The organism is Mucilaginibacter terrenus, assembly GCF_003432065.1.
Taxonomy (GTDB): domain Bacteria; phylum Bacteroidota; class Bacteroidia; order Sphingobacteriales; family Sphingobacteriaceae; genus Mucilaginibacter; species Mucilaginibacter terrenus.
The window spans coordinates 115,344-173,014 of sequence record NZ_QWDE01000005.1 but is presented as its reverse complement, the minus strand read 5'-3'; the positions used below and the strand labels follow the sequence as shown (position 1 = coordinate 173,014).

Below are 57,671 nucleotides of genomic sequence, written 5' to 3'. Positions count from 1 at the left end.
CTGTAACAAAGCCGCGTACTCCCCGTTAGTGCGAATGGCTTTTAAATCCTTTACCATCATTTTTTCGAGGTACTGATGATCTTGCTGCGTTTGTTCTTTTAGTTTTTCTGAAAGCATCGTATTCTATTAATTCACGCCAGCCAACTGCGCCTTTCAATGTAGGGTGACTGGAAAGTAGGAACGCACTATTATAGTAAATAGTTTTGTGCACTGGAAATCGAGTCTTAGTTTATAAGGCATTTAGGATGTCACGTTCGCGCATTATTTTAATTTGTTATTGTAAAATATAATTTTTACCATTGTGTAGTATCGACACAAAGATTGTCTTTCAACCAGTTATAATTTTTAAGCTTAGTATTACCCTTATAGCGTGCATGTACAGCCGGGTTCTTCCTGTGCTAATTTGTGCCTGTTTGTGTATTGAGCAACTGAAGATAAAATCATCTTACAACAACCATATAAATGAAAAGAAGATACCTGCTGCTTAGCATGATGCTGCCATTGGCTGCGGCAGCCCAAACCAAGTACACCGAAAACAAGGTAGGTGACATTGTTTTTGTGACCAACAAAGCCGGCCAAAAGTTGGGTTATTCCACTACGTCAGGCGTAAAATTGCTTATAGTGGACGGGCTAGCTTTTAAGGACCTGAACAAAAACGGTAAGCTGGACAAGTATGAAGACTGGCGGCTGCCGGTTGATGAGCGCGCTAGAGACCTGGCTGCGAAAATGAGCGTTGAGCAGATTGCAGGGCTGATGTTATACAGCCGGCATCAGCCTATACCGGCGGCACCGGCAGGCCCTTTTGCTGGCAGCTATAATGGTAAAGTATTTGCCGAAAGCGGTGCAAATGCCTGGGATCTTAGCGATCAGCAAAAGAAATTCTTGACAGAAGACAACGTACGGCATGTATTGATCACATCGGTACAAAGCGCGGAAGTTGCCGCCAAATGGAACAATAATGCGCAGGCCCTGGTAGAGGGCATTGGCCTGGGGATACCAGCCAACAACAGCAGCGACCCGCGGCATGGCACACGTGCTACCGCCGAGTTTAACGCGGGTGCAGGTGGTTCTATTTCTATGTGGCCGGGATCGTTGGGGATGGCTGCTACGTTCGACCCATCTGTAACGCAAAAGTTCGGCAGCATTGCAGGGCAGGAGTACCGCGCGTTAGGCATTGCTACTGCTTTGTCGCCGCAAATTGATATAGCTACAGACCCGCGCTGGAACCGCTTTAGTGGAACCTTCGGCGAGGACCCTTACCTGGCTGCCGATATGGCCAGAGCTTACGTAGATGGCTTCCAAACCTCTACGGGTAAAGACGAAATTGCCAAAGGCTGGGGTTACGTAAGTGTAAATGCTATGGTAAAACACTGGCCCGGCGGTGGCGCCGGCGAGGGCGGGCGTGATGCCCACTACGGTTTTGGTAAGTATGCTGTTTACCCGGGCAATAACTTTGCCCAGCACATGGTGCCATTTACCGAAGGCGCTTTCAAGCTGAACGGCAAAACCAAAATGGCCGCCGCCGTAATGCCTTATTACACTATTAGCTGGAAGCAGGACACCAAGAACCACGAGAATGTAGCTAACAACTACAATAAATACATTATTACCGACCTGTTGCGCAATAAATACCACTACGATGGCGTGGTGTGTACCGATTGGCTGGTTACCGGTGATGAAACGGTTATCAACAGCTTTTTGTCCGGTAAATCGTGGGGGATGGAAAAAGCGACAATTGCCCAGCGTCACTATAAAATATTGATGGCGGGGGTAGACCAGTTTGGCGGTAATAACGATATGAAGCCTGTGATAGAAGCCTACCAGATAGGTGTAAAAGAACATGGCGAAAAATTTATGCGTGCTCGTTTCGAACTATCGGCTACGCGTTTACTGCGCAATATATTCCAGACCGGCCTGTTTGAGAACCCCTACCTGGATGCAGAGCAATCAAAAAGAGTCGTAGGCAATCCGGAGTTTATGGCAGCAGGATACGATGCCCAACTGAAGTCTATCGTAATGCTAAAAAACAAGAACAACGTACTGCCGCTGCAAACCGGCAAAACGGTTTATGTGCCAAAGAAATTTACACCTGCAGGCGTGAACTTCCTTGGCATGAAAACGCCGGAATCATTAGAGTACCCGGTAAATATAGAAACGGTTAAAAAGTACTTTAAGGTCACTGACAACCCGGACGAGGCGGATTACGCCCTGGTATTTATTTCTAGCCCAATTGGCCGCGGCGGCTATGATGCCGATGACGCTAAAAACGGAGGCAATGGGTATCTGCCGATATCACTACAATACGGTAAGTACGTGGCGGCAACAGCGCGTGCAACCAGTATAGCAGGCGGAGATCCGCTGGAGTCTTTTACCAACAGGAGCTATAAAGGTAAAGCAGAAACATCTACCAATGTTACCGACCTCGCCATGGTAACAGATACATACGCGGAAATGAAGGGTAAGCCGGTTATCGTATCGGTTAATTTAAACAACCCGATGGTATTTAGTGAGTTTGAAAAACAGGCGAGTGCTATTATTGGAGATTTTGGTGTACAGGGACAAGCCAGCCTGGATATAATTACCGGGAAGGCGGAACCATCGGCATTGCTGCCAATGCAAATGCCTGTGGATATGGCTACCGTTGAAGCACAGTTTGAAGATGTGCCTCATGACATGAAGGTATTTAAAGACGGTGAAGGGCATGCTTATGATTTTGGCTACGGCTTAAACTGGAAAGGTGTTATTAATGATGCCCGTACAGCTAAGTATGTAAAAGCCGTGGCAAAACCATAAATTAGCAACAACCAATTAGCCGCTTATGAAACGCTTGCTCATCCTTCCGTTATTGCTGTTATGCGCCTTTGCTGTAGCGCAGGATGCATTCAAAGTTGTGAAAACCAGTTCCGGGCCAGTATCCGGCGCTGCCAGTGCCGATGGTGCTGTGATGTCCTTTAAGGGAATACCTTTTGCCGCGCCACCTGTGGGAGAGCTGCGCTGGAAGGCGCCGCAGCCTGTAACACCATGGACAGATGTAAGGGCCTGTACAAACTTTGCACAAAGCCCCATGCAAGGTAAGCCAAACGAGTTCGGCGTTTATACGCGCGAGTTTTTGATTAAAGATGAACCCCTGAGCGAAGATTGTTTGTACCTGAACGTTTGGACGGGCGCTAAAGCCGTAAGTGAGAAGCGGCCGGTAATTGTATGGGTGTACGGCGGAGGATTTGTAAGTGGTGGAACTAACGTACCTATCTACGACGGTGAAGCACTTGCCCGAAAAGGGGTGTTATTAGTGAGCATTCCTTACCGTGTGGGCATTTTTGGTTTTTTTGCACACCCTGAACTAACAAAAGAGTCGCCTAATCATGCTTCGGGTAACTATGGATTGATGGACCTTATCGCAGCGCTGCAATGGGTAAAAACTAACATAGCCGCCTTTGGTGGTGACCCGGACAATGTGACCATAGCCGGGCAATCTGCAGGATCATTTGCCGTAAATTACCTGGTAGCATCGCCGCAGGCAAAAGGTTTGTTTAAACGCGCCATTGCCGAAAGCGGAGCTGGTTTTATTAATGGTCCGCTGGGTGCCACTACGCTTGCCCAAGCCGAAAGGGGCGGGGTAGAAACTGCAAAGAAGTTAGGTGCCAACTCATTGGCGGATCTAAGGAAGCTATCTGCTGAGGATCTTCTAAAACAGCACAATGCACGGCCCATTGTAGATGGTTATATACTGCCGCAGGATGTAGCTACTATCTTTGCCTCCGGTAAAGAGAACAAAGCAGACCTGCTTACCGGCTGGAACATGGACGATGCGTTTATAGGTAAGCTTAAGAACGCTGCCGATTACAAGGCAGATGTACAAAAACAGTATAAACAAAAAGCGGCAGAGTTTTTAAAGTTGTACCCTGCTAATACCGACGCGGAAGCGGAGCGCTCGCAGATTAATATATCGCGCGATATTACCTTTGGTATTCAAAACTTTACCTGGGCCAATGTACAGGCAAGTAAAGGCAGGCCTGTTTACCTTTACCGTTTTGTGCGCCGGGTACCCGCTAACGAGGCCTTCAAAAAGTACGGCGCGTTCCACACGGCAGAAGTTGCTTATGCCTTTAATAACCTAAAGTTCCTGAACCGGCCTTTTGAACCGGGAGATCAAAAGCTGGCGGATGTGATGTCAAGCTATTGGGTAAACTTTGCAACTAAGGGAGACCCTAACGGTCCGGGGCTACCCATATGGCCGATGTATAAAACTACTAACAGCAAAATGATGCAGCTTGGCGAAAAACAAGTGCCAACAGCGCTTTTTGATAAAGCTGCACTGGAGTTTATGGTAAAGCAATCGGGAGGAAAATAGGATAAGCGTTATTGTACAGTGTGGCTGGTATAGTTCTGTTTTAAGTGAATGTTGTTAATAGCATCCTGCTTTTGTCTTTTTAGCCGTTGGGTGTTTAAACAATGTCATAAAAGCTGGCATAGCTAACTTTTTTAAAGGTGGTGCTGTTACATTTGGAGCACACACAAATATAACACCGGCGTTATGCCCAGGTTACGTTTGATTTTTTTATTTGATGTTCAATATTATAGCTAAATAATACCTAATTATTATTTAAAATGTGATATTTACACGCACAACATCACCATTACACCACTGGTTCAAATGAAAAACACCACTGCCCAGTTAAGAATACTCTCTATAGATATAGGTGGCTCAAGCATTAAGGGCACAATCCTAGATAACAAAGGCGCGCTGAAGATGGATTACAAGAAAGTTGTAACCCCAAACCCGGCCAATCCTGATAATGTTATTAAATCCATCAAGACATTAGTTAAAGACTTTCCGGAGTATGATCGTATATCAGTCGGCTTCCCTGGCTATGTACGCAATGGTGTGGTGAAAACGGCTCCTAACCTGGGCAACGAATACTGGAAGGACGTTGACTTTCGCCAGTTGCTGGTTACCGCCCTCGGTAAAGATGCACAAGTGGTAAATGATGCAGATATGCAGGGGCTTGGCGTAGTAGAAGGCAAAGGGCTGGAGATGGTGATAACACTTGGTACCGGCTTCGGTACCGCATTGCTGATGGACGGGCACTTGCTGCCACACCTTGAAGTAGCGCATCACCCCATATCTAAAGGCCGCGACTATGATGAGTACATTGGCGATAAGGCATTAGACAAGGAAGGTGTAAAGAAATGGAACACACGAATTAAAAAAGTTTTTAAAGTTTTAAAAACCGTATTCAACTACGACTACTTATACATAGGTGGCGGAAACTCCGACAAGCTTAATTTTAAGCTGGACAAGAACATGAAAATAGTAACCAATGCCGACGGCATTAAAGGCGGGGCAAGATTATGGCAGGAGGATAAACACCCGGTTACACACACGGCTATGGCTACTCCTACTAAATAATTAAAACTCCAATCAACTCACAATAATGGAAAAACCGAACGAAGAACTGGAAAAGTTAGCAATTGACACCGTAAGGGTACTGTCTGCAGATGCTGTACAGAAAGCAAACTCAGGCCACCCGGGTACTGCAATGGCACTTGCGCCGCTGGGCCATGTGCTTTGGACTAAATTTTTAAACTATAATCCTAAAAACCCAGATTGGGCAAACCGCGACAGGTTTATTTTGTCGGCGGGTCATGCTTGTATCCTGCAATATAACTTCTTACACTTAACCGGTTACGATCTATCTTTAGATGATCTGAAGGCTTTTCGCCAGATGAACAGCAAAACCGCCGGCCACCCCGAGTATGGGTTGGCACCGGGTGTTGATGTAACAACCGGTCCCTTAGGCCAGGGCTTTGCCAATGGTGTAGGTTTCGCTATTGCTCAAAAGCATTTAGCTGCCCGTTACAACAAGCCGGGCTTCTCTCTTTTCGACTATTACATCTATGCTATCGTAAGTGATGGCGATATGATGGAAGGAGTTACATCTGAGGCCGCCTCATTAGCAGGTCATCTTGAGTTAGGCAATCTTATTTATATATACGATGATAACCACATCTCGATAGAAGGCAGCACCAACATCGCGTTTAACGAGGATGTAAGTGCACGTTTCCGTGCATATGGCTGGCATGTGCAGGACCTTCCGGATGTTAACGATACCCATGCTTTGGAGCTTGCTTTAATAAACGCAAGATCCGAAACCCAGAAACCATCGTTGATACGCGTTCGTTCACTTATTGCATACGGTAGTCCTAACAAATCAGGGACTGCAGGTTCTCACGGTTCACCGCTTGGTGCAGACGAGATCAAGTTGGTTAAAGAATTCTTTGGCTTTGATCCTGAAAAATCTTTTGAAATACCAGAAGAGGTTGCCAAATACTACGCAGAAAAAGGCGCACGCGGCGGCAAAAAAGAGGATAAGTGGAACGAGTTGTTCGCTAAGTACAAAGAAAAATTCCCTGAACTTGCAGCTGAGTATGAAGCTGCGTTTAAAGGCGAACTACCTTCTGGCTGGGCCGACAAACTGCCTGTTTTTAAAGGCTCTGATCCGAAGATGGCTACACGCCAGGCTTCTGGCAAAGTGTTAAATGCAATTGCGGCGGGTTTGCCAAATCTAATTGGCGGCGCGGCTGACCTTGCGCCATCAACAGAGACCAACCTAAAGGACTTTGATTCATTTACTTCAGAGAACCGTGGTGGCCGCAACTTCCACTTCGGTATCCGTGAGCATGCAATGGGTTCGGCACTTAATGGTATGGCTTTAACAAAAGGCCTGCTGCCATTTGGCGCAACCTTCCTGCAATTTGCTGATTATATGCGCCCGCCGATCCGTTTGGCAGCCATCATGAAAATTAACCCAATATTCGTTTACACGCATGATAGTATAGGTTTAGGCGAAGACGGAACGACACACCAGCCAATTGAACATCTGGCTTCTCTTCGCGCTATTCCAAACGTAACTGTTATTCGTCCGGCTGATGCTAACGAAACTGCTTACGCCTGGAAAGTGGCTATTGAGAAAAAAGGCGGGCCAACAGTGCTGATCTTTACTCGTCAGGGCTTACCTATACTTGATCAGGATAAATACGGTAAAGCTGCTGATCTTGAAAAAGGCGCGTATGTGCTTTCGAAAGAAAGTGGCAACCCCGATCTGATACTAATGGCAACAGGCTCTGAAGTAGCATTGATACTACAAGCACAGGAAAAATTGGAAGCTGAAGGCATCTCTACGCGTGTGGTAAGCATGCCATCTTGGGAATTATTCGAGAAACAAAGTGCGGAGTATAAAGAATCGATACTACCTAAGGCAAGCCGCAAACGCTTAGCAGTAGAAATGGCTTCGCCAATGGGCTGGCACAAATACACTACAGACGAAGGCGACATGCTGGGTATGACCACCTTTGGCGAATCTGCACCTGCTGAAGATCTGTATAAACACTTCGGCTTTACAGTAGAAAACGTAGTGGCTAAAGCAAAAGCAATATTGTAAATAGTCAGTTGTAAATAGTGAGTGGGTGAGCGGTTAAACTGCGACAACTACTCACTATTAACTACTCACCACTCACTATAACATGAGCGATCTGATAAAAGACCTTCAATGGTCTGGTACAATCACCAATGTTACGGGCAAGCAAAAGGTTGCCTCCCAGATAGCTGCCATGGTAAAAGATGGCGACGTACTGGGTGTGGGCTCCGGTTCAACGGTTTACCTGGCCCTCTTGGCAATTGCCGAAAGGATAAGAACCGAAAAGCTGAACATACTGGCTATACCGACATCTTTGGAGATATCTATGTTCTGTGCAAAGTTGGGCATTCCGCTTACCAGTACATTCGAGCATACGCCCGGCTGGCTGTTTGACGGCGCTGATGAAGTAGACCCCAACAACTGGCTAATTAAAGGCCGTGGCGGAGCAATGTTCAAAGAAAAACTACTGATAAGCAGCAGCGCGGTGAACTACATTATTGTGGACGAGAGTAAGATGGTGCAAAAAATAAACACCAACTTTCCGGTACCCGTAGAGGTTTTCCCCCAGGCGCTGTTGCATGTTAGCGCGGAGTTGAGAAAGATTGGCGCTAATGACGCATCTATCCGCCCTGCTAAAGGGAAGGATGGTCCTGTGATCACCGAGAACAACAATATGGTGCTCGATTGCTATTTCGATAATGTGTCAGATAGTTTAGAGCGCGACATTAAATCGATAACCGGCGTCATAGAAAGTGGCTTGTTCATTGGTTACGACCTGAACATACTGGTAGCTGCTAATGAGTAGTACAATTACACTCCGGTAGCTAAAGAATGATATTGAGATTATACGCTACGGTTGCATTGGCCCCAACTTTGCCGCTGTAGACAATTTACTATTAGAACAACAACAAATTAAACATACCTGATATGGCAACTAGCAATGTTAAGCAAATACACGATTTCGGTCAGAGCATCTGGCTTGATTTTATTGATCGCGAGATCATCTCCTCAGGCAAGCTGAAGAAATTAATTGACGAGGATGGCGTAAGAGGAGTAACCTCTAATCCGGCTATTTTTGAAAAGGCAATTAGCAGCAGCAGCGATTACGATGCCGATGTAAAAGAACTCGGTGCAAATGCAGAAACTACTGAAAAGTTGTTTTTTGAACTTGCTGTAAAAGACATACAGGCGGCTTGCGACATTTTCGACAGCGTGTACAACGAAGGCGTCGTAGGTGCAGATGGCTATGTTAGTTTGGAAGTATCTCCTTTCCTCGCGCTTGATACCGAAGGTACTATAAAACAAGCAGAGGAGCTTTGGAACAAAGTTGATCGTAAAAACGTGATGATCAAGATCCCTGGTACTAAGCCTGGGTTGCAAGCAATACGCGAAACGATAGCAAAAGGTATCAACGTAAACGTTACCCTGCTGTTTGGGCTGGAGCGTTACGAAGCTGTTACAGAGGCGTACATTTCAGGTCTGGAAGATCATTTAGCCGCCGGTCATAAAATAGCGCATATATCATCCGTAGCCAGTTTCTTTTTAAGCCGGATAGACGTGGTTGTTGATCCTTTATTAGAAGAGAAAGGTGAAAAAGAGCTGGTTGGTGAAGTAGCCGTTGCATCTGCAAAGAAGGCATATGAGATTTACAAACGCGTATTTAGCACCGAGCGTTGGAAAAAACTTGAGGAGCAGGGTGCAAAACCACAGCGTTTGCTTTGGGCAAGTACCGGCAGCAAGAACCCCGCTTTTAAAGACACTAAATACGTAGAAGCTCTTATTGGTCCGGATACCGTTGACACCGTTCCATTGGAAACAATAGATGCTTTCCGTGATCATGGCGTAGCTGCAAATACATTAGAGCAAGGCCTGGATAAAGCAACAGAAACGCTTGCTAAGCTTAAAGAGTTGGGGATTGATCTTGACGCGATAACTCAGCAGTTGGAAGACGAGGGTATTGAGAAATTTAACAAGCCATTCGAGAAATTGCTCAAAGCAATAGAGGATCAAAAAAACAAAGCGTAAGCAGATCCCGATGGCAAAGTATAATGACCTGAAGATCCTCTTTTTTGACGTCGGCGGCATACTGCTTACGAACGGCTGGGGCCACGAATCACGCCGTGAAGCTGCGAACAAATTTGGTTTAGACTACGAGGAAGTTAACGCCTTGCACAACTTTATCTTCAACGTTTACGAGATAGGAAGCATTACGCTTGACCAGTACCTGGATACCGTAATATTTAATCAGCCGCGAGATTTTGTCCGGGAAGATTTTAAGGAATTCATGTACTCACAGTCGATAGAACTTCCGGATATGCTGGCCTGGTTAAAGGAGTGGAAGAAAGATTGTGGTTTCCGCATTATCTCTATTAACAACGAGGGCAAGGAGCTGAATGATTATCGTGTGCAAAAGTTTAAACTGCACGAGTGCTTTGATGCATTTATCTCCTCGTGTGAAGTTAAAATGCGCAAACCTGACCCCGGTATATGGCAGCTGGCTATGGGCATCGCGCAGGCATCACCAAATCAGTGTGTGTACTTTGATGACAGGATAATGTTTGTAAAAATGGCAGAGAACCTGGGCATTCGTGCTTACCAGCACACGGATTTTGAGACAACAAAAAAGATATTGAACGAACTTAAAGAGCAAAAACTCAACTAACATGAGCACAACAACAGATAAGTACGCTTTTGGTATGATAGGCCTTGGTGTTATGGGCCGCAGCCTGCTATTGAACATGGCCGATCATGGCTTTGCAGTGGCGGGGCACGATAAAGATCAGGGTAAGGTAGATTCGCTTAACCAGGAGGGCGACAAGTTCGCCGTAAAGGGTTTTATTGATGTGAATGAATTTATACAAAGCCTGACTACACCACGCGCCATTATGATGCTGGTGCCTGCAGGCAAACCAGTTGATAGTGTTATTGCAGAGCTGAGCCCGTTGTTGGATAAAGGTGATATTTTAATTGATGGCGGTAACTCCCACTTTACTGACACCAACCGCCGTGTAGAAGAGCTGGAAGCTAAAGGTTTGCACTTCTTCGGCATGGGTGTATCTGGTGGTGAAGAAGGCGCTCGCAAAGGCCCAAGCATGATGCCAGGCGGCGACAAGGACGCTTACAACGTGATGAAGCCGATCTTTGAAGCTATCGCAGCTAAAGTAGACGACGCACCTTGCGTAACTTACATTGGTCCGGGTGCATCGGGTCACTTCGTGAAAATGGTGCATAACGGCATTGAGTACGGTATAATGCAATTGCTTGCCGAAACGTACGAGATCATGAAAAAGGGCTTGAAGATGGACAACGCACACATAGGCGAAGTATTTGCCCGGTGGAACGATGGCCGCTTGCAGTCTTTCCTGCTGGATATTACCAAGGACATCTTCAAATTTAATGCTCCCGGTACGGACCACCTGTTGTTAGACGATATTAAGGATGAAGCACGCGCTAAAGGTACCGGCAAATGGACCTCGCAAAGCGCAATGGACTTACAGGCACCCATCCCAACGGTAGATACCGCTGTTGCAATGCGCGACCTTTCTAAGTACAAGGAGCTACGCACTAAAGCAGCAGGCATTTACAGCACGGCTGATCACCAGCAGATAGAGGGTAATAAAGAAGAGCTGCTGACTGCTTTGGAACAAGCCTTTTATTTTACAATGATCATCAGCTACGCGCAGGGAATGCACATGCTCTCCAATGCGTCTGCTGAGTACAAATACGATCTAAAGCTTGATGAGATAGCCAAGATATGGAGAGGCGGATGTATCATCCGTTCTAAATTCCTGGAGAACATCTACGGTGCTTACGGCAAAGATCCTAAGTTAGCGCACTTGCTGCTTGACGGCGACGTAAGCGACATTGTGACCAGCCTGCTGCCGGGCATTCGTAAAGTGGTAGCAGCCGCAGTTAATGCAGGCATAGCAGCGCCTGCTTACGCAGCATCGCTAAGCTATTTTGATGCTTTCCGCAGCGAACGCATGCCATCTAACCTTACTCAAGCGCAGCGCGATTATTTTGGCGCACACACTTACGAGCTGATAGGCAAAGAAGGTACATTCCATACACAGTGGACCGCTAAACAAGACTAAGAATAGAATCAAGAAGTAAGAATCAAGAGTCAGGACACAAACTCATTTATGTTCATGTCTTGATTCCTGACTCTTAACTCCTGACTCTCAAAAAACATCATCATGAGCAACGTTAAATCGCCCCCTACCATATTTGTGATCTTCGGTGCAACCGGAGACCTTAACTCACGCAAAATAGCACCCGCTTTATACAACCTCTTTCTTGACGGATGGCTGCCAGAGCAGTTCTCTATCATAGGAACAGGCCGTACAAAGCTTACAGATGAGCAATTCCGTGAGAACATGTTTAACGACATCAACCAATTCTCGCGCAGCGGGAAAGTTGACGGTAAGAAGTGGGAAAAATTTGTGAACAGCATTTACTACCAGGTATCTGACGCAACAGATTTTGAGACCTATAAAGAGTTTGGCAAACGCATAGAAAAGCATAATGAAGAATGGAAGACCCAAGCAAACGTTATATTCTATCTGGCGGTTGCACCAAACTTCTTCCCGATCATCGCGTCAAACATTTCCAAAGCTCAATTAGCTGAAGATAAGGACCGCGTTAGGATCATAATCGAGAAACCATTTGGGCATGACCTGGATACTGCGAAAGAACTTAACCAGCTATTGTCAGGTATTTTTGACGAGTGCCAGATCTACCGAATAGACCATTATTTGGGTAAAGAAACTGTTCAGAACATCATGGCATTCCGTTTCGCTAACTCCATTATGGAGCCATTGTGGAACCGGAACTATATTGAACACGTGCAGATATCCGTAACCGAGCAATTAGGGGTGGAAGAGCGCGGAGACTATTATGATGGCTCAGGCGCTATGCGCGACATGATACAAAATCACCTGTTGCAGTTACTTTGCCACATTGCCATGGAGCCGCCTGTTAGCTTTAACGCTAACGAGGTACGCGACCGCAAGGTAGATGTGCTAAGGGCCATGCGCAAGTTCACGCCGGAAGATGTGCGTAACTCAGCAGTTAGAGGCCAGTATGGTAGCGGCTGGATGAAAGGCAAAGAAGTACCCGGCTATCGTGAGGAACAGAAGGTTGATCCGCAGTCGAATACCGAAACATTTGCTGCTATTAAATTTTTTGTGGATAACTGGCGCTGGCAGGGTGTGCCTTTCTACCTGCGTACAGGTAAGCGCATGCACCAGTCATCATCGGTAATTACTATCCAGTTTAAGGATGTACCACACTTGATCTTCCCGACAGAAGCGGCCGAAAGCTGGCAACAAAATAGGTTGATCATTAGCATACAGCCGGAAATGAGCATCCGCTTACAGGTGCAGGCCAAACGCCCTGGTATTGACATGGTGCTGAACCCGGTAGATATGGTATTTGATTATAAAGGCACTTACACCAACCAGGCGCCGGAAGCTTACGAAACCCTGATATTAGATACCATGCTTGGCGACCAGACATTATTCATGCGTGGCGACCAGGTAGAAGCTGCGTGGGAACTGGTAATGCCTATTCTGAGCACCTGGCAAAATAAAAAGAGCCTGAACTTCCCTAATTACAGTGCCGATTCATGGGGGCCGGAGTCTGCTGAGGCTTTAATAGCCCGCGATGGTTTCAATTGGTTCACACTGCCCGTTAACGGAAAAAAATAAGCAATATGCACCTTAACATAGCTAACACACCAGATGATGTAATAGCGCAACTTGCGATGTACTTCGCTCAGATAGCCGCTGAAGCTATCGAAGAGCGCGATCGTTTTACGGTAGCACTAAGCGGCGGTAGTTCTCCCAAGAAATTGCACGAACTGCTGGCAAGCGAGTACCGCGACAAGATAGAATGGGATAAGGTTTATTTCTTTTTTGGCGATGAGCGCGATGTACCGTTGACAGATCAGCAGAGCAACTACTTGATGGCTAAGAACACGTTGTTTGAGCCGCTGGGAATAGACGAGTCGCAGATATTTGCTATTGAGACCCATTTAGGTGCGGAAGAAGCAGCAAAAGAGTACACAACCGCGCTGATGAACTTTTTTGATGAGGGGAATTCTAGTTTCGACCTCATCATTTTGGGATTAGGTGACAACTCGCATACTGCGTCCCTTTTTCCTCATACACCAGTATTACATGATGAAAGTGCAAGCGTACAGGCGTTATATATTGACGAAGTAAAGATGAACCGGATAACCTTTACGGCACCGCTCATTAACATCGCGCATCATATCGCCTTCCTTGTTTATGGTGAAGGTAAAGCCGAAGCCGTAAAACACATTCTGGAGGATGAAAAGAATGTCGAGTTATATCCGGCACAACTAATACAGCCAAGCAATGGTGACCTGCTATGGTTTATGGATAAGGCTGCCGCATCAAAACTGGAGAACCAGTATGGCCGCATGACGCAGGTGGTTTTGCCGCCGCCACCGTTAAATTAAATATTAATACTTGTATATCCCCCATTTGCGGATAGCATTTCAAACTTTTCATGCCTATGAGCGACTTTAAAGATCAACTACAGGCCATGTTCGTGCCTGAAGAACAGATACCTGCAGAACATCGGATAGAGGAGATACATCAACGCGAATACCTCGTAAATGGCGAAATGCGCCAGTGGAGCGGGGAGGTAAGTGAAGTGTATTCGCCCGTGATGATCCCGCAGGCTGATGGTAATTACAAGCGTAAGCTAATTGGTACCTATCCTGTCTGCACCGAAACTGAAGCCATGGAAGCTATGGATGCTGCCCTCCATGCGTATGACAACGGCCGCGGCGAATGGCCAACGATGAGCGTAGCAGACCGCATCAAGTGCATGGACAAGTTCGTGTATAAAATGATTGAGCAGCGTACGCTGATAGTGAAGCTGATAATGTGGGAGATAGGTAAGTCCTATGCCGATTCTATCAAAGAATTTGACCGCACGGTGGAATACATCAATGCAACTATAGACGGACTGAAGGACATCGACCGTCAATCATCCCGTTTTGAAATGGCCGAGGGTTTGGTAGCGCAGATCCGACGCTCGCCGTTGGGTGTTGTGCTGTGTATGGGGCCTTTTAACTATCCTCTTAACGAGACCTTTACCACGCTAATACCCGCGCTGATAATGGGCAACACCATTCTGTTCAAACCACCTAAGCATGGTACGCTACTGCATTACCCATTGCTGCAGGCGTTTAAAGATGCTTTTCCTAAAGGTGTGGTAAATACGGTTTATGGCCGCGGAGCAGTGGTTACACCAGGACTTATGGCTACCGGCAAGATCAACGTACTGGCCTTTATTGGAAGCAGTAAGGTGGCTAATGATCTTAAAAAGCGCCATCCAAAAGTAAACCGCCTGCGTGCGGTGTTAAGCCTGGATGCCAAGAACGCTGCTATAGTTACCAAGCACGCCGATCTGAAACTTGCCGTAAGCGAGTGTATACTAGGGGCGTTATCTTTCAACGGACAACGTTGTACGGCCATCAAGATGATATTTGTACACAAAAAAGTTGCAGATGAGTTCCTGAAACTGCTTAGTGCTGCTGTAGACGCAATGAAACCCGGCCTGCCATGGGAAAAGGATGTAAAGCTTACACCACTACCCGAGCCGCACAAGCCCGACTACCTGAAAGAGTGTATAGATGATGCTATTGCCAATGGTGCCAAAGTAATGAACGAACACGGCGGCGTCACTGCCGAATCCTTTGTTTTCCCGGCGGTGGTTTACCCCGTGAATGAGAAGATGAAGCTGTACCGTGAGGAGCAGTTCGGACCAGTAATTCCGGTTGTACCGTTTGAAGATATTGAAGAACCAATTAAATACCAGATAGATTCACCACATGGTATGCAAGTAAGCATCTTCAGTAATGATGCCAAAGAGATATCGTCATTGATAGACCCGTTTGTGAACCTGGTAAGCCGCGTGAACATCAACAGCCAATGCCAGCGCGGGCCGGATGTGTTCCCGTTCACCGGGCGAAAGGACAGTGCCGAGGGCACCCTGTCTGTGCATGACGCTTTGCGTTCGTTCTCTATACGGTCATTAGTGGCTACCAAGATGAATGATACCAACAAGCAACTTATCAATGAAATTGTGAATGATAACGATTCCAATTTCCTGAGCACAAAGTATATTTTGTAGCAACCACCTCATCTTAAAAAACAAAAGAGACGCGGCACAACGCGTCTTTTTTGTTCAGTGTTTTTCGTGAACGCCGGAAATGAACACTTGTATAACCGGCTATTTACCAGCAAGAACCACACTTTTTTGCACCATTAAAAACAGCTATTTTCACTGTTATTTGGATTAACGCAAAAAAATCTGTATATGAATTATGGTGCTTACAAATGATACTTTCATGATAAACAAACCGGCACTTTGACCGTATATTTGTAAGGCAAACTTATTAGTTTACTTAATTAAATGAGCAAAGTTGATATTGATGATCTGGCATCTCAGTTACGCGTAACCGTTACCCGGCTGATAAAGAAGTTGCGTAAGGAATCTGCCACAGGCAGCAGGCTTTCACTTACCGAACGGTCTACCTTGGCATTGCTGGATAAAGCGCAGCTTTTACCAAGCGAGCTTGCCGCAATGGAGAAGATCACCAACCAGTCCATGTCGCAAATTTTAAGCCATTTGGATGAGTTAGGATACATCAGCCGCGCTGTGTCAGAAACAGACAAGCGCAAGGTGCTGATCTCCTTATCTGCCGAAGGGGAGAAGGTATTATCGCAGATCCGTAACGAACGGGTGGAGTGGTTAAGCCATGCCATTGCAGCCACCTGTACAGCCGAAGAGCAGGAGATTTTATTAAAAGCAATTGCACCATTAACAAAGCTTGTAGAAACAGAGTAACCCCGTGAGTTTGCGCATAAAGGGTTATCATATGAATATCAGTACTTTTAAAGCGTTCCGCAGCCGTAATTACCGGTTATACTTTGCGGGGCAATCGGTATCGCTCATCGGTACCTGGATGCAGAAGACCGCTGTAAGTTGGGTGATTTATACACTTACGCATTCTACATTTATGCTGGGGCTTACGCTGTTCGCCAGCCAGTTCCCTTCCTTTATTTTTTCGTTAATAGGTGGCGTAACCAGCGACCGGTACAGCAAGTTTAAGGTGTTGCTTACTACACAGGTGCTCTCCATGGTACAGGCTGTGCTGCTGGCGCTGCTTATCTTTTTTAATCACTACGAGGTATGGCAAATACTTACGCTGAGCGTGCTACTGGGCATTATCAACGCCTTTGATGTGCCGGCGAGGCAGTCGCTGGTTTATGATATGGTGGAAGATAAAAGCGATCTGCCCAATGCCCTGGCGTTAAACTCGTCTATGGTAAACCTGTCGCGGCTTATAGGCCCTGGTATTGCCGGGCTGGTGCTGGAGACCTTTGGCGACGATGCCTGCTTCGGAATAAACGCTGTCAGCTTTATTGCTGTTATTGGTTCCTTACTAATGATGAGGTTGCCTAAGGTAGAACATAAACCGCATGCCGGTAATGCTTTTGCCGACCTGAAAGAAGGCTTTACATACATCAAGCAAACACCATCAATTGGTTTTGTGCTTATTATGCTTGCGCTCATTAGCCTGTTTGTATTGCCGTTTAGTACCCTTATACCATACTACGCTAAGGACGTTTTTCATGGCACGGCCTCAACGTTTGGTGTTATAGATAGCTTTATCGGCCTTGGTGCTTTTTCCGGGGCTATATTCCTGGCCTCACTTAAGCCCGGCAGTAACTTAAAGCAGATCCTGTTCATCAATACACTGGTATTTGGCACGGGGTTAATCCTGTTCTCGCACGAGGGAAGTTATCCGCTGGCCTTGTTGTTTGTGACCATTGCCGGCTTTGGTATGATGTCGCAGATCACCATTAGCAATACTTTAATACAAACGACTGTGGCTTATGACATGCGCGGACGGGTGATTAGCTTTTACGCTATGGCTTTCTTTGGTATGCAGCCGCTGGGCGGGTTGGTTATAGGTGCAGTATCTAAGTGGATAGGTACCACTAATACCATGCTGCTGGAGGGAGTTGCAGCGCTGCTTATAGGCGCACTGCACTGGCGTTATCTGCACAAAGAAAAGCTTAAAGAAAAACAGGCGCCGGTTTTAGAGGCAACAATTGCGCATGCGGTATAAAAAACAGGCGTAATCTTGATCTAAAATACTAGCTATCAGTGTATTTAGAACACTATAGGTTTTGCCTATAACCCATAGATATTAAGAATGAAATCCGCATGGTTTTAGCCGTATATTTGTTGCATAAATTTTAATAAAACATCTGTTATGTTAACGATAGGACAAAAATTTCCGGAATTTTCTAAAACTGCAGTAACCAGCATCGAAAAAGGTAAAGAGTTTGAAACCATTACATCAGAGTTCCTGGTGAATGAAGATAACGTGTGGACCGTAATGTTCTGGTGGCCAAAAGATTTTACTTTTGTTTGCCCAACTGAGATTGCTGAGTTCAACAGAGCTTACGGTGAGTTCCGTGACCGCGACACCCGTTTAATTGGTGCTTCTACAGATTCTGAATTCGTTCACGCTGCATGGAGAAGAAACCACGATGATCTGCGCGATCTTAAATTCCCGATGCTTGCTGACACTTCAAAATCATTGGCTGAAGACCTGGGTATATTAGAGCCGAATGAAAAAATTGCTTACCGTGCTACTTTCATCGTAGACCCACAAGGTATCATCCGTTGGGTATCTGTTAACGACCTGAACGTTGGCCGTAATGTTAAAGAAGTATTGCGCGTACTTGACGGTTTACAAACTGACGAGCTTTGCCCTTGCAACTGGGAAAAAGGCCAGGAAACTTTAACTGTATAAGTATCCCTTATAATAGCTTTTAACCACAGGGAGCACAAAGAAGGCACAGGGTACACGGGGATAAACTCTGCCACTCTGTAACTACCTCTGCGTTCTCTGTGGTTATTTTTTTGTCTACCATTTTAAATAAAAAAAACATCATGTCAGAAAGTACCGAACTGATACAAGAGATACTACAAAGCGTAGGTCTTGAAAATAACTACCGCACCGGTAGCCTGACCTTGCTTGAAAAAGGCGAATCCCGCTATCTGCGCGATTTTAAATTGAATTTTACCAGCACGCTTACTTCAGCTCATCTTACCGAAAAAGAATGCGCGTTACTTGGCCTGAGCACCGCTGTAAACAATAATAACCTGCCGCTTACCAACTACTATACAAAGTATGCCGAAGAGCAGGGCGCAACTGCTGCAGACATTGCAGAGGCTGTTGGCTGTGCATCGTTACTGGCATCAAATAACGTGTTCTACAGGTTCCGTCACTTTACTCAAAAGGAAAAGTATACGCAGATACCTGCACGCATACGCATGCAGCTAATGATGAAACCTGTTACAGGTAAAGAGTTTTTTGAACTGATGAGCCTTGCCATTTCTGCAGTTAATGGTTGCGAAATGTGCGTTAACGCTCACGAAGACTCTCTTATAAAGCTGGGCACAACCGAAGAACGCATTTTTGACGCCGTGCGCATTGCCTCGTTGGTAACTGCTACCGGCAAAGTAATATTCTAAGCTTCTCTGAAGCTATCAGATATACAAAGGGGGATGGTGTAAACCAGCCCCCTTTGTATATAAATTGAATTATGAAAATTTTATGAAATTAAATTTGCGTTTGTTAATTAAAAACAACAATTTTAAGGCATAAGATTATACCGCCTCTTCCGATCATAAGATTTTTTAACTGAAACTTGTTGTGAACCCGGTTGGGGCTGCAGAATTTAATTGTTGATTTTTTTGGAGAAGCCGTTACGTCGATAAGACTGTAACGGCTTTTATTATTAATGTGCATCTGCAACAGCCTTCATGTTCTTACGGAACGGCTGCAAATAGATCAACGGTATCGAGAACAGCATGATGAGCCCGGATACCCAATATGCATCGTCATACGACAAAAGCATCGTTTGCCTTATAACGGTACCTTCTATTGCTGCATAAGCCATATGTGTGGCGTCCAGCATAGATTTCCCCTTGGCCATAAAAGCATGAGTAAGCATATTTAAACGCTCGGTAAACGCATTATTATATGGATTGATGTGTGTTACCAATGATGTGCGGTGAAAGCCCTGGCGCACATGTATAAGTGTTGTAAGAGCAGCAATACCAAAAGAGCCACCCAGTTGGCGCATCATATTGTTTAATCCCGAACCCTGACCCAACTCTGGCCCCTTTAGGTCCGACATAGCCAATGTAGTGAGTGGCACAAACAACAGCGCCATACCAACACCCCTTATTAAAAGCGGTATCAGCACATCACCCTGTCCTGTTTGCAGCGTAGAGTTGCTTAACATGGTGGTGAATACAAAAAATAAGAACATACCACCTGTTGCCATAAACTGCGCCGGTATGCCCTTATTAAGCATTTTACCTATAAAGGGCATCATCACAATGGTACAGACCCCGCCGGGGAACAAAAGTTCGCCCGTTTGCTGCGCGTTAAAGCCCAGCAGGTTTTGACAGAATACCGGGAATACGAATACCGAGCCATACAAACCGAAGCCCAAAATAAAGGACGTAAACATGCCTACAGAGAAGCTTCGATGCCGCATGATAGCGAAGTTCACGATAGGGTGATCGGTACTTAGTTCCCTCCAGATGAACAGGATGGTACCCAATACCGCGGTAATGGTGAGCACAAGTATATAAGTTTTTGCAAACCAGTCTTCTGATTCTCCTTTTTCAAGGATGGTCTGTAAACTACCAACGGCAACAGCAAGCAAGCCAATTCCCCACCAGTCAATAGGTTTTTTCTCCTCCTTGGGGGTTTCCCGCACGTAGGTGACAGTTAGGAACACAGCCAGCGCACCTACAGGGATGTTCACGTAGAATATCCATGGCCACGCATAGTTCTCCGTTATCCATCCGCCTATTGTTGGGCCAACAGTAGGGCCTACAACCGCACCTAAACCAAACAGAGCGGTAGCTGTACCAATTTGTTCGCGAGGCCAGGTCTCTATCAGTATGGTTTGGCCGGTAGATATTAGCCCACCACCTGCAATTCCCTGTAATATCCTGAACATTACAAGTTGGTTGAGCGATGTAGCATTACCGCACAGGAACGATGCTATGGTGAATACAATAATTGATGTAAGAAAGTAGTTCTTACGGCCAAAGCGGCCCCCAAGCCATCCAGACATGGGCAATATAATAACGTTGGCAACCGCGTAGCCGGTTACTACCCATGCAATGTCTTCCAGCGTGGCACCCAGGTTACCCTGGATGTGCGGAATGGCAACATTCACAATAGTAGTATCTATCAGCTCGAGCAGCGATGCCATAATTACCGTAATGGTAATTATCCATTTTTTAAAGCCAGTTTCAGCCATTTTATTATTCTTTTATTAACACGGATACATCTGTGCTCATACCCGGGCGCAGTTTGGCAATATCTTCGGCTTTGCCGGTTATTTTTATTTTCACAGGAACACGCTGTACCACTTTCACGAAGTTACCGGTAGCGTTATCCGGAGGAAGCAGTGAAAATTTAGCACCAGTAGCAGGCGAGAAGTTATACACTGTACCGCTAATTTCCATATCAGGGTATGCGTCAACCTTTACCTCAACCTTCTGTCCGTTGCGGATGTTGTTCAGCTGGGTTTCTTTAAAGTTGGCAGTGATGTAAATGCTGTTATCATTAACAATGTTAAACAGCGTTTGCCCCGCCTGTACTAACTGACCTACCTGAACATTCTTTTTAGAAGCAATGCCACTGGCAGGTGATTTTACGTTGGTGTACGACAGTTGCAACTTTGCATAGTCAATATCAACCTTCTTTTGGCTTACACCTGTGTTGGTTACAGTCAATTGGCTCCTGGTAGTGGCTACTTGTTCCTGTGCTGCCCTGTATTTATCCTGTGAAGCGCGATAGTTTGCTCTTGCTACATCAAGATCGGCCTTTGCCTGGTCAAATTGCTGGCGGGTAATAGATCCGTCTTTCACCAGGTTTGCATAGCGGTTATAATCTTTCTGTACCTTTTCCAGGCGTGCAGCTGCAGATGCAACGTCAGCACGGGCACTAGCCGCACTTGCTGCAGTGGTAGATATTTGTGACTGACCTACACCTATACCGGCACTTGCGCCAACCTGCGCAGCTTGCGCCTGCTCCAGCTTAATGCGATAATCGTGGTCATCTATTTTAACCAGCTGCTGGCCTTTGTTAACGTGCGTGTTTTCTTCAAAGTAGATAGAATCTACATAGCCGCCTACGCGTGCTACTACGGGGCTTATATCGCCGTCTATCTGCGCGTCGTCGGTATCAACGTGCTTGCTGAAGTAGATATATTCTTTTATACCGAAAATTATACCGCCGATAAGTACGATCCCCAGTATAATGGGAAGTACCTTATTTGGTTTCTTTTTTGGTTCTGTTTCCTGAGTTGCCATTGTATTTAGTCTTTATTATTTGTTAAGAGTTCCGGTTGATTTTAGTAAAGTATAGTAAGCCAAACCTGCATCGGCTTTAGCCAGCTCCAGGTTTATTTGTGCCTGGTATAATAAGGTTTGCGCATCGGCACGGTCAGTAGCTGTTGACACGTTGCTGCGGTACCTGTTCTCCAGTATGCGGTTATTTTCCAACGCCTGGTTAATAGAGGTTTGCAGCAGGTTTATCCTGTCGACAGCTGCTTTATAGTTCTGGTAGCTTTGGTTCACTTCGTTCTTGACGTTATCTGTAGTGATCCCTTTGCTAATCAGCACCTGTTCGCGCTGAATTCTGGCTTCTGTTACCTTGTTCTTATTGGTCCAAAGAGCGCCAAAGTTCCAGCCAAGGGTTACACCCAATGAAATAGGGGTGATAAAGTTGCCTGTTTTTGGTATCGGGTTGCCTGAAATGCCTACATAGTAAGCACTGCCCGAAGCAGAAAGCGTAGGGCTTAAGTTAGCCTGTATGCTTTTGATGTTGGTTTCTGCAACTTGTGTGCGCAGGTCAAGCTGGCGTAGTTCAGGGCGATGAGCAACTGCTGTGTCCAGGTAGGCCGCTAACGGCGCAGGAGTTGCAGGAGCTTCTTTAATTTCTGCAATAGTTAGTTGGGTGTCCTCAGGCAAACCAAGCAGAATGTTCATGTTATAGTTGATTATGCGACGATTGTTCTCCAGATCGATGCCGTTCAGTTCAATAGTAGACCGTTGTAACTGGAAGCGAAGAACATCGTTCTTGGTTACCAAGCCTTGCTCAAAAAAGCGTTGTGACTGCTTTATTTGTGCATCAACTGTGTTCAGGTTCTGCTCTACTACTTTTTTGCTTTGCAGTACCTTATACAGGTTATAGTAGGAGTTGATAATGTTGTAAGCAATTTCGTCACGATCATTCACCGCATCCAGCCTGGCTACCTGCGTAAGCAGGTTTGTCGACTCGCGGGCATAACGTAATCTATTGCCGGCCCAAATGGTTTGGTTTAACGATACCGTACCCAGGTAAGCGTTAGCACTGGTAGGCAGTGTAAGGCTTTCTTCGCCAACGTTTAGCTTATTGGCAGGTATCTGCGCGCGGTTGTAGCCAAAACTGGCGCTGCCGGTGGGCAACGAGCGATCTTTAGCCTGGTTGTACTGCGATACTGCCTGGTCTATCCTGGCCTGTGATAGTTTAAGTGTTTTACTGTTGTCCAATCCCAGCTTAACAGCTTCGTCAAGCGTGATGGTTCTGTCCTGGGCAGCGGCGGGATCAGTAAAAAGCAATGCCGCTGTGAGTACGGCCATGCTACCCGCTGCCTTTACAGCTCTTTTTAGTAGATGAGGTTTCAAGGGATGATTATTAGTTGTTGTCATTGTTTTTTGATAAATAGCACTTAAGCAATCTCTTCATGTATGATTTTAAGCGCGGCTTAAGGATTTCCTGGTTCTCAGCATTTGTAACATCATAACCAATGATACGTGAAGAGATATGCGGTGTATTAACAATATAGTTTTTCGTACCATGCAGTGTAGATACCAGCAACTGTACATCGGTTTCCTCACTAAAATGGCCGCTTTTTATACCGTTAAGAATAATGTCCTGGAACACCACTACATTGCTCATGACTATTGTGGTTATACGATCAGACAGGTCTGTTTTCTTTTGCTTGCTTAACTCTCTGTTGATAATTACCTGGAAACAGTTGTTGTTAACTACCCTGTCCACATATTTATCTATGTACCAGTCCAGCTTCTCCCACGGATCAAGCGTGTTGTCCACACTGATATCGGTAAGCATTGTTCTGAAAGATGCTATACGGCGCTCGAAAATAGCCAGGAAAACGCCCTCTTTCGAACCAAAATAGTAGTTGAGCATCGCCATGTTTACGCCTGCTTCTTTAGAAATCACGCGGGTCGACGCTCCATCATATCCTGACTCTGCAAACACTCTTTCAGCAGCGTCAAGGATGTGATCTTTTTTATCAATCTTTTCTTTTTCCATTGCTTTAATCTGGCGCAAAGTTAATCAAACGATTGATTAGTTGAAGTGTACATTGTCTTTGTAATGTCTGTTTTGAACTTTTAAGTGATAACCATGCCAAAACAATCGCTTAGCATGCACATCAACATGAAATATTAGTTTATGATGATATAATAATACAGGTGAGCCTATAGTGAAGGACTGCTTTACAATATATTTGCCTTATGATGCGTAAATTATTCTTCACATTGTCTTTGTTAGTAGTCGTTGGTACTGTTGTGGCTCAAACTGCGCCGCCTGCAGATATCCGCACTATACGGCAAAATCTTAAGAAATTAAATGTACTTGGCAGTGTGTTGTATATAGCCGCTCATCCGGATGATGAGAACACCCGCCTGCTTGCCTACCTGGCACAGGAAAAGCATTACCGTACAGGCTATTTATCACTTACCCGGGGCGACGGCGGCCAAAACCTTATTGGTACCGAGCAGGGCGAACTACTGGGCCTTATACGTACGCAGGAACTGTTGGCTGCAAGGCGGGTTGATGGCGCGGAGCAATTTTTTAGTCGTGCAAATGATTTTGGCTTTTCTAAAAATCCGGAGGAAACACTTAAGTTTTGGGACAAAGAAAAGGTGCTTGGCGATATGGTTTGGGTAATACGCAAGTTTCGCCCGGATGTGATGATCTGTAGATTCCCTACGACAGGTGAGGGTGGCCACGGCAATCATACGGCATCAGCTATTCTTGCGCAGGAGGCGTTCAGCGCCGCTGCTGACCCCAAGCGTTACCCGGAACAACTAAAATATGTACAAGTTTGGCAGGCAAAAAGGCTGTTGTGGAACACATTTAACTTTGGTAATACCAATACCACATCAGAAGATCAGTTTAAGCTGAATGTTGGTATTTATAACCCCGTCCTGGGCGAAAGCTATGGCGAATTAGCTGCAGAAAGCCGCAGTAACCACAAAACCCAGGGCTTTGGTTCGGCACGCCAACGAGGTGATGCTTTTGAATACTTTAAAACCATTTTAGGTGATGCACCAAAGGCCGACCTAATGGACGGCGTACAAACTACCTGGAGCAGGATACCAGCCGGTGCATCTATAGGTGCAGAAGTTGCGGCAATAACAAAAGATTTTAATGACGATGCCCCCCAAAACTCCGTAAAGGCTTTGGTGGGTTTGCTGGATAAGGTAGATAAAACCATTGCTACCGATAAGGCCATGCAAACTGTACGCCTAACGGCAACTGCAGCGGCAGACTACGAGTACTGGCACAAGCAAAAAACAACTGAAGTAAAAGACCTGATTGCTGCTTGCGCCGGCTTATGGTTTGAAAGTTACGCTGCACAGCCAACCTATGCTCTTGGCGATAGCATGACCGTAAATAACCAGATGATAAACAGGAACAAAGTTCCAATATCTGGCTTGAAAGTAGACGGAGGGGGCGAAACAATAAAAGCCATGACCGGAACGGATAACTGGAATCTTAGCGCCAGTGAGGTTACTACTGTGCCATTTGATAACAAAGATCTTCGTATGCCTTTAAAGGTGCTATCTCAACCTTATTGGCTGCAGACATCTCACAACATTGGTTCCTATGTGCTGGCGAACGATACTTTAGCGGGTTATCCCGAAAATCCATATGCCCCAAAGGTGTCTTATATTTTTAACATTTACGGCAGGGATATAAGTTATAACCGCACCGTTCAGTTTAAATATGTTGATCCGGCACGTGGCGAGATATACCAGCCGGTGGTGATCGCGCCGCCTGTTACGGCCAACATTGCGGAAAAGGCTTACATCTTTAATTCTACACAGCCGCAAACTGTTCAGGTGAAATTAAAGGCTTTCACAAATGCAGCTGGTTCGGTAAGTGTTAAACCGGTTGCCGGATGGAAGATAACTCCCGAGAAAATAGATTTTATCGGTAAGAAAGCCGGCGACGAATGGACGGTTGCCTTTACTGTAGCCCCAACAGACACTAGAACAAATACCGCAGGCTTTGATGTAATAGTAACGGCAAACGGCAAACAGTTTTCTCAAGGCTTGCTGCAGATGAGGTATGAGCATATCCCATCAATCACATTGTTCCCGCCTGCCCAGGCAAAACTGGTAAACATCAGCCTGAAAACTGCAGGCAAGAAAATTGGCTACATTGCAGGTGCCGGTGATTTAATACCTGATGCGCTGCGTGAGGTTGGTTACGAAGTTCACCCGCTTACAGAGAACGAAATATTAAATGGTGATCTTAGCTCCTACGATGCCATTGTGCTTGGCGTAAGGTCATACAACACCAATCAGCGCTTGCCTTATCAGCAACCGAGATTAATGGAGTATGTAAAGAACGGCGGCAACCTGGTAGTACAGTATAATGTGAATAACCCGCTGGTTACACGGGAGATTGGCCCTTATCCGTTCACTATAGTTAATCAGCGCGTAACTAATGAAGATGCGCCGGTTACCATTACAGACAGCAATAACCCTGTACTTAATTATCCTAACAAGATTACACAAGACGACTTTAAGGATTGGATACAGGAACGGAGCATTTATATGCTAACTAATCTGGCACCTGAGTACCAAACACCGCTGCAAATGGGCGATCCTAATGATGCCCAGAGCAAAGGCGCGCTGGCGGTGGCAAACTATGGCAAAGGACGGTTTGTATATACGTCGCTGGTGTTCTTCCGGGAGTTACCGGCCGGCGTACCGGGTGCATACCGCCTGTTTGTTAATTTATTAAGCAAGCCGAAAAATTGATAATACAATTAGGCTTCAAGCGTTTATTAGTATAAATTTGCTTCGGATTTTTAAACCGTAATACTATGTCTCATCATCACCACGAAGAAGAAAAGAACTTTGACTATGTTTTTTACCTGGTAGCGCTGTTAGCCGGAATGTTTGTTGGCGCTATAGTAGACAGGGGATTTATTTATATACCTGTAGGTGGCGTTTTAGGCTTACTTACTGCTGCCTTGTTTATCAAATTTTTGGTGAGAGGCCGTGAAAACGTCTGAGGATAGCCTCCCTTCTTTCATAAAAAGCTGGAACCAGTTTTACGCCCTTGTGGTTGTATGGCTGGTTTTTTTAATTTTAATGTTCTGGCTTATTACCCGTTCGTTTGAATGAGCAGTGCCGACTGGATAGTGCTAGGCTTTACGCTGCTGGCCATTGTGCTTTACGGCGTATGGAAAGGTGGCGGTAATAGAAACATTGATCAATACCTGGGCAGCCGCTCGCTCCCCTGGTACCATGTGGGGTTATCGGTTATGGCTACGCAAGCCAGCGCCATTACCTTCCTCTCTGCTCCCGGGCAGGCGTATAGCGACGGTATGCGCTTCGTTCAGTTTTACTTTGGGTTGCCGCTGGCTATGATCGTGCTTTGCGTAACCTTTGTACCTATCTTTCATAAACTGAAAGTTTATACAGCATATGAATACCTGGAGCAACGTTTTGATCTAAAAACGCGTGTGCTCACCTCAACGTTGTTCCTTATACAAAGAGGGCTTTCTACGGGTATTACCATCTACGCGCCTTCTATTGTTTTATCAGGAATACTGCATCTTAATATTACGTACACCACTCTGTTCATCGGCTTACTGGTGTTGTTTTACACGGTTTATGGAGGTTCTAAGGCGGTATCGTATACACAGCTGATACAGATGAGCATCATCTTTGCCGGCATCTTCCTGGCCGCAGTATTTGTCGTTATGTTGATGCCTGGAGATATAGGCTTTGCAAGGTCCATTAAATTGGCCGGATATGCCGGGAGGATGAACGTTATAGATTGGAAATTTGATCCGGATAACCGCTATAATATATGGAGTGGCCTTATAGGTGGCTTTTTTCTACAGCTATCTTACTTTGGTACCGATCAAAGCCAAGTTGGCCGGTACTTAACGGGATGTAATGTTGGCCAAAGCCGTATGGGGTTAATCATGAATGGTTTGTTGAAAATACCCATGCAGTTCCTGATATTATTGGTAGGCGTACTAGTGTTCAGTTTCTACCAGTTTAACCGACCACCAGTGTTTTTTAACAACTACGAAGAAGAACAGGTTAAGAAAAGCGCCTATGCGGGAGACTACAATAAGTTAGAGCATCAATATAATGTGCTTTTTGTGCAAAGGAAAGCATCTGCAATACAATTCGACAAGGCGATAAAAACGGATGATCAGCAGTTGATCAATACCGCGAAGTCCCGGATGAAACTGGCAGATGTGCAAATGAATAAAGTACGTACAAATGCTATTGCAGTAATAAAGAAAAATAACAGCAACGCTGATGTTAATGATACTAACTACGTGTTCCTCACTTTTGTAACCCACTATTTGCCACGCGGGCTGGTTGGGCTGCTTATTGCTGTCATCTTTTTGGCATCGATGGGGTCAACCGCAAGCGGGCTTAATTCCCTTGCTTCAACAACAGTGGTAGATATTTATAAGCGAATCATTAATCCAACAGCGTCAGATCGGAATTATGTAATGGCCTCACGGCTGGCAACGGTATTTTGGGGATTGGTTTGCATTGTAATGGCGCTATATGCCGGTAAAATTGGCAATCTTTTAGAGGCTGTGAACCAGCTGGGCTCTTACATCTACGGTACTATCCTTGGTGTTTTTGTTGTTGCCTTTTATCTGAAGTCAATCAAGTCTACCCCCGTTTTTATTGCCGCGGTACTTACCGAAGCTATAATTTGTGTTATGGGTTATTATAACGTTGTAGCTTATTTGTGGCTCAATGCAATCGGCTGCATTGGCGTCATAATCCTGGCATCTCTGTTAAACCTTTTTATAAGGGAAAACCCAACATCACCAGGCGTTACTGAATTAAGTTAAGCGACTTAAAACAAAAGGAGCCGCTTAATGCGGCTCTTCAATATCATATAAGAGAGTTTTAATTTTTAGCCTGAGTAATTACAGCTTCGTTAAGCCTCACGTACTCCTCGTCATCTGTAGCTTTAGCCAGCTTTATGCCTTCTTGTGCAGTGGCTATGGCTTTAGCTTTATCGCCCATCTTCAACTGTATACGAGCTTTCCACAACTTGTACCATGGTGCTTTCGGTTCAATTTTTTCTGCTTCCAGCGCCCATGTCATAGCTTTGTTCAGATCTTTGTCGTTCTCGTAGTAGTACTGTATAGCGTTAAAGTAAGGGCGTTTGTTTACATCAGGATTTAGCATCAACTTTTCGATGTTAGCTGTTATTTGCGCGTCATCATCGGTCTGCATATGTATAATAACACCGGTATGGTCCCAAACTATGTATAAGTCGTTGCTTTTTGTTGTACAGTTTGCAAATTGTAGCGTAAAGGTCTCGCGTTTTTCAGATAAGTATATAGACTTCACCTTGAAACGCAGCAGATCGTCCTCTTGCTTGTAACCATAAGCGCCCCATTGTTTTGCGGTTTTATTTAATATAATGGTCCACTCCTTTTCTTCAGGAATGCTGAAGAGAGAATAGGTGCCCGCAGGTACTTTGTTGCCTTCTACAATAACGTTTTCACTAAAGGTGATGGTGGTAGCGGAGTTGGCACCAGTGCGCCAAACCTGACCGTAAGGGTTAATACCGCCAAATATTTTGCGGCCTTTTACGTTAGGCCTGGAATAGGTAATGGTGATTTTACCTAATCCAAAATCCTGTATAAGCGTTTGCGTAGAACTGGCTTCGGGGATACGGGGCTCCTGTGCAAATGTTTTTGTAGTTATGCAACACGCCATAAGCATGCTGAAAAAGTATATCAAAGGCTGTTTCATTTAATTTTATACAATTGCGCTAAGGTAACAATTGTAGGATGAATTTTTTGTGAAATGGTTTAACCGTGACGTTTGCTTTTAAAACAGAAAAATTAAAAAGCTTGTAAAAAAATAAAAGCCTCCCAACCTTGCGCCGGGAGACTTTCAACCTAAACCTTATCACAATTAACCGGTAGATTACCGGTCCGCATAAGTATTTACAAACACCGTACCAAAAACAGTTGCATTTGTTTCAATATGTTTAAAGGTGTAAAGCTTACATTAAGTTTATGGTAAAACTGTAAAGGCATTTGTACAATGTGTCAGCAAAATTATACACCACTAATGCTAAACTTGCTTCAAACCGGATTTTTTCCTCAGGAGCGAATCGCCCAGGAATAATCCCATCACCGAGCCAAAAAACAGGAATCCCTTCATAAGGGCGCCAGAAAAGATATTGTTTATGTGTGCCGCATTAAGTTGTTGCGGAAGTTTAACCCCGGTGCTTGCTGTAGTTGTCCAATTAAGGGAGCTGAATGCAACAACCAGCAAAGCAAGTATTGTTACAATGAAGAAGGCGGCAATGCTCCATATAATACGCTTGTTTATAACCGCTTTCAGTGGTTGCTTAGCGTGCTCGGCACGAATGCCCTCCATAACATGGTAGGTAAACGCCATGGGCGGCTCATCCAGTTCCATAGTGCTAAATTCATCATTCAGCTTTAGCAGCTCATGATATTTTAACCGGTATACTTCGTCTTGCTCAATAAGCCCGGCAATATGTTGCGCCTCTGCTGTCGTGCAGGAACCATCAATATAGTTCCAAAGCTTTTCTTCTATGTGGTTCATATCAATTCGTTCACTTCGTGTTTTAAATTGTGCTCCAGCTTGTCTTTCAAACGCTGGCGCGCCCTGAATAGTTTTACTTTAACAGTGTTGGCTTCAATGCCCATCGTGCGCGCTATTTCTTCAAGAGATTGCTCGCCTTTGTAAAACATGGTTATAATTGCAGCATCATCTGCCGACAATTGTTCTATAGCCTGGTTGAGGTAAAACGACCTTGATTTATTCTCCGCATTATGCGTGTCATAAGCGCTTGGCCGGCTTTCTATTTGCAGACAGGTTGCCTCATCATCAATAGACGATGTGTCTACCCGTTTTTTACGCAGGAAGGTCATAGCAGTAGTATAAACAATACTATAGAGCCATGTGCTAAATTTTGATTGCTTTTGGAAGCCGGTAAGCGATCTGTAAGCTTTTATAAAGCAATCCTGTGCAACCTCTTCGGCATCCTCGCGGCGTTTGGTAAACCGCAAAGCAAGCGTAAAAACAAAGCGCTGGTGCCTTTTTACCAGATCGGCATAAGCCGACTGGTTGCCTGCCAGTGTTTGCTCAATTAGCTCTATGTCCGAAAACTTCCTGATCATATCAATAATAGCTCTGACAACAGCTTCATAAATTAGGTTACACCTAAATTTAATATTTTAAATTTATAATTGATGTGAAGGGATAATAGTAGAAACGGTGACAGCAATGGAAATCTGTTCGCCACATGATCAAATTAAAGATGTAAATTTTAATACCAGCCTGTAACCTCGTTAACAGATGTGTAGTCAGAGCTTACAAATACACCACAATGGTGTGTTTAACAACACAAATTATATACTTAAAATTATACTTATCATGGAAAGAGTTTTAATACCCATATTAGTTCCGCTGGGTTTTTTCGCAATGATCTTTGGCATTTTTTATATCCGCAACCGCGAGCGGATGGCAATGATTGAAAGGGGCATGAACCCCAAAGTTGATCTGCCGCAGCCGCACACCAATTTGAAATGGGGCTTATTGCTTATCGGATGTGGTTTGGGATTGTTTTTAGCATACCTGCTTGATTCCACTGTTCTGCACCATGAGGGTGAAGAAAATCCGGCAGTATACTTTTCTTTAATTGCAATATTTGGTGGTATAGGCTTATACCTGTCTTATAAGGCAGATATGAAGTATTTAGAGAAGCAAGGCTCTAAAGAGTAGCTTAATAAACAATAGCAGTTAATTAATATTTAATTGCTATTGTTTATTATTTATTCGTAGCTATCTTTATAAGGTGATGCAAATTGGTTGTAATTAAACCAGATTGCTAAAGATATTTTCAAACCTAACCGGAAAAGCGGGGCATACTTACGAGTTGCTCCGCTTTTTTTATTGGTAACGTTCTTTAATCAGTTGATGATGGTACAGTTCGTGCCCGGCGGTAATGTAAACCAATGCCCCTACTTTTACTATGTATCCGCTCGCCATGCCGCTCTGTTGAAGTTGCTCATTACTAAATGACTCGTACAGGAATAAAGTAGTTGTACGAAGCGCTTTAAACTCCTCTGCCAGGCTTTGTAAGGTGCGGTTGTTAAAATCAGTACTGTTAACGTAGGTGTCCTGGTCAAATCCCGGCAATGCAATGTCTTCCCGTGAAAACACAAACGCGCGGAAACTGAACACCCGTTCAGTGTCTATCATGTGTCCCAGCATCTCCTTCAGCGTCCACTTGCCTGGTGCATAGCTATGCATAGCTTGCTCTTCGGTCATGTTGCTGAACAAATCGTAAGTGATCTGCTGATTGTCTCTGAGCAACTGTAATACATCCGCTCCTTCCGGAACTTGTGCTACGTAATTTGCAGCCTGTGGCGAGTAGTCATCAGGATGTGGTCTTGGTATCATTGTTTAAGCTTTTTAAAACGATGCGAAAAGTAGTGCCCTTACCAACTTCAGAATCCCTTACCATAATTTGCCCATTATGATAGTTGTTTATTATACGTTTGGTAAGCGACAAACCCAGTCCCCAGCCGCGCTTACGAGTGGTATAGCCTGGCTGAAACACGGTCTCAAACTTAGAACGGGGTATGCCTTTACCTGTATCTGTAACATCTATAAATACCTGCTTTTTTGCACGGCTTCCGCTTATATTAACCTTAATACTGCCGGTACCTTCTATGGCGTTAACGGCGTTCTTCAGCAGGTTTTCTAAAACCCAGTCAAACAGCGGAATATTCAACCCGGCTATCAACCTTCGGTTACCGGTAAGTTCAAAGCTTATCTTATCACTTACCCTTACCTTAAAGTAATCTACAAAATCTTTTACCACTTCGTAAACGGAATGTGTTTCCAGCTTAGGTTTAGAGCCGATCTTAGAAAAGCGGTCGGCAACAATCTCCAGGCGCTTTACATCGTTTTCCATCTCCGCCATTAGCGGGTCATCCTCGGCGTTAAACTTGTCTTTTATAAGTACGATCCAGGCCATAAGCGACGATATGGGTGTACCCAGTTGATGCGCGGTTTCCTTGGCAAGACCAACCCAAACCTGGTTTTGTTCAGACCGGCGCGATGAGCTGAACGCCGTATAAGCTACCATCAGGAATATAGCAATCACCGACAGCTGCACATACGGGAATATTTTAAGCTGGCGTAAAAGGTCCGAGTCTTTGTAATAAACCAATAAATTATCACCAAGCATTTTTATACGGATAGGCTCATGCTGCTCTTTCATGTACTGCAGCTCGCCTTTAAAATAATCAAGATCGTACGTTTGCTTTTTGAGTTTAAGCTCCTGCGGATCCATTTTAATAAATGTCTTGGTACTATCCAGTCCGCGGGTAAACTTCATGTCTCCTTGTTCATTAACAATAATAGCTGGCACGGTGGAGCTGTCCCTCACCGCTATAACATAGCTCAGGAAATCGGCATCATCTGATGAGGTGATCTGTTTCATGCTCAACGCCCATACCTGTGCCCGCGTGCGTTCGCTTTGCGCAATGTTGCGCACCAGGTAACTGGTGTAAAATAAAGAGCCGCTGGCAATAACTACGGCAAACGCCAAAAGCGAATATTTCCAGGTGCGTTTTTGTTGATAGGGGTTCATTTACAAGATCAAATAACGGAAAAATTTCCAGGATAGCAACGCGCTGCCACAAGCAGGAACGTAACAAATAGATTGGCAGTATTGTTATGTTGGCTTAGGTTTTTACCTTTAACCATTATGAAGTTAGCACAACTTACAGCTTACCTGGAAAGCCTTGCGCCACTGGCTTACCAGGAAGATTACGATAACAGCGGCCTTATTGTAGGCAATCCTGAGCAGGAAGTTCATCAGGCGCTGGTATCCTTAGATTGCACCGAAGCAGTGGTTGATGAGGCAATTGCCAACGGTTACCAGGTGATCATCTCGCACCATCCAATAGTTTTTAAAGGGATAAAGAAGTTTAACGGGAAAACGTATGTAGAACGCGTGGTAGAGAAAGCGATCCGCAACAACATCGCGCTTTATGCCATACACACCAACCTGGATAATATTATGACGGGCGTAAATGCCCGTATTTGCGAAACCCTGGGCCTGGTGAATACGCGTATACTCTCACCTAAAACCGGACTGCTAAAAAAACTGGTTACCTATGTGCCGGTTGCGCAAGCCGAGCAGGTACGGTCGGCGTTGTTTGAAGCAGGGGCTGGTCATATTGGCAACTACAGCGAAACAAGTTTCAACGCGGAAGGATTTGGCACTTTTAAAGCTGACGAGAACGCTACACCTTTTGTGGGTGAGCCGGGCAAACGCCACCGCGAGCACGAAATACGGATTGAAACCATCTATCCCGCCAATCTGGAAAGTAAGATCATTATGGCGCTTGTGCTCTCGCATCCTTACGAGGAAGTGGCGTATGACCTGTATCACGTTACCAATCAGCACCAGCAAATTGGCAGCGGCATGATAGGTGAGCTGGAAAACGCGGAACAGGCTGAAGTTTTCTTAGGTCTTGTGAAGCAAAAAATGAATGCCGCAGTAATACGTCACACCGCTTTAACGGGTAAACCTATCCGTAAAGTAGCGGTTTGCGGCGGTTCGGGCGGCTTCCTGCTCAAGCATGCTATTGCTGCCGGGGCAGACATTTTTATAACCGCCGATTACAAATACCACGAGTTTTTTGATGCTGAGGGAAAGATAGTGATTGCCGACATCGGACATTTTGAAAGTGAGCAATTTACGCAGCAATTATTGTGTGAAATTATTCAGAAAAAATTTGTTAACTTTGCCGTCCGTTTAACAACAGTGAATACAAACCCCGTCAAATATTTTATTTAATGGAACAAACCGTAGAACAAAAGCTTAAGGCTTTATACGACCTGCAAACTATCCACACAAAAATTGACAAGATACGCCAGGTAAGAGGCGAATTGCCAATGGAAGTTGCCGACCTGGAAGATGATGTTGCCGGGCTTGAAACCCGCATTCAGAAAATAAAAAATGAGCTTGACGATCTTGAGGACGAAATTGTAACCCGCAAGAACCTTATTAAAGAGGCGCAGGCGAACACTAAAAAATACGAAGCACAGCTTAACGAGGTTAAGAACAACCGCGAGTACGACGCTATATCAAAAGAAATTGAGATACAGGGCCTTGATGTACAGGTAAGCGAAAAGAAGATACGTGAGTTTGGTTTTGAGATAGCATCTAAAACCACTATTTACGAGAAAGCACTTGCCGACCTTGAAGCACGCCGTGCTGACCTGCAGGCTAAAAAAGACGAGTTGGGCACCATTACAGCTGAAACTGAAAAGGACGAGAACGAGTTGACATCTCAGGTAGAGAAAGCAACTGCTAACATAGAAGAGCGCCTGCTTATTGCTTACAACCGTTTACGTAACAACGCTAAGAACGGCCTTGCAGTAGTAACCATCCAGCGCGATTCTTGCTCAGGTTGCTTTAACCAGATCCCGCCACAGCGCCAGAGCGATATTCGCCAGCGCAAAAAGATCATCGTATGCGAGCATTGCGGCCGTATATTGGTAGACGAGCAAATGGCGCTTGAAGAAGAGAACGCACAATAAGCAGATCACTTATAACTTATATCAAAAGCCATCCTTTAAAGGATGGCTTTTTTGTTTGAATTTGTTGGCTTCTTACATACGAGTCTGCGCTATTAGCGATTGATTTTGTACTTTCGTAGAGTTCATACTTTCGGTTAAGAATACAAGTTGAAACAGGGCATGTAATGGTGAAAAAAATTATTGATAAAAATGTTATCGAGTTTTTTGCAGGCATTGGACTGATGAGATCAGGACTTGAAAAAGCTGATTGGCAAGTCACATATGCTAACGATATTGATCCTGTAAAAAAGAAGCTTTACACCAATAACTTTTTAAATTCAGAAAGTCATTTTGTTTTAGAGGATATTCATAATTTGTCAGAAGAATCAATGCCGTCGGCTTCACTAGCGACTGCATCTTTTCCTTGCACAGATTTATCAGTTGCTGGGAAGAGAGAAGGATTAAACGGGCAGCACTCTTCTGCTTTTTGGGGATTTATAAGAATATTAACTGAAATGGGAGAAAGGCGTCCCAATTTGGTACTGTTAGAAAACGTAGTCGGCTTCCTAACATCTCATAATGGCGACGATTTGAAGGACGCCCTTCTAGCACTGAATTGTATTGGATATGCCGTAGATGTATTTATTATAAATGCTGTACATTTTGTGCCTCAAAGTAGGGTTAGATTGTTTATTGTCGGCAAATATACTGGAGTTTGTAGAGAGCCGCAACTGCGTCATCTTTTCCCACCCACTGACATTAGACCGAAAAAACTAGTGAATTTCGTATTCAACCATCCAGAGATTAATTGGGACATAAACCATGAATTACCGCCCTTGCCATCACTATCTTTATCGTTAAAGCAGATTGTTCAGGAAGTTGAGGATCAATCGAAAGCATGGTGGAGTACTGAAAGAGTAAATTATTTTTTAAATCAAACCTTTGAACGACACTTTATTAAATTGATTCAATTAAGGGATAAACAGGAAGTTTCTTATTTGACAGCATTTAGACGGAAGCGAAATGGAAAGTCCATGGCAGAAATTAGATTTGATGGAATAGCAGGTTGTTTAAGAACACCAAAAGGAGGTAGCGCACGGCAAATTCTTATCCATGTTGGTAGAGGCGAAATAAAAATAAGACTATTGAACCCTTTAGAATGCGCAAGACTAATGGGAGCGGATGATTTTACAATAACAGGAACTGATCAAGAGGCATTATTCGGCTTTGGTGATGCCGTTTGTGTGCCAGTTATTACTTGGATAGGAGAAAAATACCTAACACCTACACTTATAAAATTAACCAAACAATTCAGATTAACTTCAGAAAATATTGATGAATATGCAAAGCCTGCCTGAGGAGTTTTTACATTGGTATCAATCTCTAACCTTTGTAAAAGCAAATGGTGGGCCAGCAAATGGAAGTATAGCAACAGCATTAGTGATATTAAACCGACTGCAGAATGATTATGACCTAGATTTTAATAATCATGTTGCTAAGGGAGGGATGCAAATAAAGGGGGCGAGTGGGATTGCCGTAGCAGCTATTTTAAAATCTTTTGGAGAACAAAGGCCATTTGCCAAGGAAGGTGGACGCACAAATAGAGGCGGGCCATCTGAGGTAAAGACACTGCTAAATGCTTTGTCGCATTTGCGTCTTAATCAATTAAGTGATGGTGAAAGAAATGTTATATTAACTGCGATGCAGCGTTTCTTAGTTGATAAGGTTATTGAATTTCACAACAGGCAGAAAATAAAGTTCGTGTTTAATCCGGAACTTTCCACTTGGTCAACTATCCACAATTTATTGAAAACTGCGGTTCATGAGGGGAAAGCCGGCTATGTAGCACAACACCTAATAGGTGCAAAGCTTCAATTGCGCTTTCCTGAAATTAAGATTTCAAATGAGTCTGGAATCACAGCGGATATGCAAACAAGTCGTCCCGGCGATTTTCTTATTGGTAGTACTGCATTTCATGTTACTGTCGCACCAATGCAGCCTGTTTTTGAAAAATGCAAACACAATATTTCACAAGGTTTCAAGCCATTTTTGATAGTTCCTGATAACAAGCTAATTGGAACAAGGCAAAATGCAGAGCAAATTTGTCAACAACAAATTACAGTAGAATCTATTGAATCTTTCGTGTCTCAAAACATAGAAGAAATAAGTGTTTTTAACAAGGGCGATATTCTTTTACGTCTTAGAGATCTAATCAAAATTTATAATCATAGAGTTGATCAAATAGAAACTGATAAATCTCTGATGATAGAAATACCCTCAAACCTAATATAGGTTTCAAAACATACTCGTCTGCTTTCCATTTTTAGGCGTAAACAAACTAAGGTCATACTCCGGCATGTCCCGACCGGCTAAAAACCGCGTGCAGGCCATCCGGTACATTTGATGAATGGAGTTGGCTATTGGCCCGCTGCCGCTCATGCGGCGGCCAAAGTCACTATCATTTAGGTTGCCATCGTGGCAGGCCTTAATCATGTTCAGTACCTTTTCGGCGCGATCGGGGAAGGCCTTGTGCACCCAGTCGGTAAATATTTCGGCTATGGCACCGTTAAGCCTTACAATAGTAAACCCTGCCGATACGGCACCACGGTCGGCAGCGGCCTTTATAATATCGGGAACCTCGTTGCTATTTAGCCCCGGTATAATGGGTGCTACCATAATTCGCACGGGGATGCCTGCTTCGGAGAGGCGCTGTATAACGGCCAGCCTGCCGGTTGCGGTAACAGTACGTGGCTCCAGTTTTTGGCGCAACTGCTCGTTAAGCGAATTAAGAGATACGTTTACATGCGCCAGCTTCATCTTTGCCATTTGCGACAGGATATCTATATCACGCAGCACCAGGTTATTTTTGGTGATAATGCTTACCGGGTTGCGGTATTTAAGGAACACCTCCAGTAGCGCACGGGTTATCTTTACTTTGCGTTCTATAGGCTGGTAGCAGTCTGTATTGCCCGATAGCACAATAGGCACCGGTTGGTAACCGCGGCGGTTAAAATACGTCTCCAGCAACTCCGGGGCGTTTCGCTTTACAATTATCTTGCGTTCAAAATCAAGCCCGGCACTAAAGCCAAAATACTCGTGGCTATTGCGCGCGTAGCAGTATATACACCCGTGTTCGCAACCCTGGTAAGGATTGATAGAAAAGAAATGGCTTAGGTCCGGGCTATTGCTTTCGCTAACAATTTTTTTCGGTGTTTCCTCAAAAAGCTGTGTAGTGGTATTTTCCAGCAGTTGTTCGTCCAACCCTTCGGGGTGTTCTAAAACATACTTACTTTTTAAAAAGCGGTTGTGTGTATTTACCTGGGCCCCTCTACCCTTAAAAAACTCCGGGTTTTCCTCATGCGACATACAGCAAATTTGCTAAAATAATTAGCAAATTACAACTGTACCAGGTTATTTTTAATAGCGTATAATACAAGGCCTACGCGGCTTTTTATCTGCAGTTTTTCAAAAAGCTGGTCGCGGTAGCCATCTACAGTGCGCGCGCTGATGCACATCTGGTCGGCAATTTCTTTGTAGGTAAGTTCGGTACCGGCAAGTTTTAAAAACTCAAGTTCGCGGCTGTTCAGTTTAATTTCGTTCGCGTTTTTATTAAAACTGTTTACAATATGGCGGGTAACAAATTCGGGGTAATACAGTTCGCCTTGCGAAACTTTGCGCAACGCGTGCTCAAATTCGTAAGGTTCAGAGTCCTTAAGCAGATAACCCTTAACGCCCAGCTTTACCATGGTAAGCACCTTTTCGGCATCCTCAAACATGGATAGTACTATAACGCAAACCTCGGGGTAATTGGCCTTTAGCCACTGCGCGGTTTCCACACCACCCATAACCGGCATGTTTATGTCCAATAAAATTATATCAGGCTTTAATTGCGGGGATATTTTACGGGTAAGCTCTTCGCCGTTGGCGGCCTCGAAAAGTATTTGGTAGCCACCAAGACTGCTGATTAATGACACAAGGCCGCTGCGAAATAAGCGGTGGTCATCAACTAAAACTATTTGAATAGCTTCCGTCGTCGGCATATTGTTGTTGTAAGAGGGGGTCAATAGTAATTGTAATACAACAACCCTCACCAGGCGCGCTGCTAATTTGTGCAGCGCCACCTATCAAGGCTGCTCTGTTTTGCATATTTCTGAGGCCAGATCCACCATCTTTAAACGTATCAACAGTAAACCCGGCACCATCATCAGCGATGGTTAAATTAAACAAATGTTCAGAATACTGCAAGCCAATTTTTAGCTGCCTTGCACCGGAGTGCTTAAGGCTGTTATTAAGCGCTTCCTGGAAGATACGGAAGATAACCAGCTCCCGCTGGTCGCCCAGGCTTACGGGGCTGCCTTCAACTGTAAGCGTTGCCTCCATCAAGCCGCTTTTGTTTAACCGGTCTGCCTCTATGCTGATGGTTTTAACCAGGCCAAGCTCGGCTATGTGCTCAAAGCTCAGGCTTTTAGATAAATCGCGCAGGTCTGTAATGGCTTGCGACACCAGCTTGCGGCTCTCGTCAACCTTGCGGCTTTTATCCTCATCACTCAAATTGCCGTTAATAGCCAGGTTCATTTTAACAAAGGATAGTACCTGGGTAATATTGTCATGTATTTCCCTGCTCACGTAATTAAGGGTCTGCTCCTGCATTTCCACCTGCGATTGAAGAAGTTCCTGCTTGAACGCCGACTTTAACTGTTCCCGGGCCGCAATGTTTGCATTGTGCCTGCGCTGATAAAAAAACAGGAAGCTAACAATAAACATCCCCAGCAGCAACAGCATAATAGTACCCGCTATAATGATACTTATCGGGCTGATCTCTTCCTGAAGCATAAGAAGACTGCTGTTAAACATGAGTACAATATAGCAATTGCAATGTTAACGATAACCTGGAATAGGAGCAGATAATTTGGGTCGCCACTGTACGCCATGATTGCAAAAGACGCGTAAAATAAAAAATTGGCGAGGCAAAAGAAAAGCAGCCCGGTGTTTAACCAAAACCCGGGTATGCTTGTTACAGAAAGCTGTTCGTTTGCATAATGCATCAACTCGTAGAAAAACAGCCCGTTGAAAACGATTATAACAATAAACTGCAGCAGAATTGTATACGAATCGAGGTCCCAAAAGCCTTGAAAGAAAGCCTCATTTAGTAGCGAAAGGGCAAGCGTAATTACCACCGCAAACCGCATCCATTTTTTAAATGCGAACGTACGTGTTAACCGGGTCAACAAAAACCCAAATACCGCGAAAAAGATGTTCCAGTTTATGTTGGCTATGTAGAGGTTGCGGTGATTAATGGCAAACCAGCGGCTTATTGTGCCGTATTCATAAATTAGAACCAGCAAGAGATATGGTAACAGGTACTTGTATGGCGTATGCTTATACTTTGGATACAGAACTACTGCCACTATAAATGACAGTAGTTCAAAAAAAAGGTATATGTTCTCGAGCATGGCCACCAATATACGTATTAGTGGCTCAGCAGTTGCCGTACGGCGGGCATAACTTGCCACTGTCCAGGCCATCGCCGGTGCCGTTTAACGCAAGCGCTTCAGTGTCGCTTTTGTCATGCAGATTATCTACCTCGTTTGTTGTTGACACCAGCACAACCATCAATTTGTGGTGATAATTTGGATCGAGGGTGCCGCCGGGATTGAAGATGTCCGGATGGTGCATGCCAAAGTAGATCTTTAATCCATCGCTGCCGGGGTTGGCTGCGAAAAGCGCATCCAGGTCGGTTTTTTTAAAGTATACAGACCGTGTATCATTTTTCTTGGGATCGCGCGGATCATCGCAGCACATGGGCCTGTGGCCGTTGCCATCATCTACCTGGAGGCGTTTAAAGAAATTTTGAGAAAGCTGTTTGATCTTAGCTTTTGAAACCCACCTGGGATCGGGGGTAACCGGGCGTTCTTGTGACATAATTAGGGAATTTAGATTGAGTGAAAAATTAATCACCCCCAATTTATACATATTCGGAGTAAAAGAACCACCCGTGTTTTCACGGTATTTTACACGTTAAAGTACCTGCCCGTTTGGGTGCTAACCTGCTTTGCTTAAGGCTGTAACCAGGCTATATTTGTTACACAGATAAATAGTTGATCGTAAGCCGGGTTTGTACAACAAAGGCTTAAGAAATGTGTTTTAAACGTACGGTTCGCTCAAACTAAACGTTAGAAAAAATCCCTACTTCGGGGGAATTTAGGGAGGAAGGTTCGGTTCAGGGGGGCTAGCGCTCCCCACGCCCCTTCCAAAATCCTCAAGGCGTACGCCCTGCATCTACCTACCAACAAATCCGGCTTTTGCATGTTAACCAGCAATGCGCCGTTTTTTGCAAAAATTGCTTTATAAACCTATTGCCCGGCTGGCCGATAAGTATTCTTCCCGCCCTGATAAGGAAAGAGTGAACAAAGCGCTTGATGAGCTTCACCAAAGCATTTCCACCAACGACGGAAAGAAGGGGCCGGTTATTCCTTTTGATCCCATGCGCGACAAGTTTATCATACTTTCGGATCAGCACAAGGGTGCCCGTGACGGTGCAGACATGTTTGCCAAAGCTGCCGGCAATTACCTCAACGCGCTGGACTATTATTATCAGCAAAACTATTTTTACATTAACCTTGGCGATAGCGAGGAGTTATGGGGAAACATATTCCTAACCGTTAAGCGGCACAATAAGGCGACATTTGAGAAAGAGAAGCTGTTTATTGACGCAGACAGGTTTGTGAAGATATTTGGCAATCACGACCTGTACTGGGGTAACGACCCGCTTGCTGCGGTAAGCCTCACGCAAATTTACGGCAAAGCCATCAGGATATATGAAGGTGCCTTGCTGCAAACAAAGGTAAACAATAAGCCGCTATCCATATTTATGACCCATGGGCACCAGGGCGATCTTCAAAGTGATGGCAACTGGTTCAGCAAGTGGTTTGTGTCAAACATATGGGGGCCACTACAAGCCTACCTGGAAATAAACCCTAATACGCCGGCATTTAGTAATCAGCTTAAAACCGACCACAACCGTATTATGTACGAGTGGAGCGCCCAACGTAAGGACATGCTGCTGATAACCGGGCACACACACCAGCCTGTGTTCCGCTCTCTAACTCAGCTGGAAATATTATACAGTGACCTGGAAGATGCCAAAACCGCTAATAAGCTGGAGAAGGCGGCTGAGTTGGAAAAGAAAATAACGGCTCTGCATCTAAAGGCCGGCGAACAGCCCAACTTTAACGGCTACCTGGATACTTACTTTAACACCGGCTGCTGCTGCTTTGACGATGGCGATATTACCGGCATCGAGATTGCCGATGGTTGTATCCGGCTTATTAAATGGAGTTACAAAAATAAGCAAAGCGAGCGGGTGGTTCTGGAAGAGTGCAAGCTTGGTGAGCTAACATTATAACCTGCCATAAGGGTAGTCCACCGGTTTTTTTCAGCATAGTCAAACGCCTGACTATTTCTAAACCATCACGTGTAAAAAAATGTGGTTTTTGCAGATATTTGTCTGCCTGAACTCACTTAAAATGCTAAAAATGAGCGGTTGGATGCTAAAACTAAAGGTGTTTTGCAATTACCCATCCAGCAGGAACACGAACAATTCTTTTGGTCCATGCGCTCCTAAAACCAGGGTTTTTTCAATATCGGCAGTGCGGCTTGGCCCTGTTACATTAGTAATCATTGATGGGATGTTCGGCCCGTACTTTTGCTTGATTAGTTTAAGGCCGTCTTTAACGTCAAGCACCATTTGGGAGGTGTAAGCCAATACAATATGCACAGGTGGATAAATACTTAAACGGCGCCCGGCGGCATTGCCGTTAGAAAGCAGTATACTACCATTTCGGGCTATAAGGGCTTCGCACAAAGTAAAGCCAACGTCAGCCTGGTCAAAGTTCTTGTCGGTTTCAAAGTAAGGGTACTCGTAAGTAGCAAGCAGTTGTTGAAGTGCTGGTTCCCAGCAGTATATCTTGTGCCACTTGCGTTCTTCGGCTAGTTCAAGCAGGTTTTCTATAAACTGTACCTCGTCCTCACAAAACACAAACTGGCCGCTTACAGCGGTAAACTGCTCGGCAAATATTACCTCTAATATGTCCTCCGCAGGAGGATACATGGGCAATTCTTCCAGGTTTGGATAAGGGTTATCACGCTTCTCTAAAAGGGCTTTGCGCACCTTTTTAAGCAGTTTTTCTTTCGATGTTGTGATATCCCTCATGGTATGTTTTAGTATAAAGTCCAAAGTCGTAAGCCGGTACCCGTAGTGGGCTTCAGACTTACGACTCTGGACTATTTACCTAACTTATTATTCGTTAGATGTGCTTGGTTCTTTGCTTTCGCCAGGGTTCCTGCTAAAGGTACCCGAATGATCCCCAACACCTTCATGCACCAGGTTTTGCGCAACAGGGTCCTGGTTAGATTCACCTTCGCCGTTTACAAACTCGTCGTAAGTGGTACGATTATCAAACGGGCGTTTACCCAACAATTCTTCCAGGTCTGACTGGAACAAGATTTCTTTTTCAATCAGCTTGTTAGCCAGCTTCTCTAAACCCTCACGCTTTTCTGTAAGCAATTGTTTGGTACGCGCATAAACATCGTTAATAAGGTTACGCACTTCGTTATCAATAAGCTCAGATGTCTTGTCAGAATATGGCTTGTTGAACTGGTACTCGCCTTGTGTATCGTTGAAAGATACATTACCAACTTTCTCGTTCATACCGTATATAGTCACCATGGCATAGCCAAGTTTAGTAATACGCTCCAGGTCATTTTGTGCACCGGTTGATATTTTTCCGAAAACAATGTCCTCAGCAACACGGCCGCCCATAGTCATGCACATACCGTCAAGCAGTTGCTCTGTAGTGTACAGGAACTGTTCTTTGGGCAAGTATTGAGCGTAACCTAATGCTGCTACACCACGCGGCACTATTGACACTTTTACCAACGGATCAGCATGTTCCAGAAACCAGCCTGCAATAGCATGACCAGCTTCGTGGTATGCCACGATGCGTTTCTCTTCAGGAGATATGATCTTATTCTTTTTCTCCAATCCGCCAATAACACGGTCTATAGCATCCTGGAAGTCCTGCATGTCAACAGCTTCCTTGTTTTTACGGGCAGCTATCAAAGCGGCTTCGTTACAAACATTGGCTATCTCGGCACCTGCAAAGCCCGGGGTTTGTGCAGATAGTTTTTTGGCATCAACACCATCAGCTAATTTAACTGGCTTTAAATGCACTTTAAAAATCTGCTCACGACCAACCAAATCTGGTTTGTCAATAGAAACCTGCCTGTCAAAACGACCGGGACGAAGCAAAGCTGAGTCTAATACATCCGGACGGTTAGTTGCAGCAAGGATGATAATACCGGAATCGGTACCAAAACCATCCATTTCTACCAATAACTGGTTCAGGGTGTTCTCACGCTCGTCGTTACCACCCACAATATTGTTTTTACCACGGGCGCGACCGATAGCATCAATCTCATCTATAAAGATGATACATGGTGCCTTATCTTTAGCCTGGCGGAATAAGTCACGCACACGAGAAGCACCCACACCAACAAACATCTCCACAAAATCAGAACCGGACAGTGAGAAGAATGGTACCTGTGCTTCGCCTGCTACAGCTTTAGCAAGCAACGTTTTACCTGTACCCGGAGAACCTACCAGCAAGGCGCCTTTTGGAATTTTACCACCCAGATTGGTGTATTTCTTAGGATTTTTAAGGAAGTCGACAATTTCCATTACCTCTTGTTTGGCTTCTTCCAGGCCGGCAACATCGTTAAAGGTCACAGATACTTGCGCTTCTTTATCAAAAAGGGTAGCTTTAGATTTACCGATATTAAATATCTGGCCGCCCGGGCCGCCACCACCACCGCTGCCCATTCTGCGCATAATAAACAACCAAACGCCAACCAGCAATACGGCCATTATAATGCATTGTACCAGCCAGTTACTCAACAGGTTTTCTTTACCTTGCTCGTACTGGATAGGCGTTTTCAACGCATCCGGAACGTCTTTTTCAGCATTAGTGATTGACTGTTTAAGGCTTTCGTAAGAAGCATCTGTAAAGTAATACTGAGGACCGTCTGATGCCATACTTAAGCCACGCTGGTTCTTGTTAGCGTCGGCGTATTCCGGCTTGTTTAGGCTGTCTTTTTTAATGTAAACTTCTGCTACTACAAGGTCGCCGTTTTTGTAAGCTATTAGTTTAGCAACGTCATGCTTTTTCAGCATGTCGTTGCTGAACCGCTGAAAGTCGATAGGTTTACCGCTATTTCCGCCTAGTAAAGTTGGTACAACAAGTAAGCCTAAAATAGCAATGGCATATAGCCACATCAAATTAAATTTCGGAGGTTTCGGACTGATCTTTTTGTTGGAGATTTTCCGTATAGGTTTTTGGCCGTCGGCCTTAGTGTCTTTATCTTTCATTTCGATATAAGCTCATTCAGTCAATCAATAATTTTAGAGGTATATATATTTACGAGCTTATTAAGCGCTTTTGAAGCTTTTAATTTCAGCATCACCCCAAAGGTCTTCAACACCATAATACTCACGTTTATCGGTCCTGAAGATGTGTACTACCACGTCAACATAATCCAGCAATATCCACTCGCCGTACTCCAGGCCTTCTTTGCGCCATGGTTCTGTTTGTATAGCTTTAAAGATCTCGTCTTCTACGCTGTTTGCAATTGCTTTAACTTGTGTGGCAGAATCGGCATGGCAAATCACAAAATAATCTGCCACCGAGCTTTTAATATTTCGCAGGTCAAGCCTTACGAGTTCGTTCCCCTTTTTTTCCTGCATGCCATGTATAGCCAATTCAGATATGTAAGTGGATTCATTTATCACTTTACTTTTTACCATCAAAAAGATTTAGTTTTGAACGATTTCGGTTTTTAATTTATTATACGTTGCAAAATAACATATTTTCAGGATTATTTGTTGGACAAAATTTAGTGTCACTTAAAGAAGTTGACTCTACCAACAATTACCTAAAAGATATGCTGTCAAATTCCAAGCCAGTACCCGAGGGGACAGTCATTATGGCAGAGACCCAGTTTGCTGGCCGCGGGCAGCAAAATAACGTTTGGCATGCTCAGCCTGGCAAAAATCTCACCTTTAGCTTATTGCTTAAACCCTCTTTTATATCTCCACAACAACAGTTTGACCTTACAAGAGCAATTAGCTTAGGTGTTTATGACGCTTTATACCCCCTGTTGCGTGACAGATTAAAGATAAAATGGCCAAATGATATTTACTTTGGCGACAGGAAACTAGGCGGAATGCTGATTGAAAATATGATACAAGGCGGACAAATCAAGAGTTCGGTAATTGGCATTGGCATAAATGTTAACCAGGATAACTTTCCTGTCGAGTCAGGCGCTCCAGTTTCCATTCGCCAGATATTACAAAGGGATTATGAATTGCAGCAGATATTATCGCAAATTTGCAGCCATATAGAGGGCTGGTACCTTAAACTGAAAGCCGGAAACTTAACTTTTATAAGGGAAAAGTATTTGGCTTGCTTGTACCGTTTAAACGAAGAGCATCTATTCAGGTCAAACAACCAGGTTTTTACCGGCGAGATAACCGGAGCAACGGTTATAGGGCAATTGGTTGTACTAAGCAACGGTGAAGAGAAGCTTTATAACTTAAAAGAGATAGAATTTTTAAATAAAGACAAATGAAGAAATTATTGTTAGCGGTTGTAGCCGTTCTAATGGCATTTGGAGCTAAAGCACAGATTGAAAATCCGGTTAGGTGGTCTTATGCGGCCAAGAAGGTTAGCGCAACTGAAGCTGTGGTATATCTGAAAGCGACGATTGATAAAGATTGGCATATCTACTCCCAAACGGTTAAGGATGGTGGACCGGTGAAAACCAGTTTCACTTTCAGTCCTTCTAAAGAATACACACCAATAGGTAAAACTATTGAGCCAGCTCCTATATCTAAATTTGAGAAAGTATTCGGGATGAATGTTGGTTATTTTGAGAACTCCGTAGTATTCCAGCAAAAGGTAAAATTGAAATCTGCAAAGGCCGCTGCTGTAAAAGGTAAGTTGGAGTACATGGTTTGCAATAATTCTAAGTGCCTTCCGCCGGAAGAGGTAGAATTCTCCATTCCTTTAGGTAAATAACATTTAGCATACTTTGATGAAGGCACACGACAGCCGCAACCTTTTGCGTAAAGCATTATTATTTCTATCGGTAATAATTTTACTTGGGGCATTTATCCCAAACGCGGTATCTGCTCAGCAAAAAGCAGCTGATACTGCCGGTCTTAACTTTACTGATATACCAACCGCAGCTGATAGTATTGCCATTCGAAAGAAAGCAGCTGACTCTATCGCAACAGTAAAGGCACCATCTATTGAGAAGTCTTTGAAAACTGTAGCGGGAACATCTAAGGAGGTTCCAAAATCACTATGGCAGATATTTCTCGAAGGATTTTTAGGTGGGCTTGCAGCTATTATAATGCCTTGTATTTATCCTTTATTGCCACTAACAGTTAGCTTTTTTACCAAGAAAGCCGGTAACCGAGCAAAAGGAATTGCGCATTCAGTGATTTATGGCTTGTCGATAATTATAATTTATGTCGCCCTCGGCTTAATTATTACTTTGTTGTTCGGATCAGATGCGCTTAATGCGCTGGCAAGTAATGGGGTGTTCAACATCTTTTTCTTTTTACTGCTGGTGGTATTTGCTATATCGTTCCTTGGTGCTTTCGAAATTACGTTGCCTAGTTCGCTAGCCAACAAGCTCGACCAAAATTCTGACAAAGGTGGCTTAGCCGGAATATTTTTTATGGCCGCCACACTTGTGGTGGTATCATTTTCGTGTACAGGCCCTATCATAGGCACATTGCTTGTCGAAGCGGCATCTAAAGGACATCGTCTTGCCCCAGCAATAGGTATGTTCGGGTTTTCTTTTGCTTTAGCTTTGCCGTTTACCATTTTTGCCCTTTTTCCATCCATGTTAAAGAGCCTGCCAAAATCTGGTGGATGGTTAAACAGTGTTAAGGTCGTACTTGGTTTTTTAGAACTGGCATTTGCACTGAAATTTTTATCTAACGTAGATCTGGCTTACCACTGGAATCTTTTTCATCGTGAAATATTTTTATCCTTATGGATAACTATAGGTGTGCTGCTCGGCTTATATATTTTAGGAAAGCTAAAGTTCTCGCACGATAGTGAGGTGCCATATGTAACAATACCACGGCTGTTTTTTTCTATAATAGTTTTTGCGTTTGTTGTTTACATGGTCCCAGGCCTTTGGGGAGCGCCTTTAAAATCTATAAGCGCTTTTCTGCCTCCCGAGGGAACGCAGGACTTCAATTTATCCCAATTACCTGATTCAGGGGCTACCTCAAGTGGGAGCACTGCGGTGACGTCTAGCATAAAAGAGCGTAAATATGCCAGTAACTATATCAGCAACAAAATCAGAGGGCTTGATCCGTGGTATGATTACGACCAGGCGTTACAAGTTTCTAAGGAATTACACAAGCCAATATTGATTGACTTTACAGGTTTTGTTTGCGTGAATTGTCGCAAAATGGAGGCAGATGTATGGTCTGATAAAGAGGTTTTTAAGAAGATAAAAAACGACTTTATTTTGCTTCAGCTGTTTGTTGATGACAAAGCCGATCTTGCTCCTGAGGATGTATTTGTATCAAGTTATAGTGGAAAGAAAATCACAACCATTGGAGCTAAATGGAGCGATATGGAAGCATCAAGATTTAATTCCAACTCGCAACCTAATTATGTAATAATGGATGGAAACGGAACTGTCTTAGTCCCGGCTCAGGGGGCAAATTATAGCGTGGATAACTATTTAAAATTTTTAGATAGCGGCCTCAAAGCTTACAATGCTGCCAAATAATCTGTACGAGTAACAGTTAATCTCAAAGCAATCTCAATTCTACAGGTCAGGTTTGACAAAAAAATGTAAATTTGCGCGACTTTTAAACGCTGCATAGTATACAGCTATGCTGATTAATGGCGTTTAAGGGTTAGGTAAATTAATCATTTATAAGCTATTGAGCGTTTTCCCCAGCAAATGACGCAAATCAAAAAAATAGGACTTTTTACTTCAGGAGGCGATGCACCCGGAATGAATGCTGCCATAAGGGCAGTGGTACGTTCTGCGCAATACTATAATATTGAAGTTATTGGTATTCGCCGAGGATATGAAGGCATGATAAATGGTGAGTTCATACCAATGGACGTTAAATCTGTTGCTAACATTATACAGCGTGGTGGCACCATATTGAAGACCGCACGCAGTGAGCAATTCCGTACACCGGAAGGCCGCAGGTTAGCTTACGATCAGCTAAAGCGTAACGAAATTGACGGACTTGTTGCTATTGGTGGTGATGGTACATTTACCGGTGCGCGCATATTCGGCAATGAGTTTGATGTGCCTGTTGTAGGTTTACCCGGTACCATTGATAATGACCTTTACGGAACCGATTTTACCATTGGTTACGACACTGCTATAAACACCGTTATAGACGCCGTAGATAAAATACGCGATACTGCTGAGTCTCACGACCGTGTGTTTATTGTAGAGGTTATGGGCCGCGACTGTGGTTTAATTGCGCTGCGTACTGGTATCGCATCTGGTGCTGAGGCTATTATGATCCCTGAGACTAAGCGTGATCTTGACGCGTTGATGGACAAGCTGGAGAACGGCCGTAAGGATAAGTCATCTAAAATTGTTATCGTAGCAGAAGGCGAGGAAGCCGGCAATGCTTTTGAGATTGGCCATCAGGTGAAAGAAAAGTTCCCGAACTACGATACTCGCGTATCTATACTGGGGCACATACAACGTGGGGGCAAACCTACCTGTATGGACCGCGTATTGGCCAGCCGTATAGGTGTAGCAGCAGTAGAGGCGCTGCGCGACGGGCACCGTAATGAGATGATAGGCATCGTACATAACGAGATTTCTTACACACCGTTTGAGCATGCCTGCAAGCACAACGTAGAGATAAACGCTAACTTTTTAAAGATCGTAGAGATACTGTCCATTTAGCGCGGGTGTTCAAAAGTGTTCACGTTTTTTTGTGCCGCGGGCATTTTGAACACTTTTAAGTTACCAGCAATAAAAGGCTTCTAAACGCATCAATTTGGCGGTTTTTGCCTTGATTTTGATGCGGGAACCTTCAAAAACCACACGTAAAAAACAGGCTATTTTAAATTTTATTTGCAAGTAATAGTATAAACTACAGGTATAATTTAGGCCTGGTTGAGGACTAAAAAAGAGCGGCTGATCCCATGTGGTCAGCCGCTCTTTTTGCTTTCTGTAAATAGTGGTTAGATGGCTTCCGGCTTTTTAGCTTCGCTTTCGCGCTGTAGTTTCTTCAGCATCTCGTTGCCTATAAGGGCATCTATCATACCACCGCTGCCGCCGTCTTTGCCGCTCACCAGAATTTCCGGTACCAGTTTTACGCCGTTGCTGGCAAGCGCTTCGGCTACGCGTACTATGGCATATTGCTCGGTACCCATCGCTTCGGTTTTTTGCTTAGTCACTTCAGCTTCTGCCAAACCTACGGCTTTAATCTTACCGGCTTCCGCGTTACCGTTTACTTCGGTTGCTGCGGCATCGGCTTTCGCGTTGATAGTTTTGGCCTCCGCATCCGCTTTGGCGATAATGGTTTTATTTTCCGCATCTGCCTTAGCATTAATAATGCGCGATTCCGCGTCACCCTTCGCTGCAGCCACTTTTGAAGCCGCCATCTGGGTGTTTATTTCTACCTGGCGGGTAGATTTTACAACCTCCGGCTGCATATCGGCACCTGCCTTAGCGCTTTCAAACTCTTTACGTTCTATCTGTGCGCTTTTTTGTATCTCGTAGGTAACACGTTCCTGCTCGGCTATCTTACGGTCTGTCAAAGTGCGCATTAAAGCTTCCGGTGGCACAATATCGCCAATCAGCGTGTCCACGCCCTCAACGTTATAGTCGGCCAGTACTTTGCCTATCTGTGCACGGGCATCTTCCTGTCTTTGTGAACGGTTGGTGAGGAACTCTATCACACCGCTCTTTTGTGCCGAGTTACGGAAATAGTTGGCAATGGTAGGCTCAAGCACCTGCGATACCAGATTTTTCATGTTACCAAACCTCGCGATAACTTTCGGCGCTTCGTTACGCGGTATGTGGATGATCTGTGACACGTCCAAATTAAAGGTAAAACCATCTGATGAACGTACACTGATGGTACACAGGTTCTTATCCAGCTCATGCGACTCGGTTCGGCTGTTGGCCCAGTTAAGCACTATGTTGGTGGTTGGTACAATCTCTACCGTATGGGTGTAAATGTTTACCGGGTGCTTGCCGGGGTCCAGGGGCTCGTCCCACACGCCTTTTTAAAATTTCTTTACAATGTTACCATGAGTAAAGCCTATGCCGCTGGTATCAGTGCCTTCCGGACCTACAAAGGAGTTTACTACGCCTACATAACCAATATGGATGTGTATCATTTCCACCTGTTCAACAATAGCAAACCACGGGTTAAGGTAATAGGTACCTGCCAGTATAACATCTTCCTGCAGGCCTTTTTTACCGCCAGATTGAATGAACGCCATCGGGTCCTGGTAGTTACGGTGACCGGCAACAGATCCGCCGGCAATTTCACCTTTGTCAAGCGGCTCGCCGTCAAGCGTGGTTACAATACCTACCTTATTTTCCTGTATACGGGTGATAGGCACCATTTCTATTTCGAACAAAAAGGTGTTGATACGATAGCTACCTGGTGTAAGGAAAGCTGCCTGGGGGCCTTTTTGGCCATTGTTTTCCAGGAACGCCTGCGCATCCTGAAACTTATCGCACGCTACTGGTTTGCCTAACACACGGCCGGTATCCATAGGTGCGCCGTCTTTAGCTTTTACCAGGCCCAGTTTGTCTTGCGGAATAACTGTAAAGTGCTCCATGGTAATGGTGTATTGCCATGGCCATAAGCGCCAGTACAAACCCGGGGCAAGGGGTTTTGCCTGCATACCGGCCTCGCCCTGTATGGCTATAATGCGGCCGTCGGGCAGCCGCTTATCGCCATAGAGCGTAAATTTTTTAACAACCAAACCAATGCGGTCATCAGGAACGATGATCATACCAAAAAAAACTTGCAGTACAAATTTGTACGCCAGGAGGGCGGCAACAAGCGGCAGCACCCACCAGAATTGGAGGATAGAATCAGACATTTTGAAAGTAATTTGATTTTAACGGGGCCCTTAAGGTGCGGGCTCCTCACAAAAACTTATAGCTTTATGAGACCTTGGCTATATAGCGATTATAAGATAGCCGGCTAGTGTAATTGTTACACAAAATCGAAAAAATTTCGGCTGATTTAGACCAGTTTGTCGGTGAAAGTATTATCAACAATCAGGCGTATCACTTTGTCTATTTCTTTACCTACATCTACAAGGTAACGTATGGTTTGCTCGTTCTCGGGATTGTCAAACCGGTTAAGGTCAATCAGGCTTAGTAAACCCAGCATGCTGGCAACGGGCCGCCTCAGTTCATGCGAGCTTAGGTTGGCAATTTGTTTTAAACGCTCATTTTGGAGTATTATCTCGTTCTCGTACTCCAGCCGTTGAGTAATATCGTGTGCAAAACAACCTACGCCTGCTATTAATCCTTCGTCATTAAAAATGGGGCTGAAATTTATCTCATAATAAACATCGTTCCCGCTTTCCGGGTCAATCGCATTGTTTACAACATCAAAGCGGTCGCCATTGAATGCCCTGGCGTAATAGCCCTTCCACTGTTCGGCTATAGCACCGGGGTAGCCATAATAGCTAACTTTCTGCCCGTCGGCAGGCCTTTGCCCGGTTGCTTTTTCGAGATTATTTTTAAATGCGTTATTGGTATAGATGTAGCACCCGGAGGTATCTATAGACCATATCAGGTCATCAATATTGTTGATCAGCGACTCCAGGTTCCTCCGTGCTCGGTTTAGCTCTTCTTCTGTTGTACGCTGTGTAGTTATATCCCGTATGAAAACGGTAAGCCCATCTGTAGAAGCATATATTGTAGACCGCAACCATTTTTTTAATGGCGTAAAGTAAGTACTAAAGTGCACTGTCTGCAGGTTTTCGGCCGCTTTGCGGTAAGCACTTTCAAATTCTGTATTTACAAAAAAGGGGAATACGTCCCATAATACGCCACCTATTATATTGTGCCTGCCTGTGTGCATCAATTCTTCAAACGCCGGGTTTGTTCTGATGAACCGCCAGTCCTTATCAACTATAAAAAAGCCATCTGTAACGCTTTCAATAAAGTTTTCCAGCCGGGTAGCTGCCTGCGCTGCCTGTTCTTCCATTTCTACCCGCTGGCTAATGTCCTGCCCCACGCCTTGTATCTCGGTAACCTCGCCATTTTGGTTTGTTACTGCAATAAACTCCCATTCAGACGGATGCCTGGCACCGGTTTTATCCAGCTTGCTGCGTATAAGCGTTATCAACTCGCCGGGTTGGGCAAGGCAACGCTCAAAGGCCCGCTGGCAGCGTTCCATATCTTCTGGTGCGGTATTAATGGAAAAGTGCTGGCCTAAAAGTTCCTCAGAGCAGTACCCGAATACCTGGCAGTAGCGCCTGTTTACAAAGGTGAAATGGCCTTTGTTGTCTAGCCGTATCAAAAAGTTGGTTTGGGAGTTGATGAGCGATAGCAGGAACTGTTCGCGTTTAAGCGCATCCTCTTCGGTTTGCCCTGCAACCGACAAAGATGCATCGCCCGTATGCTCGTTTATTATACTCATTACTATGCGGCTGCCAGTTGCACCGTCGTAGTACATGTTTCGTCTTTCGCTTATATAACGCGTTTCTCCGGTATTGCCATGCACAAGGCGATAGCTGATATCAAGGCTATTGTTAATGGTTATCTGCTGATAAGAGGCGTTAACCCTTTCCAGATCTGCCGGGTGTACCAGCTGTAACCAGAAATCCTGTACGCTTATTGAGGTGCCTTGCTTAAACCCTGCAAGTTCTCCCAGGTATGGCCCAATAGTAAGGTGTTGTTGCTTATCAAGATCGTAAGCAACAACGCATTCGCTTATTACCGGTAAAGTAAGCTGCTCCATACCATTGCGGGTTTAGTATATCTAAATTAATAACTTGTTAAGGTAATTGTTTGTGGGGAGTTTAACAAATTACGCTATCTGTAAAAGTACAATCAAAGTATTAATAGTAAGGGTTTTAATTTTTAATAAATATGATTACCTTTGCGTCCCCGCAGAAAGAACTCCGGGGACAATGTTGAATACATAAAATAAAAGAATGGCAACTAAGATCAGACTGCAAAGACACGGTAAAAAAGGTAAGCCTTTTTACTACATTGTAGTGGCAGACGCCCGCGCACCACGCGACGGCCGTTTTATCGAGCGTGTAGGTTCATACAACCCAAACACCAACCCTGCTACTATCGAAATTAATTTTGACAAAACCTTCGAGTGGGTGAACAATGGCGCGCAGCCAACTGACACCTGTCGTGCAATACTTTCTTACAAAGGGGTATTATACAAAAAACACTTACAGGGTGGTGTTACTAAAGGTGCTTTAACCCAGGAGCAGGCAGATGCTAAATTTGCTGAATGGACCGAGCAAAAACAAGGTAAGATCACTGGTAAGAAAACCGGCCTTACATCTGCAAAAGAAGAAGCCCGCAAAGCTGCTTTAGCTGCAGAAGCTAAAAAGAAAGAAGACAGGGCTGCTGCAATAGCTGCTAAGAACGCTCCTGTTGCTGAAGAAGAAGCTCCTGCTGAAGAAGCAGCTGCTACTGAAACTGAGGCAGAAAGCGCTGAATAATATTGATTATTTGAGTCAAGAACAATATTAGATTTGGTTATCTTAACTTGAATCTAAAATCTACCCAATGGCGAAGCACCTAACAGTCTTCGCCATTGTTGTTTAAAAACAATACGCATGAGCAATACCACTGAGCATTTTAAAATAGGGACGATACTGAAGACCAAGGGCCTAAAAGGTGAAATGGTTTTTTATGTTGATTTTGAGGATACTGAAAAGATTAAACTTACTTCTGTTTTTATTGACGTTGCCGGTAAACTGGTTCCTTATTTTGTAAGCTCAATTAAATATCTGCAAAAAAGCCAGGCCTATTTACAACTGGAGGATATAGACACAGTTGAAAAGGCATCGGTATTGGTAAAAAAAGATGTTTACGTATCTAACAAGCAAAAGCCTAAAAAGAAGAAAGAAGAGTTTACGCTAAAGGACCTGAAAGGCTTTTTGGCAGTAGATGAAACACACGGAGAACTTGGCGAGGTAACAGATATTATGGAGTACCCGCAACAGCTAATTGCAGCTGTTCAGTTCAAGGGAAAAGAAGTGTTGTTTCCGCTTAATGTGGAGATCATAAAAGGCATTGATGTTGAAGGGGAAGAGTTTTATGTGGACCTGCCCGAAGGGCTGCTTGATATTTATCTTGAATCATAAATACCCGGGCGCTTTTAACAGGCGCCTTTTTTGTTAATAGCGGTAAACAGATACATCATCCGCCGCTATGCTGCCGATCTGTTTTGCTTGTCAAAAAAGCGATGATTAAAGCGTTATTTTCAACACTTATTAAAAACTAACTGGCGTTTAATTACTTTCGCATATATGGGCAGTACCGCAGAGGAGTTTTTGGTAGCATCGGAGGAGAAAGCCTTTGAGATGGACCACCGGCGTATTATCAATTACAACATTGATAAATACGATACTGCTGTTACCCGCGGCCTTGCCAGGATGATAAACCTGGACCATTCTAAAAAGAAAGGCCATGCCATAAAGTGGAAGGTGATGGAGAACCTGGACAAGTTTTTGCCCGAGTTTGAAGCCAACTTTCAGAAGCGCGGCGGCAAGGTGATATGGGCAAACGATGCTGAAGAAGCAAACCGCGAGATACTTAACATTATCCAAAAAGCCGGCGCAAAAACGGTTATCAAATCCAAGTCGATGGCGACGGAGGAGATACACCTGAACGAGTTTTTAGAACAAAACCAGGTTGAGTCGGTAGAAAGCGACCTGGGCGAATACATAGTGCAGCTGCTTGGGCAGCCGCCTTACCATATTGTTACCCCGGCAATGCACCTCTCCAAAGAGGATATAGCAAAGCTGTTTAACGAACGATTTGGAACCCCGATAGACTCCACGCCCGAACAACTCACCCAAAAAGCGCGCGAACTGCTGCGCGACAAGTACCTGAGCGCAGACGTAGGGATAACGGGCGCCAACTTTTTAATTGCCGATACCGGCAGTATAGCCATTAGCGAGAACGAAGGTAATGCCCGGCTGACTACTTCGTTCCCTAAAATCCATATCGCTGTTGTTGGGATAGAAAAACTGATACCATCTATAACCGACCTTGATTTGTTTTGGCCAATGCTGGCTACCCATGGTACGGGGCAGAACTTAACCGTTTACAACACCATCCTGAGCGGCCCGCGCCAACCCAACGAAACTGACGGGCCCGACGAGATGTATGTTGTGCTGCTGGATAATGGCCGTACCAATTTGCTTGCCCAAAAGGAACAGCGGCAAGGCTTGTACTGTATACGCTGCGGGGCGTGCCTTAACGTATGCCCGGTATATAAGAACATTGGGGGCCATACTTATGATACTACTTACAGCGGGCCGATAGGATCTGTAATAACCCCGCACATGAAGGGTATGGAAGAGTTTAAACATTTGAGCTACGCCTCCAGCCTTTGCGGTAAGTGCACCGAAGTATGCCCGGTGAAAATAGACATACATAAAATGTTGCTGCTGAACAGGCGCGACGCGGTTAACGAAGGCATAGTGCCCAAAAAAGAAAAGTGGGGCTGGGCACTTTGGAAAAAAGGTATGCTGAAACGCAGCCTTACCGACTTCTTTAAAGGCAAAACAAAGAACTGGATGATGCGGACGTTCTTTAAGAAATCGTGGGGGCATTTCCGTGAGATGCCGCAGGTGGCAGAAAAATCGTTCAGCCAGCAATGGGCAGAGCGTAACCAGGCAGACAAAGAAGTTTAAATGCGAAAGATCATACTGAACGTAGCCGTTACACTCGACGGATTTATTGAAGGCCCTAACGGTGAGTACGATTGGTGCCTAACCGACCAAGATTATGGAATGGCCGCTTTCTTTGAAGAAACGGATGCGATTTTCATCGGCCGCAAAAGCTACGAACTGATTAAAGCAGAAGATTATAGCTTCCCGGGTAAAAAGATGTATGTGTTCTCGGACACGCTAA

Annotated in this window: 53 protein-coding genes (2 of these 53 cut by a window edge); 32 read left to right on the top strand and 21 right to left on the bottom strand. The window is 44.6% G+C overall.

Annotation, left to right across the window (positions count from 1 at the left end):
• Nucleotides 1-117, bottom strand: partial view of a biliverdin-producing heme oxygenase gene (locus tag DYU05_RS19470; RefSeq protein WP_117384829.1) — the start only. Its footprint begins 450 nt before the window's first position; only the first 117 of its 567 coding nucleotides appear in the window; its start codon is at nucleotides 115-117; its stop codon lies off the left edge, out of view.
• 345 nt (nucleotides 118-462) lie between these two features.
• Here DYU05_RS19470 and DYU05_RS19465 point away from each other — a divergent pair, with 345 nt between their 5' ends.
• From DYU05_RS19465 to DYU05_RS19395, 15 genes are all read left to right on the top strand, one after another.
• Nucleotides 463-2,793: a glycoside hydrolase family 3 protein gene (locus tag DYU05_RS19465; RefSeq protein WP_117384828.1), complete on the top strand. Its 2,331-nt coding sequence runs from the start codon at nucleotides 463-465 to the stop codon at nucleotides 2,791-2,793.
• A 25-nt stretch (nucleotides 2,794-2,818) separates the two neighbouring features.
• A complete protein-coding gene (locus tag DYU05_RS19460; protein ID WP_117384827.1) occupies nucleotides 2,819-4,351 on the top strand; it encodes a carboxylesterase/lipase family protein in 1,533 nt (510 codons plus the stop codon).
• A 303-nt stretch (nucleotides 4,352-4,654) separates the two neighbouring features.
• A complete protein-coding gene (locus DYU05_RS19455; RefSeq protein WP_117384826.1) occupies nucleotides 4,655-5,410 on the top strand; it encodes an ROK family protein in 756 nt (251 codons plus the stop codon).
• 25 nt (nucleotides 5,411-5,435) lie between these two features.
• A complete protein-coding gene (tkt, locus tag DYU05_RS19450; protein WP_117384825.1) occupies nucleotides 5,436-7,442 on the top strand; it encodes a transketolase in 2,007 nt (668 codons plus the stop codon).
• A gap of 82 nt (nucleotides 7,443-7,524) precedes the next feature.
• Nucleotides 7,525-8,223: a ribose 5-phosphate isomerase A gene (gene rpiA / locus DYU05_RS19445; protein WP_117384824.1), complete on the top strand. Its 699-nt coding sequence runs from the start codon at nucleotides 7,525-7,527 to the stop codon at nucleotides 8,221-8,223.
• Nucleotides 8,224-8,345: 122 nt separating this feature from the next.
• Nucleotides 8,346-9,443 (top strand): transaldolase, encoded by a 1,098-nt coding sequence (gene tal / locus DYU05_RS19440; protein WP_117384823.1) that lies wholly within the window; start codon nucleotides 8,346-8,348, stop codon nucleotides 9,441-9,443.
• A gap of 10 nt (nucleotides 9,444-9,453) precedes the next feature.
• Nucleotides 9,454-10,080, top strand: coding sequence for an HAD family hydrolase (locus tag DYU05_RS19435; protein WP_117384822.1), 627 nt, complete (start codon nucleotides 9,454-9,456; stop codon nucleotides 10,078-10,080).
• A 1-nt stretch (nucleotide 10,081) separates the two neighbouring features.
• Nucleotides 10,082-11,512 (top strand): NADP-dependent phosphogluconate dehydrogenase, encoded by a 1,431-nt coding sequence (gndA, locus tag DYU05_RS19430; RefSeq protein ID WP_117384821.1) that lies wholly within the window; start codon nucleotides 10,082-10,084, stop codon nucleotides 11,510-11,512.
• 102 nt (nucleotides 11,513-11,614) lie between these two features.
• On the top strand, nucleotides 11,615-13,126 hold the full coding sequence (zwf, locus tag DYU05_RS19425; RefSeq protein WP_117384820.1) for a glucose-6-phosphate dehydrogenase: 1,512 nt from the start codon (nucleotides 11,615-11,617) through the stop codon (nucleotides 13,124-13,126).
• Between the two features lie 5 nt (nucleotides 13,127-13,131).
• Nucleotides 13,132-13,902 (top strand): 6-phosphogluconolactonase, encoded by a 771-nt coding sequence (gene pgl, locus DYU05_RS19420; RefSeq protein ID WP_117384819.1) that lies wholly within the window; start codon nucleotides 13,132-13,134, stop codon nucleotides 13,900-13,902.
• A 56-nt stretch (nucleotides 13,903-13,958) separates the two neighbouring features.
• A complete protein-coding gene (locus DYU05_RS19415; protein WP_117384818.1) occupies nucleotides 13,959-15,587 on the top strand; it encodes an NADP-dependent glyceraldehyde-3-phosphate dehydrogenase in 1,629 nt (542 codons plus the stop codon).
• A gap of 282 nt (nucleotides 15,588-15,869) precedes the next feature.
• The gene (locus DYU05_RS19410) at nucleotides 15,870-16,304 is read left to right on the top strand and encodes a MarR family winged helix-turn-helix transcriptional regulator (protein WP_117384817.1); all 435 of its coding nucleotides are present in this window, start codon (nucleotides 15,870-15,872) and stop codon (nucleotides 16,302-16,304) included.
• 31 nt (nucleotides 16,305-16,335) lie between these two features.
• Nucleotides 16,336-17,592, top strand: coding sequence for an MFS transporter (locus DYU05_RS19405; RefSeq protein ID WP_117384816.1), 1,257 nt, complete (start codon nucleotides 16,336-16,338; stop codon nucleotides 17,590-17,592).
• A 147-nt stretch (nucleotides 17,593-17,739) separates the two neighbouring features.
• Complete coding sequence (locus DYU05_RS19400) at nucleotides 17,740-18,285, top strand: peroxiredoxin (RefSeq protein ID WP_117384815.1); 546 nt, start codon at nucleotides 17,740-17,742, stop codon at nucleotides 18,283-18,285.
• Between the two features lie 140 nt (nucleotides 18,286-18,425).
• Entirely contained in the window at nucleotides 18,426-19,010 is a 585-nt protein-coding gene (locus DYU05_RS19395) for a carboxymuconolactone decarboxylase family protein (protein WP_117384814.1), read from the top strand.
• 266 nt (nucleotides 19,011-19,276) lie between these two features.
• Here DYU05_RS19395 and DYU05_RS19390 read toward each other — a convergent pair whose 3' ends face one another.
• The 4 genes from DYU05_RS19390 to DYU05_RS19375 are packed head-to-tail and all read right to left on the bottom strand — an operon-like array spanning nucleotide 19,277 to nucleotide 23,886.
• Nucleotides 19,277-20,821: a DHA2 family efflux MFS transporter permease subunit gene (locus tag DYU05_RS19390; protein ID WP_117384813.1), complete on the bottom strand. Its 1,545-nt coding sequence runs from the start codon at nucleotides 20,819-20,821 to the stop codon at nucleotides 19,277-19,279.
• Nucleotides 20,822-20,825: 4 nt separating this feature from the next.
• Entirely contained in the window at nucleotides 20,826-21,878 is a 1,053-nt protein-coding gene (locus DYU05_RS19385) for an HlyD family secretion protein (protein WP_117384812.1), read from the bottom strand.
• A gap of 15 nt (nucleotides 21,879-21,893) precedes the next feature.
• Nucleotides 21,894-23,234, bottom strand: a complete 1,341-nt coding sequence (locus tag DYU05_RS19380) for a TolC family protein (protein ID WP_235854069.1) — start codon at nucleotides 23,232-23,234, stop codon at nucleotides 21,894-21,896.
• 10 nt (nucleotides 23,235-23,244) lie between these two features.
• Nucleotides 23,245-23,886, bottom strand: coding sequence for a TetR/AcrR family transcriptional regulator (locus tag DYU05_RS19375; RefSeq protein ID WP_117384810.1), 642 nt, complete (start codon nucleotides 23,884-23,886; stop codon nucleotides 23,245-23,247).
• Between the two features lie 203 nt (nucleotides 23,887-24,089).
• Here DYU05_RS19375 and DYU05_RS19370 point away from each other — a divergent pair, with 203 nt between their 5' ends.
• From DYU05_RS19370 to DYU05_RS19360, 3 genes are all read left to right on the top strand, one after another.
• Complete coding sequence (locus DYU05_RS19370) at nucleotides 24,090-26,630, top strand: PIG-L family deacetylase (RefSeq protein WP_235854068.1); 2,541 nt, start codon at nucleotides 24,090-24,092, stop codon at nucleotides 26,628-26,630.
• A 65-nt stretch (nucleotides 26,631-26,695) separates the two neighbouring features.
• The gene (locus tag DYU05_RS19365) at nucleotides 26,696-26,887 is read left to right on the top strand and encodes a hypothetical protein (RefSeq protein ID WP_117384809.1); all 192 of its coding nucleotides are present in this window, start codon (nucleotides 26,696-26,698) and stop codon (nucleotides 26,885-26,887) included.
• 108 nt (nucleotides 26,888-26,995) lie between these two features.
• Nucleotides 26,996-28,708 (top strand): sodium:solute symporter, encoded by a 1,713-nt coding sequence (locus DYU05_RS19360; RefSeq protein WP_117384808.1) that lies wholly within the window; start codon nucleotides 26,996-26,998, stop codon nucleotides 28,706-28,708.
• Between the two features lie 58 nt (nucleotides 28,709-28,766).
• Here the strand turns inward: DYU05_RS19360 and DYU05_RS19355 are convergent, their stop codons facing one another.
• The 3 genes from DYU05_RS19355 to DYU05_RS19345 all read right to left on the bottom strand — a co-directional run bounded on the left by DYU05_RS19355 (nucleotide 28,767) and on the right by DYU05_RS19345 (nucleotide 31,030).
• Nucleotides 28,767-29,624: a DUF2911 domain-containing protein gene (locus tag DYU05_RS19355; RefSeq protein WP_235854067.1), complete on the bottom strand. Its 858-nt coding sequence runs from the start codon at nucleotides 29,622-29,624 to the stop codon at nucleotides 28,767-28,769.
• Nucleotides 29,625-29,951: 327 nt separating this feature from the next.
• A complete protein-coding gene (locus tag DYU05_RS19350; RefSeq protein WP_117384807.1) occupies nucleotides 29,952-30,452 on the bottom strand; it encodes a hypothetical protein in 501 nt (166 codons plus the stop codon).
• The gene (locus tag DYU05_RS19345; protein ID WP_117384806.1) at nucleotides 30,449-31,030 is read right to left on the bottom strand and encodes an RNA polymerase sigma factor; all 582 of its coding nucleotides are present in this window, start codon (nucleotides 31,028-31,030) and stop codon (nucleotides 30,449-30,451) included. Before DYU05_RS19345 ends, DYU05_RS19350 begins: the two co-directional genes overlap by 4 nt.
• A 256-nt stretch (nucleotides 31,031-31,286) precedes the next feature.
• Here DYU05_RS19345 and DYU05_RS19340 point away from each other — a divergent pair, with 256 nt between their 5' ends.
• The gene (locus DYU05_RS19340; protein ID WP_133300268.1) at nucleotides 31,287-31,634 is read left to right on the top strand and encodes a DUF6249 domain-containing protein; all 348 of its coding nucleotides are present in this window, start codon (nucleotides 31,287-31,289) and stop codon (nucleotides 31,632-31,634) included.
• 168 nt (nucleotides 31,635-31,802) lie between these two features.
• Here the strand turns inward: DYU05_RS19340 and DYU05_RS19335 are convergent, their stop codons facing one another.
• Both DYU05_RS19335 and DYU05_RS19330 read right to left on the bottom strand, forming a co-directional pair.
• On the bottom strand, nucleotides 31,803-32,315 hold the full coding sequence (locus DYU05_RS19335; RefSeq protein ID WP_117384804.1) for a DinB family protein: 513 nt from the start codon (nucleotides 32,313-32,315) through the stop codon (nucleotides 31,803-31,805).
• Nucleotides 32,293-33,513 (bottom strand): sensor histidine kinase, encoded by a 1,221-nt coding sequence (locus tag DYU05_RS19330; RefSeq protein WP_117384803.1) that lies wholly within the window; start codon nucleotides 33,511-33,513, stop codon nucleotides 32,293-32,295. The genes DYU05_RS19335 and DYU05_RS19330 overlap by 23 nt, the downstream gene beginning before the upstream one ends.
• A gap of 117 nt (nucleotides 33,514-33,630) precedes the next feature.
• On the opposite strand from DYU05_RS19330, the gene DYU05_RS19325 reads away from it, so the two are divergent.
• The 4 genes from DYU05_RS19325 (at nucleotide 33,631) to DYU05_RS19310 (ending at nucleotide 37,745) form a co-directional block, all read left to right on the top strand.
• The gene (locus DYU05_RS19325) at nucleotides 33,631-34,728 is read left to right on the top strand and encodes a Nif3-like dinuclear metal center hexameric protein (RefSeq protein ID WP_117384802.1); all 1,098 of its coding nucleotides are present in this window, start codon (nucleotides 33,631-33,633) and stop codon (nucleotides 34,726-34,728) included.
• A complete protein-coding gene (locus DYU05_RS19320) occupies nucleotides 34,728-35,474 on the top strand; it encodes a zinc ribbon domain-containing protein (RefSeq protein WP_117384801.1) in 747 nt (248 codons plus the stop codon). The genes DYU05_RS19325 and DYU05_RS19320 overlap by 1 nt, the downstream gene beginning before the upstream one ends.
• Nucleotides 35,475-35,638: 164 nt before the next feature.
• Entirely contained in the window at nucleotides 35,639-36,811 is a 1,173-nt protein-coding gene (locus DYU05_RS19315) for a DNA cytosine methyltransferase (RefSeq protein WP_117384800.1), read from the top strand.
• Complete coding sequence (locus DYU05_RS19310; protein ID WP_117384799.1) at nucleotides 36,789-37,745, top strand: DUF4928 family protein; 957 nt, start codon at nucleotides 36,789-36,791, stop codon at nucleotides 37,743-37,745. Before DYU05_RS19315 ends, DYU05_RS19310 begins: the two co-directional genes overlap by 23 nt.
• A gap of 3 nt (nucleotides 37,746-37,748) precedes the next feature.
• Here DYU05_RS19310 and DYU05_RS19305 read toward each other — a convergent pair whose 3' ends face one another.
• The 5 genes from DYU05_RS19305 to DYU05_RS19290 are packed head-to-tail and all read right to left on the bottom strand — an operon-like array spanning nucleotide 37,749 to nucleotide 41,375.
• On the bottom strand, nucleotides 37,749-38,819 hold the full coding sequence (locus DYU05_RS19305) for a PA0069 family radical SAM protein (RefSeq protein ID WP_117384798.1): 1,071 nt from the start codon (nucleotides 38,817-38,819) through the stop codon (nucleotides 37,749-37,751).
• A 29-nt stretch (nucleotides 38,820-38,848) separates the two neighbouring features.
• Nucleotides 38,849-39,493 carry a response regulator transcription factor gene (locus DYU05_RS19300; protein ID WP_117384797.1) on the bottom strand — a complete coding sequence of 215 codons (645 nt, stop codon included), beginning with the start codon at nucleotides 39,491-39,493 and terminating at the stop codon, nucleotides 38,849-38,851.
• A complete protein-coding gene (locus DYU05_RS19295; RefSeq protein WP_117384796.1) occupies nucleotides 39,456-40,307 on the bottom strand; it encodes a sensor histidine kinase in 852 nt (283 codons plus the stop codon). The genes DYU05_RS19300 and DYU05_RS19295 overlap by 38 nt, the downstream gene beginning before the upstream one ends.
• On the bottom strand, nucleotides 40,259-40,978 hold the full coding sequence (locus tag DYU05_RS20950) for a hypothetical protein (RefSeq protein WP_133300267.1): 720 nt from the start codon (nucleotides 40,976-40,978) through the stop codon (nucleotides 40,259-40,261). The genes DYU05_RS19295 and DYU05_RS20950 overlap by 49 nt, the downstream gene beginning before the upstream one ends.
• The gene (locus DYU05_RS19290) at nucleotides 40,932-41,375 is read right to left on the bottom strand and encodes a hypothetical protein (RefSeq protein WP_117384795.1); all 444 of its coding nucleotides are present in this window, start codon (nucleotides 41,373-41,375) and stop codon (nucleotides 40,932-40,934) included. The genes DYU05_RS20950 and DYU05_RS19290 overlap by 47 nt, the downstream gene beginning before the upstream one ends.
• A 397-nt stretch (nucleotides 41,376-41,772) precedes the next feature.
• Between DYU05_RS19290 and DYU05_RS19285 the strand changes: the two genes are divergently transcribed.
• Nucleotides 41,773-42,858, top strand: coding sequence for a metallophosphoesterase (locus DYU05_RS19285; RefSeq protein WP_117384794.1), 1,086 nt, complete (start codon nucleotides 41,773-41,775; stop codon nucleotides 42,856-42,858).
• Nucleotides 42,859-43,026: 168 nt separating this feature from the next.
• Here the strand turns inward: DYU05_RS19285 and DYU05_RS19280 are convergent, their stop codons facing one another.
• The 3 genes from DYU05_RS19280 to rsfS all read right to left on the bottom strand — a co-directional run bounded on the left by DYU05_RS19280 (nucleotide 43,027) and on the right by rsfS (nucleotide 46,314).
• Complete coding sequence (locus tag DYU05_RS19280; RefSeq protein WP_117384793.1) at nucleotides 43,027-43,665, bottom strand: LutC/YkgG family protein; 639 nt, start codon at nucleotides 43,663-43,665, stop codon at nucleotides 43,027-43,029.
• Nucleotides 43,666-43,752: 87 nt separating this feature from the next.
• Entirely contained in the window at nucleotides 43,753-45,879 is a 2,127-nt protein-coding gene (gene ftsH, locus DYU05_RS19275; RefSeq protein WP_117384792.1) for an ATP-dependent zinc metalloprotease FtsH, read from the bottom strand.
• 60 nt (nucleotides 45,880-45,939) lie between these two features.
• Nucleotides 45,940-46,314, bottom strand: coding sequence for a ribosome silencing factor (gene rsfS, locus DYU05_RS19270; RefSeq protein WP_117384791.1), 375 nt, complete (start codon nucleotides 46,312-46,314; stop codon nucleotides 45,940-45,942).
• A gap of 92 nt (nucleotides 46,315-46,406) precedes the next feature.
• Between rsfS and DYU05_RS19265 the strand changes: the two genes are divergently transcribed.
• The 4 genes from DYU05_RS19265 (at nucleotide 46,407) to pfkA (ending at nucleotide 50,483) form a co-directional block, all read left to right on the top strand.
• The gene (locus tag DYU05_RS19265) at nucleotides 46,407-47,138 is read left to right on the top strand and encodes a biotin--[acetyl-CoA-carboxylase] ligase (RefSeq protein ID WP_235854066.1); all 732 of its coding nucleotides are present in this window, start codon (nucleotides 46,407-46,409) and stop codon (nucleotides 47,136-47,138) included.
• Nucleotides 47,135-47,587 carry a protein-disulfide reductase DsbD N-terminal domain-containing protein gene (locus tag DYU05_RS19260; RefSeq protein WP_117384789.1) on the top strand — a complete coding sequence of 151 codons (453 nt, stop codon included), beginning with the start codon at nucleotides 47,135-47,137 and terminating at the stop codon, nucleotides 47,585-47,587. Before DYU05_RS19265 ends, DYU05_RS19260 begins: the two co-directional genes overlap by 4 nt.
• Before the next feature lie 16 nt (nucleotides 47,588-47,603).
• Nucleotides 47,604-49,328, top strand: coding sequence for a protein-disulfide reductase DsbD family protein (locus DYU05_RS19255; RefSeq protein ID WP_117384788.1), 1,725 nt, complete (start codon nucleotides 47,604-47,606; stop codon nucleotides 49,326-49,328).
• A 177-nt stretch (nucleotides 49,329-49,505) separates the two neighbouring features.
• The gene (gene pfkA, locus DYU05_RS19250; protein WP_117384787.1) at nucleotides 49,506-50,483 is read left to right on the top strand and encodes a 6-phosphofructokinase; all 978 of its coding nucleotides are present in this window, start codon (nucleotides 49,506-49,508) and stop codon (nucleotides 50,481-50,483) included.
• A gap of 281 nt (nucleotides 50,484-50,764) precedes the next feature.
• Here the strand turns inward: pfkA and DYU05_RS21250 are convergent, their stop codons facing one another.
• From DYU05_RS21250 to DYU05_RS19240, 3 genes are all read right to left on the bottom strand, one after another.
• Nucleotides 50,765-51,808, bottom strand: a complete 1,044-nt coding sequence (locus DYU05_RS21250; protein WP_205771933.1) for an SPFH domain-containing protein — start codon at nucleotides 51,806-51,808, stop codon at nucleotides 50,765-50,767.
• Between the two features lie 6 nt (nucleotides 51,809-51,814).
• Nucleotides 51,815-52,645: a hypothetical protein gene (locus tag DYU05_RS21245; protein ID WP_205771931.1), complete on the bottom strand. Its 831-nt coding sequence runs from the start codon at nucleotides 52,643-52,645 to the stop codon at nucleotides 51,815-51,817.
• A 146-nt stretch (nucleotides 52,646-52,791) separates the two neighbouring features.
• Nucleotides 52,792-54,522 (bottom strand): PAS domain S-box protein, encoded by a 1,731-nt coding sequence (locus DYU05_RS19240; RefSeq protein WP_117384786.1) that lies wholly within the window; start codon nucleotides 54,520-54,522, stop codon nucleotides 52,792-52,794.
• A gap of 196 nt (nucleotides 54,523-54,718) precedes the next feature.
• Here DYU05_RS19240 and DYU05_RS19235 point away from each other — a divergent pair, with 196 nt between their 5' ends.
• The 4 genes from DYU05_RS19235 to DYU05_RS19220 all read left to right on the top strand — a co-directional run.
• Nucleotides 54,719-55,246, top strand: a complete 528-nt coding sequence (locus DYU05_RS19235; protein WP_117384785.1) for a 30S ribosomal protein S16 — start codon at nucleotides 54,719-54,721, stop codon at nucleotides 55,244-55,246.
• Between the two features lie 117 nt (nucleotides 55,247-55,363).
• On the top strand, nucleotides 55,364-55,894 hold the full coding sequence (rimM, locus tag DYU05_RS19230) for a ribosome maturation factor RimM (protein ID WP_117384784.1): 531 nt from the start codon (nucleotides 55,364-55,366) through the stop codon (nucleotides 55,892-55,894).
• Nucleotides 55,895-56,059: 165 nt separating this feature from the next.
• On the top strand, nucleotides 56,060-57,451 hold the full coding sequence (locus DYU05_RS19225) for a LutB/LldF family L-lactate oxidation iron-sulfur protein (protein WP_117384783.1): 1,392 nt from the start codon (nucleotides 56,060-56,062) through the stop codon (nucleotides 57,449-57,451).
• Nucleotides 57,452-57,671: the start of a dihydrofolate reductase family protein gene (locus DYU05_RS19220; protein WP_117384782.1), read on the top strand. It continues 326 nt past the right edge of the window; the window shows 220 of its 546 coding nt (coding positions 1-220); its start codon is at nucleotides 57,452-57,454; its stop codon lies off the right edge, out of view.

Coding starts and splice junctions, on each gene's coding strand:
- DYU05_RS19465 (WP_117384828.1), top strand. CDS start 463: ATGAAAAGAAGATACCTGCTGCTTAGCATGATGCTGCCATTGGCTGCG.
- DYU05_RS19460 (WP_117384827.1), top strand. CDS start 2,819: ATGAAACGCTTGCTCATCCTTCCGTTATTGCTGTTATGCGCCTTTGCT.
- DYU05_RS19455 (WP_117384826.1), top strand. CDS start 4,655: ATGAAAAACACCACTGCCCAGTTAAGAATACTCTCTATAGATATAGGT.
- tkt (WP_117384825.1), top strand. CDS start 5,436: ATGGAAAAACCGAACGAAGAACTGGAAAAGTTAGCAATTGACACCGTA.
- rpiA (WP_117384824.1), top strand. CDS start 7,525: ATGAGCGATCTGATAAAAGACCTTCAATGGTCTGGTACAATCACCAAT.
- tal (WP_117384823.1), top strand. CDS start 8,346: ATGGCAACTAGCAATGTTAAGCAAATACACGATTTCGGTCAGAGCATC.
- DYU05_RS19435 (WP_117384822.1), top strand. CDS start 9,454: ATGGCAAAGTATAATGACCTGAAGATCCTCTTTTTTGACGTCGGCGGC.
- gndA (WP_117384821.1), top strand. CDS start 10,082: ATGAGCACAACAACAGATAAGTACGCTTTTGGTATGATAGGCCTTGGT.
- zwf (WP_117384820.1), top strand. CDS start 11,615: ATGAGCAACGTTAAATCGCCCCCTACCATATTTGTGATCTTCGGTGCA.
- pgl (WP_117384819.1), top strand. CDS start 13,132: ATGCACCTTAACATAGCTAACACACCAGATGATGTAATAGCGCAACTT.
- DYU05_RS19415 (WP_117384818.1), top strand. CDS start 13,959: ATGAGCGACTTTAAAGATCAACTACAGGCCATGTTCGTGCCTGAAGAA.
- DYU05_RS19410 (WP_117384817.1), top strand. CDS start 15,870: ATGAGCAAAGTTGATATTGATGATCTGGCATCTCAGTTACGCGTAACC.
- DYU05_RS19405 (WP_117384816.1), top strand. CDS start 16,336: ATGAATATCAGTACTTTTAAAGCGTTCCGCAGCCGTAATTACCGGTTA.
- DYU05_RS19400 (WP_117384815.1), top strand. CDS start 17,740: ATGTTAACGATAGGACAAAAATTTCCGGAATTTTCTAAAACTGCAGTA.
- DYU05_RS19395 (WP_117384814.1), top strand. CDS start 18,426: ATGTCAGAAAGTACCGAACTGATACAAGAGATACTACAAAGCGTAGGT.
- DYU05_RS19390 (WP_117384813.1), bottom strand. CDS start 20,821: ATGGCTGAAACTGGCTTTAAAAAATGGATAATTACCATTACGGTAATT.
- DYU05_RS19385 (WP_117384812.1), bottom strand. CDS start 21,878: ATGGCAACTCAGGAAACAGAACCAAAAAAGAAACCAAATAAGGTACTT.
- DYU05_RS19375 (WP_117384810.1), bottom strand. CDS start 23,886: ATGGAAAAAGAAAAGATTGATAAAAAAGATCACATCCTTGACGCTGCT.
- DYU05_RS19370 (WP_235854068.1), top strand. CDS start 24,090: ATGATGCGTAAATTATTCTTCACATTGTCTTTGTTAGTAGTCGTTGGT.
- DYU05_RS19365 (WP_117384809.1), top strand. CDS start 26,696: ATGTCTCATCATCACCACGAAGAAGAAAAGAACTTTGACTATGTTTTT.
- DYU05_RS19360 (WP_117384808.1), top strand. CDS start 26,996: ATGAGCAGTGCCGACTGGATAGTGCTAGGCTTTACGCTGCTGGCCATT.
- DYU05_RS19355 (WP_235854067.1), bottom strand. CDS start 29,624: ATGAAACAGCCTTTGATATACTTTTTCAGCATGCTTATGGCGTGTTGC.
- DYU05_RS19350 (WP_117384807.1), bottom strand. CDS start 30,452: ATGAACCACATAGAAGAAAAGCTTTGGAACTATATTGATGGTTCCTGC.
- DYU05_RS19345 (WP_117384806.1), bottom strand. CDS start 31,030: ATGATCAGGAAGTTTTCGGACATAGAGCTAATTGAGCAAACACTGGCA.
- DYU05_RS19340 (WP_133300268.1), top strand. CDS start 31,287: ATGGAAAGAGTTTTAATACCCATATTAGTTCCGCTGGGTTTTTTCGCA.
- DYU05_RS19335 (WP_117384804.1), bottom strand. CDS start 32,315: ATGATACCAAGACCACATCCTGATGACTACTCGCCACAGGCTGCAAAT.
- DYU05_RS19330 (WP_117384803.1), bottom strand. CDS start 33,513: ATGAACCCCTATCAACAAAAACGCACCTGGAAATATTCGCTTTTGGCG.
- DYU05_RS19325 (WP_117384802.1), top strand. CDS start 33,631: ATGAAGTTAGCACAACTTACAGCTTACCTGGAAAGCCTTGCGCCACTG.
- DYU05_RS19320 (WP_117384801.1), top strand. CDS start 34,728: ATGGAACAAACCGTAGAACAAAAGCTTAAGGCTTTATACGACCTGCAA.
- DYU05_RS19315 (WP_117384800.1), top strand. CDS start 35,639: ATGGTGAAAAAAATTATTGATAAAAATGTTATCGAGTTTTTTGCAGGC.
- DYU05_RS19310 (WP_117384799.1), top strand. CDS start 36,789: ATGAATATGCAAAGCCTGCCTGAGGAGTTTTTACATTGGTATCAATCT.
- DYU05_RS19305 (WP_117384798.1), bottom strand. CDS start 38,819: ATGTCGCATGAGGAAAACCCGGAGTTTTTTAAGGGTAGAGGGGCCCAG.
- DYU05_RS19300 (WP_117384797.1), bottom strand. CDS start 39,493: ATGCCGACGACGGAAGCTATTCAAATAGTTTTAGTTGATGACCACCGC.
- DYU05_RS19295 (WP_117384796.1), bottom strand. CDS start 40,307: ATGTTTAACAGCAGTCTTCTTATGCTTCAGGAAGAGATCAGCCCGATA.
- DYU05_RS20950 (WP_133300267.1), bottom strand. CDS start 40,978: ATGGCCTGGACAGTGGCAAGTTATGCCCGCCGTACGGCAACTGCTGAG.
- DYU05_RS19290 (WP_117384795.1), bottom strand. CDS start 41,375: ATGTCACAAGAACGCCCGGTTACCCCCGATCCCAGGTGGGTTTCAAAA.
- DYU05_RS19285 (WP_117384794.1), top strand. CDS start 41,773: ATGCGCCGTTTTTTGCAAAAATTGCTTTATAAACCTATTGCCCGGCTG.
- DYU05_RS19280 (WP_117384793.1), bottom strand. CDS start 43,665: ATGAGGGATATCACAACATCGAAAGAAAAACTGCTTAAAAAGGTGCGC.
- ftsH (WP_117384792.1), bottom strand. CDS start 45,879: ATGAAAGATAAAGACACTAAGGCCGACGGCCAAAAACCTATACGGAAA.
- rsfS (WP_117384791.1), bottom strand. CDS start 46,314: ATGGTAAAAAGTAAAGTGATAAATGAATCCACTTACATATCTGAATTG.
- DYU05_RS19260 (WP_117384789.1), top strand. CDS start 47,135: ATGAAGAAATTATTGTTAGCGGTTGTAGCCGTTCTAATGGCATTTGGA.
- DYU05_RS19255 (WP_117384788.1), top strand. CDS start 47,604: ATGAAGGCACACGACAGCCGCAACCTTTTGCGTAAAGCATTATTATTT.
- pfkA (WP_117384787.1), top strand. CDS start 49,506: ATGACGCAAATCAAAAAAATAGGACTTTTTACTTCAGGAGGCGATGCA.
- DYU05_RS21245 (WP_205771931.1), bottom strand. CDS start 52,645: ATGTCTGATTCTATCCTCCAATTCTGGTGGGTGCTGCCGCTTGTTGCC.
- DYU05_RS19240 (WP_117384786.1), bottom strand. CDS start 54,522: ATGGAGCAGCTTACTTTACCGGTAATAAGCGAATGCGTTGTTGCTTAC.
- DYU05_RS19235 (WP_117384785.1), top strand. CDS start 54,719: ATGGCAACTAAGATCAGACTGCAAAGACACGGTAAAAAAGGTAAGCCT.
- rimM (WP_117384784.1), top strand. CDS start 55,364: ATGAGCAATACCACTGAGCATTTTAAAATAGGGACGATACTGAAGACC.
- DYU05_RS19225 (WP_117384783.1), top strand. CDS start 56,060: ATGGGCAGTACCGCAGAGGAGTTTTTGGTAGCATCGGAGGAGAAAGCC.